We start from the raw sequence: 56,014 nt of genomic DNA on the forward strand, positions 1-56,014 counted from the left end.
AGTGGACAAGTTCGAGGTGAAACTGGACCAGGCGGCGCGGGCGGCCTGGCTCTCCCATGTGGGAGGCTGTACCCAGGACGAGATCGCCGCGCAATTGGGGGTGTCCCGCCCCGGTGTGCAACGCTTGCTGGCGCTGGCGCGCCAGGAGGGGCTGGTCAAGGTCCGAATCGATCATCCCATTGCGCAATGCACGGCGTTGTCCCAGGCGATTCGCGATGCCTTCGGCCTGGCATTCTGCGATGTGGTGCCGGCCGATGCTGAGGCGGGGGCGGATAGCGCCCATTATCTGGCGGTGGCCGGTGCCGAGCGCCTCGCGCGCCTGCTCGAGCGTTCCGAGCCGCTGACCCTGTCGCTGGGCACGGGGCGCTCGGTGCGGGCCACGGTGGAGGCACTGAGACGCTTCGATCGTCCGCAGCATCGCATCGTCTCGTTGGTAGGCAACATCGCTCGGGACGGTTCCGCCAACCGCTATGACGGCGTCATGGTGCTTGCCGACAAGACGGGCAGCGAGCGTTTTTTGTTGCCCGCACCGGTCGTGGCGGGGTCGGTGAGCGAGAAGGAGGCGCTGCAGGGACAGCCGTTGTTCCAGGCCATCACCAAGGTGGCGCGCCAAGCTCAGGCAGCTTTCATCGGTGTGGGGCGCATTGATCGTCAGGCAACCTTGTTCCAGGATCACTTCATCAGCGAGGCCGAACTGGATGAACTGTTGTCCCGGGAGGCCGTCGGCGAACTGCTCGGCTGGCCCATGAATGCCGAGGGTGAACTGATCGACTGCTCGACCAGTCGACGCGTCACCAGTCTGCCGTTATCGATGTTCCGCGATCAGGAAATGGTGGCTCTGGCCGGCGGGCGGGGGAAGGCGCCGGCGATCCTGGCGGCCCTGCGTGGAGGCTGGTTGAAGAGTCTGGTGACCGACGAGCAGGCCGCGAAATATATCGTCGAGCACTCGTGATCGGCGTGTCGAGCCACGAGCTTCGAGACATGAGCGTCGAACCCAGCCACAGGTGTCGAGCCACGCGCCTCTACACCTGGCCACGGACTGGGCCATTCGGGCGGTAGCCTCGATCGTTCGCCCTTGACTGGGGGCTCACCTCGGTTGTCATCTCTTTCTAGCTTCTAGCTTCTAGCTTCTAGCTTCTAGCTTCTAGCTTCTAGCTTCTAGCCTAAAGTCTAAGCGCTCCGGCTTTGCGTTTTTTGTGCCTCTGTCCGATCATTTGATCAGTCGTTGATTCTATTGATCGGTAATAGGCGAGAGGGCAACGGGAATTTCCCGTCCTCCAGAGACAACAACAATTCCTCCTGCGGGGGGCATCAACGCAACAGGAGCACGCCATGCAGCGTCATCGTCTACTTCCCCTGGTGGCCGCCACGGCACTGGGCGCCACGGCGGCCCAGGCCGAGACCATCACGGTGGCCACCGTCAACAACAATGACATGGTCATCATGCAGGGGCTTACCGAGGCCTTCGAGAAGGCGCATCCCGATATCACCCTGGACTGGGTGGTGCTCGAGGAGAACGTGCTACGCCAGCGCATGACGACCGATATCGCCACCGAGGGCGGGCAGTTCGATGTCATGACCATCGGCAGCTACGAAGCGCCGATCTGGGCCGAGCGGGGCTGGCTCGAGCCCCTCGACGACCTGCCCGCGTCCTACCAGGTCGAGGATCTGCTCAAGCCGGTTCGTGACGGTCTCAGCCATGATGGCACCCTCCATGCGCTGCCGTTCTATGCCGAGAGTTCGATGATGTACTACCGCCGGGATCTGTTCGAGCAGGCGGGCATCGAGATGAGCGAACAGCCGACCTGGAGCGAAGTGCGGGAATGGGCCGGCAAGCTCCACGACCCCGACAACGAGGTGGCCGGTATCTGCCTGCGTGGCAAGCCGGGCTGGGGCGAGAACATGGCGTTTGTCTCGACCCTGGTGAACACCTATGGCGGCCGCTGGTTCGACATGGACTGGAACCCCGAGATCGACAGCGATGCCTGGCAGGAGGCGATCTCCTTCTACGTCGATCTGCTCAACGATTACGGCCCCTCCGGGGCGAGTTCCAACGGCTTCAACGAGAACCTCGCGCTCTTCTCGCGGGGGAACTGCGCCATGTGGGTCGATGCCACTTCGGCGGCCGGCAAGCTGTTCAACGCCGATGAGTCCCAGGTGGCCGACCAGCTCGGTTTCGCGCCGGCACCGGTAGCCGAGACACCGAAGGGCTCGCATTGGTTGTGGTCCTGGGCGCTGGCGATTCCGAGCTCCTCCGAGTCTCCGGAGGCGGCCAAGACCTTCATTCAATGGGCGACCTCGCAGGAATACGTCGAGCTGGTCGGTGAGCGCGAAGGCTGGACCAGCGTGCCCCCCGGTACCCGCGAATCGACCTATGCCGATGAACGCTACCAGCAGGCCGCCCCCTTCGCCGACTTCGTGGTCGAGGCGATTCGTGACGCCGACCCGCTGGATTCCACCCTCGATCCCAATCCCTATGTGGGCGTGCAGTTCGTCGGCATTCCCGAGTTCCAGTCGATCGGCACCCAGGTGGGGCAGATGATCGCCTCGGCTCTCACGGGAGAGACCAGTGTCGAGCAGGCACTGCAGGCCGCGCAGCGTGCCACCGAACGCACCATGCAGCGTTCCGGCTATCTCGACTGAAACGCGGGTGTCGTCCCTGGCGGCGCCCGGCGCGCCGCCCATCCTCATGCCGCTTGCGGCGTTCCAACCGACGAGTGACGAGCCATGAACAAGACTCGCGCCTCCGGTCGTACCGTCGGCGGTCTGCGCACCCTGTCGCTGCAGGCCCCCGCGGTGACCCTGTTGCTGCTCTGGATGCTGGTGCCGCTGGGCATGACCCTGTGGTTCTCCTTCCAGCGCTATAACCTGCTGATGCCCGGCATGAAAGGTTTCGCCGGGTTCGAGAATTATCAATACCTGCTGACCGATCCTGCCTTGTGGTCGGCCATGGGCACGACCCTGCTGCTGGTGGGCTGGGTCCTGGCCATCACCGTGGTGGGCGGTACCTTGCTGGCGGTGCTGTTCCAGCAGGACTTCTTCGGGCGTGGCATCGCCCGGGTGCTGGCCATCTCGCCGTTCTTCGTCATGCCCACGGTCAGCGCCCTGGTATGGAAGAACATGATGATGCACCCGGCCAACGGGGTGCTGGCCTGGCTCGCCGAATCCTTCGGCCTGCCGGCGCTGGACTGGTTCTCCAGCCTGCCTTTGACCTCGATCATCATCATCGTCTCCTGGCAGTGGCTGCCGTTCGCACTGCTGATCCTGCTGACCGCCATGCAGTCGCTCGACGACGATCAGGTCGAGGCGGCCCGCATGGATGGGGCCGGGCCGGTAGCGATCTTCTTTTTCATCACGCTGCCGCACCTCAAGCGGGCGATCAGCGTGGTGATCATGATCGAGATGATCTTCCTGTTGACGGTCTTCGCCGAGATCTTCGTCACCACCTCTGGCGGGCCGGGGCTGGCCACCACCAACCTGGCTTACCTGATCTACATCCGCGCTCTGCTCGACTTCGATGTCGGCACGGCGTCCGCCGGCGGGGTGATCGCCATCATCCTGGCCAACATCGTTGCCATCTTCCTGGTCCGCATGGTGGCCAAGAACCTGGAAGCGTAAGCCAGGCACGCTGAGGAGAGGATTCCCATGACGACGACCCTGACGACCAAGGACACGCCGGTGACAGCGGAGCGCGGTAACGCCGCGGCCCGTGCCAGGCGCCTGCGTGGCCTGGGCATGGCGCTGCTCGGCTGGACGGTGGCCCTGCTCATCTTCTTTCCGATCTTCTGGATGATAGTGACCGGCTTCAAGACCGAGGCCGAAGCCATCGCCGAGCCGAGTCTGATCTTCACGCCGACCCTGGAGAGCTATGCCGAGGTGCAGGAACGTGCCGATTACGTCAAGTTTGCCTGGAACAGCGTGGTGGTGGCCTTCGGCTCGACTCTGCTGGCCCTGCTGATCGCCATTCCGTCGGCGTATTCGATGGCCTTCCTGCCGACCCGACGCACCAAGGGCACCTTGCTGTGGATGTTGTCGACCAAGATGCTGCCGCCGGTCGGCGTTCTGGTACCGATCTATCTGCTGTTTCGCGATCTGGGGCTGCTGGACACCCTGACCGGTCTGACCATCGTCTACATGCTGATGAATCTGCCGATCGTGGTGTGGATGCTCTACACCTTCTTCAAGGATCTGCCGCGGGACATTCTCGAGGCGGGACGCATGGATGGCGCGAGCACCCTGCAGGAAATCGGCTATCTGCTGCTGCCCCTGACACTCCCCGGAATCGCTTCCACCGGCCTGCTATCGGTGATCCTGAGCTGGAACGAGTCCTTCTGGAGCCTCAACCTGACGACCTCCCAGGCAGCGCCGCTGACTGCCTACATCGCCTCCTTCTCGAGTCCCGAGGGCCTGTTCTGGGCCAAGTTGTCCGCCGCCTCGACCATGGCCATCGCGCCGATCCTGGTGTTCGGCTGGCTGACCCAGAAACAAATGGTCCGTGGCCTGACCTTTGGCGCCGTCAAATAAGAGGACAATTACATGGCAACCCTGCAACTCAACAGCGTCGTCAAGCGCTTCGATGAAACCCAGGTCATCCAGGGGGTCGACCTGGAGGTCAAGGATGAAGAGTTCGTGGTCTTCGTCGGCCCATCCGGCTGTGGCAAGTCGACCCTGCTGCGCATGATCGCCGGACTCGAGAGCACCTCGTCGGGGGATATCGTCATCGAAGGCCAGCGGGTCAACGACCTGGGGCCGGCGGAGCGCGGCCTGGCCATGGTATTTCAGAGCTATGCCCTCTATCCGCACATGACGGTGGAGGACAACATGGGGTTCAGCCTGCGTCTGGCCGGTGTAGCCAAGGCGCAGCGGCGCCAGAAGGTGCTCGAGGCGGCACGCATCCTGCAGCTGGAGCCATTGCTGGATCGCAAGCCAAAGGCCTTGTCCGGCGGGCAGCGCCAGCGGGTGGCGATCGGTCGGGCCATCGTGCGCAACCCCAGCATCTTTTTGTTCGACGAACCGCTGTCGAACCTGGATGCGGCCCTGCGCGTGCAGATGCGTATCGAGCTGGCGCGGCTGCACGAGGAACTCAAGGCGACCATGATCTACGTGACCCATGACCAGATCGAGGCCATGACCATGGCCGACAAGATCGTGGTGCTGCAGGGCGGCGTGGTGGAGCAGGTCGGTTCGCCCATGGAGCTCTATCACCATCCCCGCAACCGCTTCGTGGCGGGCTTCATCGGCTCGCCGAAGATGAACTTCCTGCCGGTGAGCGTGGTGTCGGCCGGTGATGAGGGCGTGGACGTCCGCCTGCCCGGTGGCGATGTCACCCGGGTGCCGGTCGATGGGCGAACCTGTGAAGCCGATCAGTCGCTGACGCTGGGCGTGCGTCCGGAGCATCTGACGCTGGACGAGACAGGCCCTCTGCGGGGGCGGATCAGGGTCATCGAACGCCTGGGTGGCCAGACCTCGCTCTATGTGGACATGGACGAGGATCTCTTGACGCTGATGGTGGATGGTGACGTGACCCACCGCGTGGGCGAGGAGATTGGCTTCACCTTCGAGCCACGGCGAGGCCATCTGTTCACCGACGACGACATCGCCCTTGCGAGCCTGGAGCGTCATCCGCTGGCGTCCCTGACCCGTCAGGACAATCGTGCCGCCAGTGACGCCGAAGCCTGAGGAGTGGACATGGAAAGGTTGATCTTTGATTGCGACGGCGTGCTGGTGGACAGCGAGGCAATCGCCGAGGCGACGTTGGTCGAGCGACTCGCGTCGTGGCTGCCCGATGTCGATATCCAATCGCGACTCGGCGAGGCGCTCGGTCTGACCACCGGTGCGATCCTCGAGCGTCTCGAGGCGCTCAGTCGTCATGCCTTGCCCGATGATGCGCTGGGTGCCATCGACCGAGAGATCGAACGTCGTCTGGCACAGGAGTTGCGCGCCATCGATGGCGTCGCCGCCGTTATCGAACGGCTGGACATGGCGATGGCGGTGGTATCCAACAGCCATCGCGGGCGGGTACGCGACTCGCTGGCGCATACTGGGCTGGACGCTCTTCTGGACGGGGCGCCGATCTTCTGTGCCGAGCAGGTGGCGCGCCCCAAGCCGGATCCAGCCATCTATCGACTGGCCGCCGAGACGCTGGCGGTGTCACCGGAGGAGTGTCTCGTGGTGGAAGACAGTACGGCTGGCGTTGGCGCTGCCTGGGCGGCCGGCATGACCGTGATCGGCTTCACCGGGGCCAGCCACGTGCCTCCTGGCCAGGCGGCGCGGTTGCGCGAGGCCGGTGCCTGGCACGTGATGGAGCATATGCGCGAATTGCCGGCGCTGGTGGCGACCTGGCGCAAGCAACGCCTTTCCGGTTGAACCAACACAAGGAGACAACGTGATGAAACTCGTCGACAAGGTGGCGGTGGTGACCGGCGGGGCGCGAGGCATTGGCTTGGCGATCGCCGAGCGGTATCTGGCGGAAGGGGCTCGGGTGGTTGTGGCCGATGTCGATACAGAGGCCATCGACGCAGGGCTGGTGTCGCTGGATGCCGGGGAACGGGCGATCGGAAGGCGGCTGGATGTGCGCGACAGCGCCTCGATCAAGGCCATGGTGGCGTCGGTCCAGGAGCGCTTCGGGACCATCGATATTCTCGTCAACAATGCGGCAGTGTTTGACATGGCGCCGGTGCTGGAGGTCAGCGAGGAGAGCTTCGACCGACAGTTTGCGGTCAATGTCAAAGGACTCTTCTTCACGCTCCAGGCGGTGGCGGCGGCCATGGTCGAGCAGGGGCGAGGCGGGGCCATCATCAATATGGCTTCCCAGGCCGGCCGGCGCGGCGAGGCGCTGGTCAGTACCTACTGCGCTACCAAGGCGGCAGTGATCAGCCTGACCCAGTCCTGTGGCTTGGATCTGATTCGGCATGGTATCCGGGTCAACGGCATCGCCCCGGGCGTGGTCGACACACCGATGTGGGAAGAGGTGGATGCCTTGTTCGCGCGCTACGAGGGACGTCCCCTCGGCGAGAAGAAGCGCCTGGTCGGCGAGGCGGTGCCCATGGGGCGCATGGGGCGCCCGGAGGACCATGCTGGCGCGGCGGTCTTCCTGGCCTCCGAGGACAGCGACTATGTGGTGGCTCAGACGCTCAACGTCGATGGTGGTAATTGGATGAGCTGAAAAAAGTCTGCGCGGGTGAATTGCTGCGTTGCACGGTACTCGGAGTCCCTCACATATACCTCATATGCTCGGGCTCCTGCGCGCCGTGCGCCTTGCTCTTCACCCTACTCGGCGATTTTTGGATCACGCGAGAAAAATGATGAATCCGAATATCCATGAGGTGACGTCACGAGTGTTGGAGGCGGCAGGGGAAAGCCGGCGCTTCATCGTGGCTCTGGCGGGACCGCCCGCCGCTGGCAAGTCCTTCCTGTCGGGCTGGCTGTGCCGTGAGCTCAATGCCTGCCAGGCCGGCTGTGCGGCGGTGGTGCCCATGGACGGTTATCACTACGACAACGCCGTGCTCGAGCCCCGGGGGCTGGTTGCCGTGAAAGGCGCGCCGGAGACCTTCGACTGCGCGGGCCTCAAGCACGATCTGCAGCGTATTCGCCGAACCGATGGCAACGTCGCCGTGCCGGTGTTCGATCGTCCCCTGGATCTGGCCCGGGCCGGCGGTCGGTTGATCACGCCCGAACATCACATCGTCATCGTCGAGGGCAACTACCTGTTGCTCGATGAAGGCCCCTGGCCGGCATTGCGTAATGAGTTCGACTTCAGCCTGTTTCTCGAGGTACCCGACGAGGAGCTCGAGGCACGCTTGATCGAGCGCTGGCTGGGAATGGGCCAGGACCAGGCGGGCGCCATCGAGCGTGCCCGGAACAAGGACATGCTCAATGCGCGCTTGATCAAGTCTCGCTCGGTGGCCGCCGATCTGCACTGGTTCACGAGCGACTGATCCTTCATGTCTGCACACGACACCATTCCGCACACGACACCATCGCCACGCGTGGCAGGAGACGCTTCATGACTCGACTCAACAACGCCAACCTGGACCGGCTGGGATGCGAGGTCGCTACACCGGGCTATGCGCGTGGCGCTGTGACTCCCGGTATTGTGCACATTGGCGTGGGAGGTTTTCATCGCGCGCATCAGGCGATGTATCTGGATACGCTGATGCAACGCGGCGAGGCGCTGGACTGGGGCATCATCGGCGTCGGCGTGATGCCCGGTGACCGCCGCATGCAGCAGAGCCTGGCCGCTCAGGATCACCTGTATACCCTGGTGGTGAAACATCCTGACGGCAGTCTCGAGCCCAGGGTGATCGGCTCGATGATCGACTATCGGTTCGCGCCGGACGATCCGGAGGCCGTGATCGAGGCCATGGCCGATCCGGCCATTCGCATCGTCTCGCTGACGGTGACCGAAGGAGGCTACAACATTCACCCGGCGAGCGGCGAGTTCAACCTCGATGATCCCGACGTGTGCCATGACCTGGCCGAGCCTGGCTTGCCCCGGACCTCGTTCGGCCTGGTGGTCGAGGCCCTTGCCCGGCGGCGGCAGCGCGGGGTAGTGCCGTTCACGGTGATGTCCTGCGACAACATCCAGAGCAACGGCGATCTCGCCCGGCGCATGTTCGGGACCTTTGCCCGGGCACGCGATGCCGAACTCGGAGCCTGGGTAGCGTCCGAGGTCCCGTTTCCCAACGCCATGGTCGATCGCATCACGCCGGTAACCACGCCTGCTGATATCGACGAACTCGAGCAACGCTTCGGCGTCGAGGATGCCTGGCCGGTGGTCTGCGAGCCATTCACCCAGTGGGTGCTGGAAGATCGCTTCGCGGCGGGGCGGCCGGCGCTCGACCATGCCGGCGTGCAACTGGTCGAGGATGTCGAGCCCTATGAACTGATGAAGCTGCGCCTGCTCAACGCCAGCCATCAGGCGCTGTGCTATTTCGGTTATCTTGCCGGATACCGATATGCCCACGAGGTCTGTCGCGATCCGTTGTTCGTCGACTTCCTGATGGATTACATGGTGAAGGAGGCCTCGCCGACGCTGGCTCCCTTGCCTGGTGTCGACCTGGCGAGGTACCGGCGGGGCCTGATCGAGCGTTTCGCCAATCCCGAGATCAAGGACACCCTCGCGCGCCTGTGTGCCGAGAGTTCCGATCGTATCCCCAAGTGGCTGCTGCCGGTCATTCGCGACCAGCTTGCCAGGGGTGGCGAGATGCATCGAGCGGCGGCAGTGGTGGCCAGTTGGGCACGCTATGCCGAGGGGACGGACGAAGACGGCGAGCCCATCGAGGTCGTCGATCGTCTCAAGGGGGAATTGATGGCGGTGGCCGCGGGGAATCGCGAACGACCGACGGCCTTCATCGAACAGCACGCGTTGTTCGGCGACATGGCCAGCCAGGCGCGTTTCCGCGAGGCCTACCGGGCCGCGCTGGAGAGCCTGCATGAGCGGGGCGCACGGGCTACCCTTGAGACGCTGGTTCGAGCTTGAGGGGAGGTGGAATGTATATCGGTGTGGATTGCGGTACCCAGAGCACCAAGGTCGTGGTGGTGGACACGGAGGCCGGGCGCCTGCTCGGCGAGGCGAGCCGTCCCCATCGACTCGAGGAAGGGGACAACGGGCGCCGCGAGCAACACCCGGCGGACTGGATTGCCGCTTTTCGCGGTGCGTTCCAGGCTGCCGTGGCCGAGGCGCGTATCGATGCCCGTGACATTCGCGCCATCGGGGTTTCCGGACAGCAGCATGGCATGGTGGCGCTGGATGAAGCCGGCGAACCGCTGTATCCGGCCAAGCTGTGGTGTGACACCGAGACATCCGGCCAGAATGACGCCCTGATCGAGCGGCTCGGCGGAGACGCCGGCTGTCTGGACAAGCTCGGCCTGGTGCTGCAGACCGGCTATACCGCATCCAAGGTAGCCTGGCTGCGTGAAACCCGGCCGGAGATCTATCAGCGCATCGCCACCTTGCTGCTGCCCCACGACTATCTCAACTACTGGCTCACCGGCGAGCGGGTGGCCGAGGCGGGGGACGCCTCGGGGACCGGCTATTTCGATACGCATCGTCGTTGCTGGCGGCGCGATGTCTTCGCCGAGATAGCCCCCGAGCTCGATGCCGAGCGGGTGCTGCCGCGTTTGATCGCGTCCGACGAGCCGGCCGGTGTGGTGCGTTCGGCGCTGGCTCGCGAACTGGGACTCGCCGAGGGCGTCCTGGTGGCCAGTGGTGGGGGCGACAACATGCTCGGCGCCATCGGCACCGGCAATATCGCGCCGGGCCTGGTGACCCTGAGCCTGGGGACATCCGGCACGGTGTGTGCCTATTCCGAGGAACCCGTGCCCGTCGGGGACGCCATGGTGGCCAATTTCTGTGCCAGCAGTGGTGGCTGGCTGCCGTTGATCTGCACCATGAACGTGACCTCGGCGACCAATCGGGTGCGCGAGCTTTTCGGCCTCGATCTGGTGGGATTCAATGATCAGCTCGACCGAGCACCCATCGGAGCCGGTGGCGTGACGACCTTGCCGTTCTTCAACGGCGAACGGGTGCCGCCGTTACCCCAGGCCTCGGCCAGCTTCCTGGGACTGACCAGTGTCAATACCACGCCGGCCAACCTTTGTCGGGCGGTGGTCGAGAGCGCCACCTTCGGCATGCGCTATGGCCTCGAGCGGCTTAGCAAGCTGGCGTCGGGGGCCAGCCAGATCCGGCTGATCGGTGGCGGTGCCCGGAGTTCCGTGTGGCGGCAGATCGTCGCCGACGTGACGGGCACGCCAGTGGTCTGCCCGCAGATCACTGATGCGGCGGCACTGGGCGCGGCGCTGCAGGCGGCGTGGTGCGACCGTCGACGGACGATGCGTCTGGCATCACTGTGCGAGCGGCTGGTCCACCTCGACCCGATGGCGGCCGCCGAACCACGGCCGGCGAACGTAGAGGCCTATCATCAGGCGTATGGTCGTTACCGTGAGGCGCTGCAACGACACCACGGCATTCCCTGATTTCGACACGCCAAAGGAGGATCGACATGACCTCGCGACTCGATGCCCTGAAAGCACACTCCCTGGTGGTGGCCGATACCGGCGACCTGGAAGCGATTCGTCGCTACCGTCCCTATGATGCCACCACCAACCCCTCCTTGCTGCTCAAGGCATTCGACATGGATGCCTACCAGCCGTTGATCGACGCGGAACTGGCGGCTATCGAAGGCAGCGGTGATGCCGCGGTGGAGCGGGCCGTGGATCGACTCGCCGTCGCCAAGGGCTGCGAGATTGCCAGACTGATCCCTGGTCGCGTTTCCACCGAGGTGCCCGCTGCGTTGTCCTTCGATACCGAGGCGAGCATTCGCAAGGCGCATGAATTGATCGAAGCCTACGATGAGCGTGGCGTGGGCCGTGAGCGCATCCTGATCAAGCTGGCCTCGACCTGGGAAGGCATTCGTGCCGCCGAGCGCCTGGAGCGGGAGGGCATCAACTGCAACCTGACCTTGCTGTTCAGCGATGCTCAGGCACGGGCCTGCTTCGATGCCGGCGTGACGCTCGTCTCGCCCTTCGTGGGGCGTGTCACCGACTGGTACAAGCAGTCGACCGGGCGGGACTATGGTCCCGAGGAGGATCCTGGCGTGCGTTTCGTGCGCGGTGTCTGCCGTCGCGTGGTGGAAGGAGGCTTCGATACCGTGGTGATGGGTGCGAGCTTTCGTACTGTCGACCAGGTACTGGCGTTGGCCGGCTGTCCGCGCCTGACCATCTCGCCGGCGTTGCTCGAGGAACTGGCCTCGAGCGAGGGGGAAGTGGCTCCGGCGGTCTCGATGGACGGCGAGGCTGGTGCCCGCCCGACGCCGATCGATGAGCCGAGGTTTCGCTGGGAGCACAATGCCGACGCCATGGCCAACGACAAGCTGGCCGAGGGCATTCGCCGGTTCGCCGAGGATCACGATGCCCTGGCCAGGCGCATCGCCGAGCGGCTGGGCGCTGCGTGACACCTGTCCTGTCGGACGCCGGCTGGCCTCCTTTCAGCGCTCGTCGGGGATCTCGCCGGGCACGCGGTAGCGCGGGGCTTCCTGCTGGCGCTGCTGTTCGGTCTTGGTCTCGTTCTCGGCGGGCACACCCCATACCGTCTCGCGGCTGCCGTCCGGCCAGGAGTAAGTGGTGCAGCCGCTCAGCAGTATGGTGGCCAGTGTGACCGGGGCGAGCAATGGGCGTTTCGTGAGTCTCATGAAGGTCTCCTGGAGGCGGTTTGGCGGTCGAGCGCATCTATCGCCGATCTTAATGGACACTGGCCCTGGCGAATACTGCCCAGGGAAGCCGATATCGATAACGAAGATGTTTTTAGCAAACTAATAATCCTGCTAATATTGCCGCCCTTCGAGCCGCTGGCAATGCCAGCCGGCCAGGGTAGCAAGTATTTACAGGAATCCATCGATGTCTCCAGATCAGCGTTTCGCGCGCTGGGTCCGCGCCGCGATCGTGGCCTTCTGCGTGCTGTTCATTTACTTCGTGCTTGCCGATACCTACATGCCGATGACACCTCAGGCCAGGGTATTGCGCCCGGTGGTGCAGGTTGCCCCCGAGGTGGACGGCCGCGTCAAGGCGGTCGCCGTGGAGAACAATCAGCATGTCGAGCAGGGCGATGTACTGTTCGGGATCGATCGCGAACCCTATGAGCTGGCGCTGCATGAGGCGCGCCTGGCACGGGAAGCGGTCAACCGGGACAATACCTTGATCGAGGCCGATCTGGCCGAGGCCCGAGCCAATCTCGAGTCGGCCCGGTCGACCGCCGATGAGCTGAAATCCGAACGTCGGCGGGCCGAGTCGCTGCTCGAGCGTCAAGGCATCTCACGCCAGCGCTTCGACCAGATCGCTGCCGACGAACGTGAAGCCCGTGCCGCGGTGGAAGCGGCGCGGGCGCGTATCCGCTATCTCACGGTGAAACTCGGCGAGAGCGGAGACGGCAACCTGCAGTTGCGTCAAGCGGATAATGATATCGAGCAGGCCGAGCTCGATCTCTCCCGGACACTGGTGCGCGCTGAACGGGCCGGTGTGGTGTCCAATCTACAGTTGCGGGAGGGCGACTATGTCACCCGGGGTCAGCCGGTGCTGGCGCTTGTGGGGAATCGGCTCGACCTGGTTGCCGATCTCCGCGAGAAGAGCCTTCGCCATGTGCGGGAAGGCGAGCCGGCGCGGGTCGTGTTCGATGCCTTGCCGGGCGAGGTCTTTGCGGCACGGGTAGTGTCCAGGGAAGCGGGGGTGCGAGCCGGTCAGATCATGGCCGATGGCAACCTGGCGGATATTCCCACCACCGATCGCTGGGTACGCGATGCCCAGCGGGTTCGCCTGCATCTCGAGGTGGAAGATCCTCCTCATCCCTTGCCGGTCAGCGGTGCCCGGGCCACGGTACAGCTGTTGCCCGAGGCCAATCCTCTGGCGAGCCTGTTCGGTGGCCTGCAGGTCCACCTGATGTCCTGGTTGCACTATGTCTACTGAGCCGCGACCGAATTCGACGCTTGCGGGCCTCGGCCATGGCGTACGGCGCCTGCTGGCGCGTTCGCTGGGGCTGGTGATGCCGCATCGGGGCGACGGGCCCGGGATCGAGCCTGGCGAGTCGCGCTTTGCTGTCAACGATCTTCGCCAGTCCCTGCGCATTGCCTTTGGCGCGAGCATCGGTTTTATGATCAGCCATTTGATGGACTGGAACTACGGGGTGTTCTTCACCGTCTTTCCGATGTTCATGCTTGGCATCATCCCGGCGTTCAATGCGCACGTGGTGCGCCAGTTCCTCGGCAATGCCTGTCTCAATGTCGTCGAGGTGAGCTTGGTGGTCGGGCTGACGCAGCACATGCCTGTGGTCATGACCGGGATCGTGTTTCTGCTGTTCTATGCACGCTTCAGGCTGATGGCGAAAGGGCCGCTGTTCGTGTTCGGTGCCAACGGGGTCTTGACTCTGAGCGTGCTGATGCACTTCGCCAGCTATCCGACGCTGGACCTTGCCGACCTGCTGGCCAGCAATCTGGTGGCTAGCGTGCTGGCCGTGATCATCGCCGCCGTGATGTATTGGGTGTTTCCCGATGTCGAGCCGCGTGCGCGGCCCTCGGCGGTCGAGAAGTCGGCGTCTCTGGTGCGCCACCAGACATTGATCGGGGCCATCACGGCGACGCTGTCCTTCGTGGTGTTCCAGACGCTCGATCTACGGGACTCGCTGTCGGCGCAGATGGCCACCATCCTGATCCTGTTCTCGCTGGGCTATCATGGCGCGCGGGTTTCCGCCGTCAAGCGTGCCATTGGCACCTTGCTGGGCTGTAACCTGGCGATCATCCTGCAACTGTTGCTGTTCACCCAGAGCGATCACCTGCTGCTGGTGCTGGTCAGTTATTGGATCGGCCTGATGCTCTTCGCCCGGGTGCACCTGCTCGAGGGCGGAGGCTCGGGAGTCGGCTTCGGCGGGATGACGACGCTGGGCATTCTCTATGGCCAGTATCTGGGGCCCAATCAGGACTTTTTCTACGATGCCCTGTACCGCTTCAGCTCGATGTGCGTGGCGCTGGTCGTCACGCTGGCGGTGATGGCGGTGCTGCATCGGCTGCTGAATGCATCGGCACTGACCCGGGCGCATGCCGACTGAGAGCGGAGCTCGACGGGATGACGGCGTAGCCCTGGGCATCGGCTGGCGTGGCGAGCCTGATGGCTGAAAGCTCTTCTTCTGCAGGTAGCGATGCCCGATGGCTTGCCGCCATGCCAGCGAAGACGGCTGGGCCAGCACTGATCCAGCGTCTTCTGCCTATATACAGCAAGTCGTCGCCGAACGACTCGACATACTATCCATTGACGGGCGTTCGGAAGGCCGAGATGCCGGGCGAGGCGTCGAGCTGCATGCCGGCAACTGGCCGTTCGGCCAGTTGCTCGTGAACGGCGTTGTCGGGGCGTGGTCACGAGGGCAGCGAAGGGAGAAAAAGGAGTTCGCCATGGACATGACACTCGTCGAACACATGTGGATCGCCGTCGCCGTGCAGATTGGACTGGCAGGTATTCTCGGGCTCAGGGGCGCGGGAGTGGCGGCCGTGATGGTGTTTCTCGGCCGGGAAATCGCCCAGAACGAATATGAGGCCTTGCGGCTGCCCGAGTTCGCCGACATGAACCTGGCGACCTTGCCCTGGTGGGCAGGCCTGCGGCATGGCTGGGCCCTGGGATCGGTGCTGGATGTTGCCGCTCCGGCACTGGCCTGCTGCCTGGTGGCCCTGCTGTGGCATGCATGGCAGCGATGGCGATAGGCGGTTGCCGAGTACGCCGGTCGTCATGCTCGAGGATCGAGCCCGAATGACGCTCGCCCTGTCTGTCCCAGGAGTCGATGAAAGGCTCGATGAACAGGCTCACTGTCGCGTCGAGAAATGAACTCTCGTGGGCAGGTGGGACCTAATGCGCCAGATGGGCAGAAGGAATCTTGCATGGACAATGGCCTCAGCCGCGCCGCCGTGGCGGCCAACCGCTTCGGGCTCGGTGCCGGACCGGGGGAGCTGCAAGAGATAGCGCATGATCCCAAGGGATGGGTCCTGGCACAGCTGGAAGCGCCGGAGCCCCTTGGCGAGCCGCTGCAGGGGCTTGCGGGAAGCTCGGAGTATCTGGAGCGGTTGATAGAGTACCGTCGTGATCGTCGCGCCGCTCGGCGGCAGCAGGCCCGGGAGAAGGGCGAACAGGTTGCCTTGCCGACGTTCGGCGAACGTTTCAATGGCGATATTTTGCGCGAAGTGCAGTTGCGGGCTCGGCAGCAATGTGCCACCACCTCTCCGGTACATGAGCGGCTGGTCATGTTCTGGAGCAATCATTTCACCGTTTCGGCCGAGAAGCAGAGCGTACGATTGCTGGCCGGCGCCTTTGAACGCGAGGCGATTCGACCGCACATCGGTGAAGATTTCGCCACCTTGCTGCTCGGTGCCGAGCAGCATCCCGCCATGTTGATGTATCTGGATAACGCGGGATCCATCGGCCCGGGGTCGCGCATGGGCAGATGGCGCAACCAGCGTGCAGAAAAGGGGCGTGGCAAGCCAGTCGGTATCAATGAAAACCTGGCACGCGAAGCCATGGAGCTTCATGGCCTCGGCGTGGATGGCGGATATCGCCAGCAGGATGTTCTGGAGCTGGCACGCGCATTGACGGGGTGGCGTACCCGCCTCCAGGTTCCGGATAACAGCAAGGCCCGGCCACTGACGTCGCATGGCAGTGTGTTTCAGCGGCGTGCCCATGAGCCGGGCAGTCGCAGACTGCTGGGCGAGACGTTCAGCCAGCGCCATGCTGCCCAGGGGCGCGCCATGCTGAGTTTCCTGGCCGACCAGCCAGCGGCGGCGACGCATGTTGCCGCGGCGCTCGCCCGGCATTATGTCGCCGATGATCCGCCGAGCGACTTGGTGGAGCACCTGGCCAGAACCTATCGACAGCACAAGGGGCAATTGTTGCCCGTGTACCGAGCCTTGTTCACTCACGAACTGGCTTGGCAGGAAACGCCTCGCAAGTTCCGCCGCCCCGATGAATACCTGATGGCGTTGCACCGTGCCCTGGGCCAGTTGCCTGCGGTTAAGGGCGCGCGCTGGAAACGTGAGTTGCGTCTGCTCGGGCAGCCGTCCTTTCGTCCGGGCTCGCCCGCTGGATGGGGAGACACCGCCGATGACTGGATTGGTGCCGACGCGCTATGGAAACGCTTGTTGATCGCTCGGCGTCATGCCAAGCGGCTTGCTCGAATGCGTGACCCCATGGAATTGGCGCAGGACAGCCTCGGCCCGCAACTGCGTGAGTCGACGGCCGTTGCCATCAGCCAGGCCGACCGTCGCCAGGGAGCGGCGATCGTACTGGCGAGCCCGGAATTTCAGTGGCGCTGAGCGGCGCTTCTTTCACGTCACAGGGAGACGGCTTATGTTGACTCGGCGTCAATTCCTTTCTCACCTGGCCGGCGGGTGCAGTCTGCTGCTCTGGCCCGGTGCGATGACGCTTGCCGATGGCGTCGACCAGCCCCAGCGGTTGCTCGTGGTTCTGCTGCGCGGGGCGATGGATGGCCTGGCCGCGGTACCCAGTCTTGGCGAGCCGCGCTTCGCGTCCTTGCGCGGTGAGCTGGCGCTTCCCCGGGAGGCAACGCGTCAGTTGGACGACACCTTTGCCCTGCATCCCTCCCTGGCATTCTGTCACCGGCTGTTTCAGCGCCAGGAGTTCGCCGTGGTGCATGCCTGTGGCCTGCCCTACAGGGGGCGTTCGCATTTCGATGCGCAGAATTGCCTGGAGAATGGCAGTGATGGGCCGGATGGCAGTCGTACTGGTTGGCTCAACCGTGCGGTGGGGGAGTTGCAGGGCATGGAGGGATTGAGCATCGCCTCGGCACAGCCACTGATGGTGCGCGGCGATGCGCCTTTCATGACATGGTCGCCCACCCCCGGCAAGCAGGGACCCGACGCGCTGGCCAGGTATGTTGCTGATCTCTATCGAGAAGATGAAAGATTGTCCGAGCCCTTCGAACAGGCACTCGCCTCGCAGCAGATCGTGCCTGATGGCAGTGGTGGTGGCGGAGGGCAACTGGCTGGTGTCATGCAGGCTGCGGGACGCTTTCTGTCGGCCGAGAACGCGCCTCGAGTTGCCATGGTCCAGGATGGCGGCTGGGATACCCATGCACGGCAGAATGCGGTGTTGAAGCGCAAGCTGAAGGGGCTGGATGTCGGCATGAAACGACTGCAGGCCTCACTGGGAAGCCATTGGCGGCATACCGCCGTGGTCGTGGTTACCGAATTCGGTCGGACCGTGGGGATCAACGGTACACGGGGCACGGACCATGGCACGGCCAGCAGTGTCTTGTTGGCTGGTGGGGCCGTGCGGGGAGGCAGGGTGCATGGCGAGTGGCCCGGACTGTCACGGTTACGGGACAACCGCGACTTGATCGCTGCCCAGGACATGCGCAGCGTATTGAAGGGCGTGCTGCGCGATCACCTGCATCTCGATGCCCAGGCATTGGATACTCGTGTCTTCCCGGACAGCCGCGATGCCCGACCACTGAACGGGCTCATTGGATAGCGCGTCGACTCGTTGGCTTTCCCCGAGTGCTGGTTTGCCGGCTTGTTGCGGTCATGCCGGGTGTACTGCGTTCGGGTAACAGGAAGACGCCTGCACTTTCCTGCGGGGCAGCATTGCAAGGTCGGCATCAGTCGGCCGTCCTGACAAAGGGAGGCGACGTGTCGACCGAATCTGCTGTGCCTTGCATGAGTCCGTGAGCGACTTTCCTGATTCATCCCGAGATCAGGCGTGCTCCAGGAGGCACTTGGAAGCGCAGCTCATGGCAAGGTCCGGGAGGCGGCTGTTGGCCCGCCGGGCGGTTCGGGTACCAGATTCGGCACTCTCCAGGTGGTGGCATGTGGCCCTGGGGCACCGACGAGCCTGAACGATGGTAGCCGTCGCCATGTCCTCCATAGTCTCCACCGTATGCCACGCAACCTGCCAAGCTTCCGACCAATCCGATGGTGGCTGCGACTCTTGCGATCCTCATCATTGCGACCTTTGCATGGGGTTGCCCCTTACCATAGCAAGAGACGTGCTGTTGTTTCGGGGAAGGACATTTCACGAGATACCTCCAGGTGTCGCCGTTTTGCCACAGGGCAGGGCCGGTGCGGCTTGCTACCATAGGGATATCATTCCTTTTTCGGAGATCCTCATGCGTATACTGACACTATTGCTCGGTACGGTTGTGGTGGCTGGGTTGGCGGGCTGCAGCTACCAGCCTGCTCGCCTTACTCCTGAACCTCTTATAGAGATTGGCGATGGAGGGCATCACCATGATCGTGGGCATCGCGGTCGTGGGGGCGATTTCTGCCCGCCGGGTCTGGCCAAGCAGGGGCGCTGCTGACGCCCGACGCCTCGTTTCGACTCGGTAGCGGTAGCTGCTTGTGTTCGGCACCTTCACACGCAGTCGGTCGAGCTGTACTGAACATGCCACATGGTAGCCTGCCGTGGCAGACGATGTTCGAGGCTGTGGGCACCACAGCATGCGGTGCCCTGGAGCTGGCACCGCCTCCTAGGGATGGTGCCTTTCACGATGCCGTTCTCCTGACTTTTTCAGGAGCCGGCATCGGGTCATATCCATGCCACAAAGCTGACACTCCGCTTAGGAGAGTTCAGTTTCTGCCAGGACACGACGCAAGACAGACCACGATAGGTCGGAGTGAGTCTTGAACTTGTCCTTTGTCTTGTCTTTTTCCTTTATGTAGTCGAAGGCGTTTCGAGTGTGGGAGATTTTTTTCTCGTTATCGTCGTGATGCTCTTCATGATCATGAGGCATCATGGGCGTCTCGTCTTCATTGAGGTAAACATGGAAGCTGGCGCCAAACTCCTCGGTAGAGTTCATGAACCTAGGTCCAGTTTTACCCTCACCTCCATTTAGCGGGCAATAGACCCGGTGAACAGGGTAGGTGTCTTTCGATAGCCATGCACATTGCCCAGGGTTCAGGGTGGTAAGTCCGAGCTTTTTGGCGTTCCAGTCTAAAGAATCGTACAACATGACATCCAGCTGGCCAGCAAGGCAGAAGACAATGCCGGTCGTTTCCCCGTGAGAGTGAATAGGCGAGTAATGTTGGGCAGGCCAGATCTCAAGCACTACTGGGGAACCAACGTCACCCTTGTCCTTGTGAGGAGGTTTTTGCGTATGGCCATCAGCCTCGGCAAGGTAGTCGTACTGACTTTTCCCTGTGCAGGCTACGCGTATATAGGGTGGATGGCTCGGGTCGGCTTTGGCTTTCAAGTGTAAAATCTTGCGTAGCAGGCCGTACTTACCGTGGTGATGCTTGAAGGGAGAGAGGTGCTTGCGCATTGCCGCAACCTCCCAAGGTGATAGGCGCATGTTTTCCGCTTTGCGTGCCATGTCCATGACCACAGGAGGAATCATTAATTGCTGGACATATTCATCGAAGAACGATGCTTGGCTGATTACCGGTGAGGGAATGGCCTTCGCGGCCTTCTGGCGGAGCTCCCGATCTTCTTCCTTGGTGATATGAAACGGGTATTCTTTCTCACAAGCTTCATGTTCATGGTCTTCTTTTATATGCTTTGAATTTGTCATTTCGTTCCTCTCTATGCTTGTTGGCGAGTTGTTGAGTTATTGCTTGAAGGTGTTAGTAGGTTTGGAGGTTTTGTTGGTCTCCATAAAGATGGTTGGTGATAGAGTTGGGGATTGTTTTTGTTCCTGGTTGATCTTGTGTTTTTTGTTGGTTTTTCGTCAACAATCTATTGAAAGGAAATGTGTTTTTATGTTTGATGTTTGTATTGATCAAGTGTGGGATCAGTCGGTTATGGTTCTCATCGGGCCTTGATAAGGGAGAGTGAAAAGGGGGCTATGTTAAGTGTTAAACATGCCGCTAGCGAAGTCCGGAAGGGTCGCGTGGTGTTCTCGACCTCCATGACACCTTATGCACGGCAAAATGGGCACCTGATGCCATGGCCGGCTATGGCATTTGAATGTTCAAGAGCCAGGGTGGCTGTCGTTAGACAATCGTGGGTTTATTAGACAGAATGCTGGATAGGTCAGATAATCTGAACGGAAGATCGGGCAGGTGTGGATCTACCATTGGGTTACCCCAACGCGTCACAAACTTTCTGCGCAAGTGTGTCTGGATCTGTTGTGGATTCGATCGATAAAACATGGCATGACCGCTCTGCAAGCCAAGTCCTGTGTCGAGCCAGGCTCCTTCCTGGCATCTCCCCATCATCATATTGGGCCGCCCATTCCAGGAATTTAGGATCAACGGATCCAAACCGTTGGATGTCCCTGTGCTTGATTTTCTCAATCCGTGTCTGAGCAGGGGCTGTGAGGAAAACAATCATGTCAAAAGCATCCTCAACCTCTCTGCCCCATGACATCACTGATCCAGCAACGACGACGCGTTTAGTCTCGTTGAGAGCCTTGGCCATCATTGCTCGACGTTCATCGTTGGAACGCTTTTCTTGGAAGGGTGGAGTGGTAGGCAACCAGTAAATGTCATCGGCCTCTTGAAACGTAGCTCCAATGTAGCTTGCCAATAATTTTCCCAATGTCGACGTGCCAGAGCCTGCGGCGCCAGTTACCAGTATCTTCATGATGTTGCCTTCCTGTTTGCTATCCATAAAATTCTGCTGTCAATGGGGCATGTATGAAGCAAGCCGTACGTAATTTTATGCTATGTAATGCTGGCTCGGGTGATAGGCAACACATCGGAGCGAAGAAAAGGGGAGCGTTTACTCGCTTGACCAGGAGGTTTTATGGTGGCCAGGGGGCATATTCCCTGGCCGATTCGGCGTGACCGAGGAAGCGTAGTGGCTGGGTAAGTCTGGCTAACGCACATGGCGTACTCAGATCATTATCAGATAGCTCTCCAAGCAACGCGCTTGATATTGTCTTTTGGTCCGGTTAAGACGTACCGAGCAGGTCCAGCTATAGTATTAGTGTTGTTGTCGGCAGGCAACGTGTCTTTGTATTTGTCAACTAGGAGCGTTCCGCGTAGGCGGCTACTTTGAACTTCGCGAAGTAATGCCACTTCAATATCGAGAGGTGTGCTTGTTGCTGGGTAATAGCCAGATCCTTTTTTTATCTCTTTCCAACCTTCTTTGATTAGTTGATTGAAAACCTCGGTTGCTTCCATGTTGTCTCCTTTTGTGTGTTATATTAAGAAGAGTGTTGTGAGTGGTTGTTGTGTTTTGATAATTTCTTTTTTCATGGAGTTTGTTTGGTTTTTGTTGTTGTCTGTTGAGCTGTGGTTGTAGGCGGATATTAAGGGTGGTTGTTTTATAATGTTCGCCCCTGCTAATCGCAAGGGCGGGAAAAGTTATGTGGAGATTTTGTGTGTTGGTGCTGTAGAACTTCCCTCCCCGTTTTATAAGGAATCTACGGCATTGTAGTCGGATTGTACACCACCATCTTCGACAATGGGGCCATCATCGAGGATGCTACCAGGGTCTTCCCGTTCGGCGTTGTAATTAGACTGTACGCCGCCATCGTCGACAAGCGGCTCGTCATCAAGGGTGCCGCCAGTGTTTTTCCTTTCGGGGTTGTAGCCGGATTGCACGCCGCCGTCTTTGACGAGGGCTTCACCGTCGTTGCCCCTCATCATGGACATATCGCGGGATTGACCAGAATGCCCGTTGTCTGACATTCCGCCTTCATGGTGGTCTGCGATGGCCATGCTGGAAAGTAGGGCCATTATCCCCATCAATGCTGTTGCTTTAATGACATGCATCATAGTGAACCTCGCATATATGAGTTGCTCTATCCATGTCGAGGGGGCGCCACGGTGATACTCGACCTAGTCGGGTGGTATTACTGTGCTGTGATGGTGGTCATCACGAGGTTCCCATCTACCTTGACCGGGCCATCTTCCGAAGCGCCGAGCGTATACTCGAACACACCGGTCTCCATGCCGCCTTCCTCGCTGTGAACCATCAGCATCAACTGATCGCCGGAACTAACGTTTTCGGTCAGCAATGCAGTGACGTCCATGTTCTCGCCTTTCTTGAGCGGAGCATGGCCAACCACGGGACCTGGTTTCATGTTGTCGTCAGTTCGATGTACTACCAGCCAGCCATTGCTGTTTGCCATGACTTTCTCGGCGTACACCGAGCCATCTGCGGCCGACTGGTCATCGGCCCAGACTTGCGGATGCATGTCTGCTTGAGCGAGGGAAGCGCCGACGAGCAGAGCAGTGGATACAAATGCACTTGCCATGAACTTGGTCATCATCATTCTCTCCTTGTATTCCGAAGCACGCCCTACCAGTCAAAGGGTTTATGGAGGGCGTGTTCGTAGTTACGAGTGGAGAGCACGCAAGGTTTCACGTCAGCGTGAAAAAAGTTATAGGTGCTGTGATTTCCCTCTCTGGTCGGTGGGATAGAGATAGCCGTGGATAGCAGGGCCCGTCGGTTGGCCGGTAGGAGAACCACCCGGAGGTTCAATGCTGATGCCGAAGGTGGCCTGTTTAAGCAGGTCGGGATCGTAGTCGCGTAAGGCATCGGCATCCAGGCTGAGGTCGTCGTTCAGTACGCCCACAGAGCGAGGGTTAGGCCCAAGCTCGGCTGACTTGATCCACAATTGATAGGATCGATCCGGCAGTGGTTCCGCCGTTACGGGTTGCACGTTCAGCCGGCGGTTGTCGAGGTCAACGGCGAGCATGAAGGCTGGCTGTTGGTCGTTCTGTGTGAAGACGGCTACGAAAGGAGTTTGGTTTGGCGTCGAGTCGAACAGTACGACCAGAACGATGGCCATTGCCAGTGCTGCAGCGGAAGCGAACGCAGTACTCCAGCGCCAGAAGGCAAGGCGACGACGCATTGCTAGCAATTGCGTCGTGCTGCTTTCACGGCCGCTTGCTTCGGTCTCGAGCACCGCGATGCGGCGTTCGATCCGCTCCAGTAGATCTGGCCCAGGGGCTACATCTTGGATTTCGTTGCGAAGTGGGGCAAGGCGTATCTCCCAGGCCTGAATTTGTGCGTCTAGGTTAGAATCATGCTTCCGACGCTGGGCCACTTCAGCACGTTCGTCGATCTCGAGGGTGCCCAACACATATTCGGCGGCCAACATGTCGATGTCGTCGTGTCCAGTCATGACGCGAGGCACCCCTTGAGTTGCTTTAAGGCTCGGTGGAGCCAAGTCTTGACGGTATTCACCGGTTGTTCGAAATACGCAGCTAGATCGGCGCGCGACCATCCATCCAAGTACGCCAGGCGCACCATGTTTTGGTGTCTGGCTTCGAGCTCCTCCAAACAGGCATGCAGATGTCGGACATCCTGTTCGTGTTCAATGCATTCTTGGGCACTGATCTCATCGGCGGAGGTCTGTGACAATGCGTCCTCAGATTCATGAGGAGTTCTAGGCTGGCGACGCAATTCGTCGATGGCAGCATGGCGAGCGATAGTCACCATCCAGGTAATAGGGGAAGCCCGACTGGTTTCGAATTGTGACGCCTTCTGCCAGATCGTGACGTAGACCTCTTGGATGACATCATCCGCTCGACTCCGATCTTTCAAGATACGCAACACCGTGCCATAGAGTTTCGCCGAGGTGGCCTCATAGAGCTGAGCGAAGGCGCGACGATCACTTTGGGTAATGAGCTGGAGTAGATCACGGAGGTGGTTATTGGATGATGGCGTCGCGGATGAGGTGTCGCCGCAATGCGCTGAAGAGGGCCATGAGTTATCGGACATACCACTTTCCTTGTTGATGTCATCGAGCAAGCACCATGTAAGGACAGACTAGCGTGCCGCCGCTGTACAGGCCAATGCGGGGCCATGTGAGAGAGTGGCGGGTAGGGGCTGATCGGACAGGGATTCGAGCCGGGTGTGGCTCTACCATTGAGCTACCCCGGGGCTGCCGATGAGGAGAAGATGGGGGCAACGAGGCTTTGACCGATCGAGGAGCTTTTCCCAGTGGGCATTGATCATTTCCTTCTCCTCATCGGTCTGTGCTCTCAGCACAGGAACACCGCCGGTGTCTGGAACGTATTCTCCCAGCTTTTCAAGTGCACGTATCCGCTTTATCTCATGTAGGTGGTGCTGGAATTGTTGCCATTCCTTGGTGCTGACAACTGCCTGGTACCTAACGATAGGCTCGTCATTGGAGAACTTCCTCGTGTCCAGAAACGTACGCCGGGTGTCTTCCCGATTCAGGAACTGCCACACCTCAAGCCTGGCTGCGTTTCTCTCCCTGCGCTTGTCGCGCCCAATGGCAAGCTAGTTGCCCAAGAGCGCACCGAATGCGGTCCCGAGCAAGCCGAACAGCCACTCACTTAAACCAGGTCCAGGTAATGGGTTTTTCTCTCCTCTTCATCAGGAGCCAAGGCGATAGCATCTATAGACGTTTCAGCGTCCACTCTTCATGGGGCAAACCGAACGCCATTCCATGTCATTTGGTTCTGGCTCGGGTACGTCGAGAGAGGGGAAGGAGGACACTCGTTTTGGCGTAATTTTGATAATGTCTGAGCACAACGAAAAAAACCGCCACCCGGGATGACCCGTAAGTGGCGGTTTCTCTTGATATGTCTGGTCGGAGCGACTGGATTCGAACCAGCGACCTTTGCAACCCCATTGCAACGCGCTACCAAGCTGCGCCACGCTCCGATACTTTTCCCGGTGCACCTTTCCTGCCTGGGTGCCTCCCCGAGAACGAGGCGTATACTAGCGCGTTCGTGAGCAAATGAAAAGCCCCTTTTGCGCTTTTGTTTCAATTGCTTGGCCAATGACGCCGGGATGGTGTCCGGTTGCCGGGCTTTGCCACAATACTGCGTATCACAAGGGTGCTGAACCAGGCGGGGGGACGAAATGCCATTGATAATGGGGATGAGCATGTTGCTGGCGTGCCAGATGCTGGGCGAGCTGGTGACACGAGGGCTGGCACTGTCGGTGCCCGGACCGGTGATCGGCATGGTGATCTTGCTGGCAGCCTTGGTGGTGAGGGGCAAGGTGCCGTCGAGTCTCCGGGTAACTGGCGAGGGCTTGCTGCGTTATCTGACGCTGCTGTTCGTGCCGGCAGGGGTCGGTTTGATGGTCCATGGCGCCTTGATCGGTGCCGATCTGTTGCCGATCGCGGTGACGCTGGTGGGCTCCACGGCCATGACCCTGGCGGTGACGGCCTGGGTGCTGTCGCGCCTTCAGGGCCGGGGCGGGCGTCGGGGAAGCGGGGAGAATGAGACATGAGCGTGGCGGCGTTCGATCAGTTGTGGGTCTATCTTTCCGGTAACCCGCTGCTGTCGTTGTTGGCGACATTGCTAGCCTTCATGGTGGCGGTGCGCCTCAATCGCGCACTGGGCGGCACGCCCTTGCTGCATCCGGTTACCTTGTCCATCGCCATCCTGATCGGCTTCCTGCTGCTGGTCGACATGGACTACGCCACCTATTTCGAAGGAGCCCAGTTCATTCACTTCCTTCTGGGGCCGGCCACGGTGGCCCTGGCGATCCCCCTCTATGATCATCGCGAGCGCGTCCGGCGCCTGCTGGGATCGCTACTGCTGGCTTGTGTCGCGGGCATCCTGACCGCGGTGGTCAGCACCATCGGTCTGGCGATGCTGTTCGGCGTTCGCCAGGAAACCCTGTTGTCGCTGGCGCCACGTTCGGTCACGTCTCCCATTGCCATGGGCATTGCCGAACAGATCGGAGGGATTCCTTCGCTGGCGGCGGGGCTGGTGCTGCTGACAGGGTCGATCGGTTGTGCCCTCGGACCGGGCGTCTTTCGTCTGTTGAAGATCACTGATCCGGCCGTGCAGGGATTTACCATGGGATTGTCGGCCCATGGTTTCGGCACGGCCCATTCTTTCGCCCGTCTGGGGGCGGTGGCAGGTGCCTTCTCGGGGCTTTCGATGGGTCTGACCGGCCTGTTGACCGCCTTTCTCTTGCCGCTGATCACACGTCTTCTCGGTCTGAGCTGACGTTGTCGTCCTGCCATCATCTGGGCCAACAGGGCCTGTGTTCGCCGACGTTGCCGACACCTCCTAGTCTCATGGAGACGGGGGCGTCGAAGGAGAGAGGTAATGTGGCGAGTGATCAAGTCGGTTCTGGCGGCTTTTTTCGGCGTACAGAAGGAGAGCCGTCGTCACGAGGACTTCTCTCGGGGGCGGGCTTCGCACTTCATCATCGCCGGTATCCTGATGGGAGGCGTGCTGGTGCTGCTGATCGCCCTGGTCGCATCGCTGGCCGCCCGATGAGGCGCGACTGCCCTGTGATCGTTGAGAACCGCGTTTATGAGATCGGGTCAGAGCGGTCCGTGACGAATGCCGAGGCTCTTCTATACTCGATCAAGTAGCGGCTAATACAACAACAATGTTCAGGAGGAGGCGATGCGCATGCGGCTCGTGTGGACAGCGGGATTGGTCGCCTGCTCGGGGCTGTCGGGGAGTGTGCTGGCCAACGGCTGGAACATGCCGGTCGGGGTCACTGACGTCAGCCGCGAGATTCATTCCCTGCACATGACCATCTTCTGGATCTGTGTCGTCATCGGCGTCGTCGTCTTCGGCGCGATGTTCTACTCGCTGTTTCGCTATCGCCGTTCGCGTGGCGCCAAGGCCGCCAACTTTCACGAACATACGACCGTGGAAGTCATCTGGACCCTGATTCCGATCCTGATCCTGGTGGCCATGGCGATTCCTGCCACTGCCACGCTCAAGACGATGTACGACACTTCCGAAGCCGATCTGGACGTGATGGTCACCGGTCAGCAGTGGCGCTGGCGTTATGACTATCTCGGCGAGGATGTCGCCTTTACCTCCAACCTGGCAACGGCCCGCTCCCAGGTCAGCGGAGAGAGCGCCAAGCAGGAAAACTATCTGCTCGAGGTCGACGAGCCGCTCGTGCTGCCGGTGGATCGCAAGGTACGCCTGCTGATGACATCGGATGATGTCATCCACTCCTGGTGGGTGCCGGACCTGGCCGTCAAGCAGGATGCCGTGCCGGGGTTCGTCAACGAGAACTGGGTGCGCATCAACGAGCCGGGGATCTATCGCGGCCAATGTGCCGAGTTGTGCGGTCGTGATCACGCCTTCATGCCGGTGGTCGTCAAGGCGGTGGAGCCCGAGCGCTTCGATGCCTGGCTGGCCGAGCGCAAGGAAGCCGCCGCCCAGGAAGCGATGGGGGTGGACCGCGAGTGGGAACTGGATGAATTGATGGAGCGGGGCGAGCAGGTCTACGGCACGATCTGCGCTTCCTGTCACCAGCCCGATGGCTCCGGTAGCCCGCCGGCCTTCCCGGCGCTAGCCGGCAATCAAGCGATACTCGACGACCCGGACTATCACATCGACACCGTAGTCAATGGCGTCTCCGGCTCGGCGATGCCGGCCTTCCGCAGCACGCTGAATCCAGTGGAACTGGCCGCGGTGATCACCTATGAGCGCAATGCCTGGGGCAACGAGACCGGCGAGGCCATACAGCCGGCGGAGATTGCCGAACTGCTCGACGAGCAGTAGGGCGCGCTTTTCGACGACGGATACCGAGGGGGATAGATCATGGCTTCGCACCTGCCTCCCAGACCCACGCCCCAGCAGCATCAGGCCGATGCCGGCGGCATGGCGGCGGATGACCATCATCATGGGCCGCGGGGCCTGATGCGCTGGCTGCTGACCACCAACCACAAGGAGATCGGCACGCTCTATCTGATCTTCTCGCTGACGATGTTCTTCATCGGCGGCATCTTCGCGATGGTGGTTCGAGCGGAATTGTTTCAGCCTGGCCTGCAACTGGTGCAGCCGGAATTCTTCAACCAGATGACCACCATGCATGGCCTGATCATGGTGTTCGGCGCGGTCATGCCGGCGTTCGTCGGTCTGGCGAACTGGATGGTGCCGCTGCAGATCGGTGCCCCCGACATGGCATTGCCACGCCTCAACAATTTCAGTTTCTGGCTGTTGCCGGTGGCGTTTGCGTTGTTGCTCTCCACGCTGGTGATGCCGGGCGGGGCCCCCAATTTCGGCTGGACCTTCTATGCGCCGCTGTCGACGACCTATGCGCCACCGTCCACGACCTTCTTCATCTTCTCGTTGCACCTGGCGGGCATCAGTTCGATCCTCGGTGCGATCAATATCATCGCTACCATTCTCAACCTGCGGACACCGAGCATGCGCATGATGGACATGCCGCTGTTCGTCTGGACCTGGCTGATCACCGCCTTTCTGCTGATTGCCGTGATGCCGGTGCTGGCCGGGGTGATCACCATGATGCTGCTGGACATCAATTTCGGCACCAGCTTCTTCAATGCTGCCGGCGGGGGTGACCCCGTCCTCTTCCAGCATCTGTTCTGGTTCTTCGGGCATCCAGAGGTCTACATCATGATCCTGCCGGCCTTTGGCATCGTCTCGGTGATCATCCCGACCTTTGCCCGCAAGCGCTTGTTCGGCTACGCCTCGATGGTCTATGCCACGGCTTCCATCGCGATCCTTTCTTTCCTGGTCTGGGCCCACCACATGTTCGTCGTGGGCCTGCCCCTGGTGGCGGAGCTGTTCTTCATGTACAGCACCATGCTGATTGCGGTACCCACCGGGGTGAAGGTGTTCAACTGGATCACCACGTTGTTTCGTGGCTCGCTCACCTTCGAGCCGCCGATGCTGTTTGCCCTGGCCTTCGTCGTGCTGTTCACCATCGGAGGGTTCTCGGGACTGATGCTGGCCATCTCGCCGGCGGATTTCCAGTATCACGACACCTATTTCGTGGTCGCCCACTTCCATTACGTGCTGGTGCCCGGGGCGGTGTTCGCCATCATGGCCGCCGTCTACTACTGGCTGCCCAAGTGGACCGGCCACTATCCGCATACACGTCTGTCGCAATGGCACTTCTGGCTGTCGGTGATCGGCGTCAACCTGACCTTCTTTCCGATGCATTTCGCCGGTCTCGCCGGCATGCCGAGGCGAATTCCGGACTATGCGCTGCAGTTTGCCGACTTCAACATGATCACCAGCATCGGGGCTTTCATGTTCGGGGCCTCGCAACTGCTCTTCGTAGCAGTGGTGGTGCTCTGCGTGCGCGGGGGCGAGAAGGCGCCGGCCAAGGCATGGGACGGGGCCGAGGATCTCGAATGGACGGTTCCCAGCCCGGCTCCCTTGCATACCTTCGAAACACCGCCGCACTTCGAGCCGCATCGGCATTGATGGCAGACGTCGGGAGGCTTGCATGGTGGGACAACGCTCCGATGACACACGCCGAGAGATCAGGCGTACCGTGGCCAAGACCCTGGTGGCGCTGGTCGGGATGTGTGTCTTCGCCTTCGCGCTGGTGCCCTTGTACGACGTGTTCTGCCAGGTCACCGGGCTCAATGGCAAGACATCGAATCAGGCCCAGGCACTGGCCCACGAGGCCGTCGACCAGGATCGGGTGGTCACGATGCAGTTCATCACCCGAGGCAGTCCGGGGCTGCCGTGGTCGCTGGAAGCGCATACTCGTCAGGTTCGCGTTCATCCGGGGCAGAGCGCTGAGGTGCACTTCTCGTTCGAGAACCTGGGCGACCAGGCCAGCGTGGCGCGTGCGGTTCCCAGCGTGACGCCTTCGCAGGCCTCGCTGCACCTTCGCAAGCTGGCGTGCTTCTGCTTTCAGAATCAACGCCTGGCGCCGGGCGAGCGTTTCGAGGCGCCCCTGGTCTTTCAGTTGACGCGGGACCTGCCGGCCGACATCAAGACGGTCACGCTGGTCTATACCCTGTACCGGCAGGACGCGGCACCGTCCCGGGGGAAGGGGACGTCGACGCGAGGAGGTGACGCATGAGCGGTGGTAGCTATTACGTACCCCCATCGAGCAAATGGCCGGTGCTCGGCTCCCTGGCCCTGGGGGCCTTGATGGTCGGCACCGGTGTGATGCTGGTGCATGGCGCCTCGGGCATGCCGGTCATGGTGGTCGGTCTGGTCGGGATTCTGGCTGTCATGTGGTTGTGGTTTCGGGATGTCATCCACGAATCCCGCAAGGGGCTCTACGACGATCAGATGGATCGTTCCTTTCGCTGGGGAATGGGATGGTTCATTTTCTCCGAGGTGATGTTCTTCGCCGCCTTCTTCGGCGCCCTGTTCTATATCCGAACCTTCGCGCTGCCGTGGCTGGATGGCGAAGGCGCCAAGGGAGTGGCCGCGCTGCTGTGGCCAGACTTCACGGCTTCCTGGCCATTGCTGGAGCCTCCGGATGCGGCCATTCAAGGGCCCGAGCAGACGTTCAGTCCCTGGCACTTGCCGCTGGTCAATACCCTGATCCTGGTCGGCTCCAGCATCACCCTGACGGTGGCGCACGAGGGGTTGAAAGAAGGGCGTCGTGACACGGCGCGCCATTGGCTGACGCTGACCGTGCTGTTGGGGCTGTGCTTCATCGCCATTCAGGGCATCGAGTACCGGGAGGCCTATGTTCATTACGGGATCACCCTGCAGGCAGGCATCTACGGCGCCACCTTTTTCCTGCTGACGGGCTTTCACGGCGCCCATGTGATCGTCGGCACCCTGATCCTGATCGCCATTCTGGCACGGGTCCGGCGAGGACACTTTTCCGAGGATCAGCATTTTGGGTTCGAGGCGGCGGCCTGGTACTGGCATTTCGTGGACGTGGTGTGGATAGGGCTTTTCACCTTCGTCTACGTCTTCTGAATCGGCACAAGGCGAGGCATCTCAGCCGCCTAAGCCGCCGCCATAGAACCCGTACAGGAGGAGCGCGAGGAGCAGGGCGGCCAGGCAGACACGTAGCTTGAGGGAGATGAGCACGCGCCGCGAGCGACCGCCGTCCTTGAGCAGAAAGCCGGCTCCGGCGGCGAGGCTGGCGACCATGGCAACGAAGACGAGGGCGATCAGGACCTTGAGAAACATGTCGGACTCCATGACGAGGTTTGCCACACGGATTCGGTCCAGCCGTCGCCTGGCGCTGTGGTTCGGGTTCTGGGCCTGTCTGGTGGTGCTCGGACTCGGACTTGGACTATGGCAGTGGGAGCGTGCCGCCGACAAGCGAGAGTTGCTGGCGAGTTTCGAGTCGGCGCCTCGGCTGGTGGCCCCTGAGACCTCGCCGCCCAATGGCGCCAGGATCACCGTGTCGGGTGAGTACCTGGCGGACGAGACGCTGTTTCTCGACAACCGTATCCATGCAGACCGGCTCGGTGTGGCGGTCCTGACGCCTCTGCGTGGCGACGATGGGCGCCTGTGGCTGGTGGAGCGTGGGTTTCTGTCCACCGGCCCGAGTCGTGACACGCCGCGGGTGTCGACGCCGGATGGACGCGTCACCCTGAAAGGGCGCTGGCAGGTGGCCGGTGATTCGGCGCCGCTTCTCGGCCCCAATCGCGAGGGCAAGCGCCTGCAGCATATCGACCTTGGCGCCTGGGAGACCCCGGACGGCTTCGCTCATGCCGGTTGGCTGCACCTGGAGGCAGGCAAGGGGCACTTGACTTCCTGGTGGCGTCCCAATGTGTTGCCGCCGTCGCGACATCTCGGTTATGCCGCCCAGTGGTGGGGGCTGGCGCTGACGGCGATGGTGGTGATGATTGTCGGGGCGCGCCGGCTGAGCCGAGATCGGCGCGGACACCGCCTCGAGAACAAGCAGGAGACACGCTCATGACCGATGCCCGTATCGTCCGTTCCCGTCTCAAGTTGCTGGCCTTGTTCGCCGTGTTTGCCCTGCCCATGGCGATGGCCTGGGGCATGGTCGAGTGGCGGCTCGGGATTCCCGATGAACGTACCGCTCATGGCGAGTTGCATCCCGATCTCCCGCGATTGGCCGACTGGCCGTTGAGCCGGGTGGCGAAGGACGGCGCCGACGATTGGCTGATGGCCTTCGATTGCACGAACGATTGTGCCGCATCGGCGGATCGTTGGTGGCGGGTACACCGAGCCCTGGGGCGTGATGCTCATCGAGTCAGTCGGCTGCGCATCGGTGAAGGGGGCGGCAAGACACTGCCTGGCGAAGCGATCGCGACATGGCACGAAATGCCGACCTGGCGGGAGCCGGGCACGCTCTGGATCCTCGACCCTGACGGGCGGCCGGTATTGAGCTACGGCGAGGGCGTGGCGGCGTCGAATGTGCTGGAAGACATCGAGCGCTTGCTGAAGCTGAATCCTGAGCGGCCTCTGGCGCGCCTGCACGATGAGTGACGGGAGGAGAGGATGCGTGACGAGGGCATGCTGGATCCGTGGTATCGGGCGAGACTGAAAAGGCTGCGCTGGTTGAGCCTGCTGGGCGTATTGTTCGCTGCCCTGGTCATTCTGGCCGGAGCCTGGACCCGCCTGGTGGACGCCGGGCTGGGGTGCCCTGACTGGCCGGGATGCTATGGACAGTGGGTGGTACCGGATGAAGCGCGCGCGCTGGTACATTCTCCCGATGTGCCGCTAGAGGCGTCCAAGGCATGGATGGAAATGCTGCATCGATACCTGGCCTCGTCATTGGGGCTGCTGGTGATCATCGTGGTGGTACTGGGATGGCGACTGAGGAAGCGCGTTGGGTACCCATGGCGACTTTCTCTGGTGTTGCTGGCACTGATCCTGGTTCAGGGGGCCTTCGGCGCGTTCACCGTGACGCTCCGGTTGTGGCCGCAGGTGGTGACACTGCACCTGCTCGGCGGCATGGCCGTGATGGGGGGATTTCTATGGTTGCATCTGCGTGTACGGCACCTGTCGATGTCGGGGGTGTGGCGGCGGCAACCGCGTCGGCTCACGCCGCTCTGGGGAGTGGCGCTGGGGCTGTTGGTGCTTCAGCTGGCCCTTGGTGGTTGGACATCGAGCAACTATGCGGGCATCGCGTGCCAGGGGTTTCCTACCTGTAATGCCCAGTGGTGGCCGAGCATGGATTGGGGCGAGGGGTTTCACCTGACCCAGACCGTGGGGCCCAACTACCTGCATGGGCAATTGCATGCGGAGGCGCGCAGTGCGATCCATGTTGGTCATCGTTTGGGAGGAGCGGCACTGTTCCTGTGTTTGCTGGGGTTGGGATGGCGTTACCGGCACGATCGCGGTGTCTCGCCCTGGCTGGGGGTGATGGGCGGTGTCTGTCTGTTGCAGGCGGCACTGGGCATTGCCAACGTGCTGCTGTGGCTACCGCTCTGGCTGGCCTTGCTGCATACCGCCGGCGCAACCATGCTGGTGGTGGCGACGTTGTTGGCGGTATGGAGCTGGCGATGGGGTGAAGCTGCTCCCCGGTCATCGCCATCGATGACGGCGAGGGAGTTGATGCATGCATGATGCCAGATCGATGACGCACTCGGCGATCACGCCGCTATGGCGTGACCTCATCACCCTCGGCAAGCCGCGTGTGGTGTCGGTAATGCTGGTCTGCAGCCTGGTGGGGATGCTGCTGGCCCGGCCGGTACCTCCTCTCGACAAGGTGGTGCTGGGGCTGATCGGCATCGGTCTCGCCGCCAGTGGCGCTGCCGCGTTCAATCACGTCGTGGACCGTCGCCTGGATGCCATGATGCTGCGCACGGCATCGCGTCCTCTGGCGATGCAGCGTCTGCCGCTGCCGCTGGCCCTGGGGTGGGCAACCCTGTTGTCGATCACGGGCATCGGGCTGCTGCATGGCGGCGTCAATCCCTTGACGGCCTGGCTCACCTTCGGCTCCTTGATTGGCTATGCCCTGATCTATACCGCCTTTCTCAAGCGAGCTACGCCGCAGAACATCGTGATCGGTGGGGTGGCGGGGGCGGCCCCTCCGCTGCTGGGTTGGACGTCAGTGAGTAACCAGTTTGGCCCTGAGCCGTTGCTGTTGGTCTTGATCGTGTTCGCCTGGACGCCGCCGCATTTCTGGGCATTGGCCATCCACAAACGAGATGAGTACGAGCGAGCTGGGGTGCCGATGCTGCCGGTTACCCACGGTGAAGCCTTCACGCGCCTGCAAGTATGGCTCTATGGCTGGCTGACGGTGGCGGTGACATTACTGCCTTTCGTCATCGGCATGAGTGGCTGGATCTACCTGCTGGGGGTGACGGCGCTGAACGTGCGCTTCATGTGGTGGAATGGTCGAGTGTGGCAGGGGCAGAACCCTCGGGCGCCGCTCGGGGCTTTCTGGTTTTCCATTCGTTACATTCTTGGGATCTTCGCCATGTTGCTGATCGATAACTATGTCGGATTCTGGTGGGGCTGAGGCAAGACAGAGCGCCCGGCGTGCGACGCTTCGGCGTGAACGTGGCGTCGAGATATCGAGGAGATGGGTTGGTCGCCCAGATGGCGCGGTTTAGAATGCGCGCCCTTACCCCTTGAATGACAGACGTAATGGGAACTATTTCATGACCAATACCACTGCCCTGATGCTGCTCGGGCTGGCCCTTGTCGTCGTCGCCGGCCTGGGAGCTTATGCTGTTACCCTGTGGCGGGAGGTCCGGCGTCGTGAAGCGTTCCGCGAAGAAGAGTTGCGCCGGGCACACGAAAACTGCCTGGAGAATCTCGAGCTGGTAGCCAGTGCCTTGCAGCAAGGGCAGGTCGATATCACCGAGGGCGCCTGGCGTTGCAAGACGTTACTGGACATTCTCGATCCATCGTTGGTTTCCCGGCCGGAATTCCTTGCCTTTGCCGAGGTTCATGAGCGAACCCGGCACCTGCATACACATTCGGCACGCCAGGCGCTGAGTCCAAGAGAGCGCTTCCAGGAGGACCGGGAGCGCCTGAAAGTGGAGGATGAATGGCGCGATGCCGTCATGAAAGCGGCCTTGCACGCATTGAGGTTTCGACGCGATTGGCCGGATTCTTTGCATTGATTTGAATGACCTAAACAAAACAATGTATTACACTTGCCAGTGCGTTTTTCGATTGAAAGGTGACTCAGTCTCCGGCAAGCTGCTAATCGCGACGTAGGTGGCTGATAAGTGGATGGAGTCCCGAGTCATCGCGCGCCGTTGATTGGCCGAGATCGCGATTTCGTGCTTTCTTGGTCGGTGTGGACGGACAAGATCCGTCTCCGGTTGGCCATACCACCGGATTCGCTGGATGGCTAAGCCCTATGCTGGCCCCGCTAGATTTGTGTCAAGAAGGAGTCTTACATGAAAAAATCAACGACTGGCTTGTTGCTCGGTTCCGCGCTGGTGGTCGGTTTGTCCGGCTGCGCCAGTTCGGCGTCTCAATCCTCCGGCATGGGCGACAGCTCAGCGTCCGATCGTGCCTGGTACAAGCATCCCGCTGTCTGCAGCGTTGCAGGCGGTCTGATCGGTGCCGGTATCGGTTACAGCGCCGTGGATGACGACGATGAAGATACCGGTGCCTATGTCGGTGGTACCGTCGGCGCTGCCGCGGCCGCGCTGCTGTGCGCCGAGCCGAACAAAGGTCCGGAGCCTGTCGGCGACAGCGACGGCGACGGTGTGCCGGACGATAAGGATCAGTGTCCGGGAACTCCGGCCGGTGTCGCGGTTGACGCTGTGGGCTGCCCGTTGGACTCCGACGGTGACGGCGTGCCGGACTACCAGGACCAGTGCCCGGGTACCCCGGCAGGTGCCGAGGTCAACGCGCTGGGCTGCGTCGAGGATCTGGTGCTGCAGGATGTCAACTTCGAGTTCGACTCTGCACGTCTGACCGCGGGCGCCGAGTCCGTCCTGACCGACGTTGCCGCCAAGCTGCGTTCCAACGAGAACGTCCGTGTTCGTATCGAAGGTCACACCGACTCCGTCGGTCCGGCCGATTACAACAAGGACCTCTCTCAGCGTCGTGCCGATTCCGTGGCGAGCTTCCTGGCCAGCCAGGGCATTTCCGCCGATCGCATGACCACCATCGGCTATGGCGAAGAGCAGCCGGTGGCCAGCAACGACACCAAGGCGGGTCGTGCCGAGAACCGTCGTGTCGAGCTTGGCGAGTGGGAGTGATGCTCTCCTGAGTCGACCCTTCAGCGCCCCGGCTCGAAGCCGGGGCGCAGTATAGAGTCGGAAAGGCGCCTTCGGGCGCCTTTTTCGTTGGCGATCAAGCTCACCCATGGCGCCGTCGGTAGGGCGTCTGGTAGGCTAGCGTCGCTCAAGGCAATCCATCTTCTCGCAACATGTGATCCCTGGTATGGATCACCACTGTGCCCAAGGAATCGCTTCATCATGCCCATCGTGACCCTGCCGGACGGCAGCCAGAGACCTTTCGACGAACCGCTTACCATCATGCAGCTGGCCGAGAGCATCGGCACGGGCCTGGCCAAGGCCTGTATCGCCGGGCGCATCGATGGCGAACTGGTGGACGCTGCGGATATCATCGATCATGACGCCGAAGTGTCGATCATCACCGCCCGCGACCCCGAAGGACTGGAGATCATTCGTCACTCCTGTGCCCACTTGATCGGCCATGCGGTCAAGCAACTCTATCCGGATGCCAAGATGGCCATCGGCCCGGTGATCGAGGATGGGTTCTACTACGATATCGACTTCGGTCGTTCGGTGACGCCCGAAGATCTCGAGGCCATCGAGGCGCGGATGCAGGCGCTGATCGATACGGGATACGACGTCGTGCGCGAATACGTCGACCGTGACCGCGCCATGCTGACCTTCCTGCATCGCGACGAACCCTACAAACAGGAAATCGTGCGCGAGATTCCGGAGGGGGAGACGATCCGTCTCTATCACCACCAGGAATACACCGACATGTGTCGGGGGCCCCATGTTCCCAATACTCGCCACCTCAAGGCCTTCAAGCTGACCAAGCTGGCCGGCGCCTATTGGCGAGGCGATGCCGAACGTCCCATGCTGACACGGATCTACGGCACCGCCTGGGGAGACAAGAAGCAGCTCAAGGCCTATCTCAAGCGCCTCGAGGAAGCCGAGAAGCGGGACCATCGCAAGCTGGCACGCAAGCTCGATCTCTTCCACATGCAGGAAGAGGCGCCGGGCATGATATTCTGGCATCCGCGCGGATGGACGCTCTGGCAAGTGGTCGAGCAGTACATGCGCCAGGTGTACAAGGATGGGGGCTATCAGGAGATCCGTTGCCCCCAGGTGATGGATGTCTCGCTGTGGAAGAAGTCTGGCCATTGGGACAACTATGCCGATGGCATGTTCTTCACCGAGTCGGAGAAACGCGAATACGCGCTCAAGCCGATGAACTGTCCGGGGCATGTGCAGGTCTTCAATTCCGGCCTGCGCAGCTACCGTGAACTGCCGGTGCGTTACGGCGAATTCGGCGGCTGCCATCGCAACGAGCCTTCTGGCGCCTTGCACGGCATCATGCGGGTACGCGCCTTCACCCAGGACGATGGGCATGTCTTCTGCACCGAAGCGCAGATCGAGTCGGAGGTGACGAGTTTCCACCGTCAGGCGCTGCAGGTCTATCAAGACTTCGGGTTCGAGGACATCGCCGTGAAGATCGCTCTGCGCCCCGAGAAGCGCCTTGGCGACGATGCGGTCTGGGATCGTGCCGAGGAAGCCCTGCGAGGCGCCCTGCGGACGTGTGACGTCGACTGGGAGGAGCTGCCGGGCGAGGGTGCCTTTTATGGTCCCAAGATCGAGTACCACATGAAGGATTGCCTGGGGCGTGAATGGCAGGTCGGCACCATGCAGGTCGACTTCATGATGCCGGTGCGTCTCGGCGCCCAGTATGTCACCGAGGATGGGGAGCGACGTTCGCCGGTGATGCTGCACCGGGCCATTGTCGGCTCGATGGAGCGCTTCATCGGCATCCTCATCGAGCACTATGCTGGCGCCATGCCATTGTGGCTGGCACCGCAGCAGGTTGTGGTGTTGACGATCACCGATGCACAGCGCGACTATGCCATGGCTCTCGAGCAGCGCTTGCAGAAAAACGGCCTGCGAGTCAAGGCGGACTTGAGGAACGAGAAGATCGGCTTTAAAATCCGCGAGCATACGTTGCAGAAGGTCCCCTATCTCCTGGTGGTGGGAGATAAGGAAGTCGAAGCCGACTCGGTAGCCGTGCGCTCGCGAAGTGGCGAGGATCTCGGCACCATGACGGTGGATGCCTTCATCGACCGGATTCAGGCCGAGCGGCGCTAGCGACATCTTCCAAGACTGAAGTGGAGACGGAACCATCAAGAGAAGCAACCCCAGAGGACGCCCGCAGGAAAAGCGTCCCCCGATGAACGAGAAAATTACCGATGAGCAGGTGCGCCTGATCGACAGCGATGGCGAGCAGCTGGGCATCATGGCCACTCGCGATGCGCTGGAGCGTGCCGAGGCGGCCGGTATGGATCTCGTGCAGATTTCCAATGCCGATCCGATCGTCTGCAAGATCATGGATTACGGCAAGTTCGTCTTCGAACAGAAGAAGCAGAAGGCGGCACAGAAGAAGAAGCAGAAGCAGATCCAGGTCAAGGAAGTCAAGTTCCGGCCTGGCACCGACGAGGGTGACTATCAGGTCAAGATGAAGAACCTGACACGATTCCTCGAAGGTGGCGACAAGGGCAAGGTCACGTTGCGCTTCCGCGGTCGCGAGATGGCCCACCAGGACATCGGTCGCAAGCTGATGGAGCGCATCGCCGCCGATCTCGAGGAGATCGGTACTGTCGAATCCTTCCCCAAGATGGAAGGGCGTCAGATGATCATGATTATTGCCCCCAAGAAGAAGTGATCCGGCGGCCGGTCAAACGGGTGGCGGGCGTGATGCCCGCCATCGGCCCCGGGTTTTCTCAAAAACCTCGAGCGGAGTTCAACTCATGCCGAAGATCAAGAGCAACAGCGGCGCTGCCAAGCGCTTCAAGAAGACGGCCAACGGCTTCAAGCACAAGCAGTCGTTCCGTAGTCACATCCTGACCAAGAAGTCCACCAAGCGTAAGCGTCAGCTGCGTGGTATGAAGCAGATCCACGACGCCGACAAGCAGCTCGTGCAGCGTATGCTGCCGAACCTGTAACCCTTGGTCGCAATTCTTCAACGTCAGGAGTAAGCCATGACTCGTGTCAAGCGTGGTGTCGTCGCACGTCGCCGTCACAAGAAAATCCTCAAGCAGGCCAAGGGCTACTACGGTGCCCGTTCGCGCGTCTTTCGCGTGGCCAAGCAAGCCGTCATCAAGGCCGGTCAGTACGCCTATCGTGACCGTCGCCAGCGCAAGCGTCAGTTCCGCGCTCTGTGGATCCAGCGCATCAACGCCGGTGCCCGTCAGCATGGCCTGTCCTACAGCCGCTTCGTCGGCGGCCTGAAGAAGGCCGGGATCGAAATCGATCGCAAGGTGCTGGCCGATCTGGCCGTCAACGAGAAGGCAGCGTTTGCCGCTATCGTCGAGAAGGCCAAGGCTGCCCAGTAAAGGGGATCGAGAGGGTGCGGCGCCAGCCTGGCGCGACCGCCGCCCCGATGATCGTCGCAGGGGAAGAGCAGCCGCTCTTCCCCTGTTTTTTTGACACCCGGTCGCGTCGGCGATGCCCGCACAGCGGGATATCGGTCGGCGATGGCGGGACCAAGAATTCGGAGCATCAACGGATGGACCACCTTCCCACTCTGGTCGCTGAGGCTCGCGATGCCATCCAGGCCGCCGACAGCATGGCCGCCCTGGATGAGCTGCGTGTGCGCTATCTCGGGAAGAAGGGCGAGATCACCGCGCTGCTCAAGGGCCTGGGTCAGCTACCGGCGGACGAGCGCCCGGCCGCGGGGGAGCGTATCAACCAGGCCAAGCAGACATTGGCCGCCGAGCTCGACGAGCGCAAGCAAGCGCTCGAGAAGGCTGACCTCGAAGCCCGGCTGGCCGCCGAAGCACTGGATGTCACGCTGCCCGGGCGAGGCCAGCCCAGCGGTGGCCTGCATCCGGTGACTCGGACCCTGGAGCGCATCGAGAGCCTGTTCACTCATGTTGGCTTCGATGTGGCGGTCGGGCCCGAGATCGAGGACGACTATCATAACTTCGAGGCGCTCAACATCCCTGCCCATCATCCGGCGCGGGGAATGGCCGATACCTTCTACTTCGATGCCACTCGGCTGCTGCGTACTCACACCTCCCCGGTGCAGGTGCGCACCATGAAGAGCACTGAGCCGCCGATTCGCATCGTCTGCCCGGGACGCGTCTACCGCAGCGATTCCGACCTGACGCATACCCCGATGTTCCACCAGGTGGAGGGCCTGCTGGTCGATGAGGACGTGCGGTTTTCCGACTTGAAGGGCACGATTCAGGACTTCCTGCATGCCTTCTTCGAGCGCGACGATCTGGCCGTGCGGTTTCGCCCGTCCTATTTTCCCTTCACCGAGCCCTCGGCGGAGGTCGATATCCAGTGCGTGATGTGTGACGGGGGCGGCTGCCGTGTCTGTTCCCAGAGCGGCTGGCTGGAAGTCATGGGGTGCGGCATGGTGCATCCGGAAGTGTTCCATCACTCCGGCATCGACAGCGAACGCTATACGGGCTTTGCCTTTGGCATGGGGGCTGAGCGTCTGGCCATGCTGCGCTATGGCGTCAACGATCTGCGACTGTTCTTCGATAACGACCTGCGCTTCCTGCAGCAGTTCACCTGATTGTCACCAGTACACACAGCCAGGGAGCATCGTCGTCAGGCTTGATACACAGGGAAGGGGGCAGCGCTCCGCGTAGGCCTGTCGACGGCCCGTCTCCGTGTCGCCGATGGCGATGCTCCCAGAGAGCACAGCGATAGGATTTGTCATGAAATTTTCCGAACAGTGGCTGCGTGAATGGGTTTCTCCGGCGTTGGCGACTCAAGCGTTGGCCGATCAGATCACCATGGCCGGCCTCGAGGTCGACGGCATCGAGCCTGTGGCGGCAGCTTTTGAAGGCGTGGTGGTCGCCGAGGTGGTCGAGCGGGCAAGACACCCCGATGCCGACAAGCTCAACGTCTGCCAGGTCGACGATGGCACTGAACGGCTGCAGGTCGTCTGCGGCGCTCCCAATGTCGAGGCCGGGCAGAAGGTGGCGTTCGCTCGGGTCGGCGCCGTGCTGCCCGGCGACTTCAAGATCAAGAAGGCCAAGCTGCGCGGTGTCGAGTCCCGCGGCATGATCTGCTCCGCCTCCGAGCTGGGACTGGAGGAGGAGTCCTCCGACGGTATCCTGGTATTGCCCGCGGAGGCACCGGTCGGCGAGGACTTCCGCGCCTACATGACGCTCGATGACAGCACCATCGAAGTGGACCTGACTCCCAACCGGGGGGATTGCCTGAGCATCCAGGGCATGGCGCGAGAGGTCGGCGTGCTCAACCGCCTCCCGGTCGAGGGACCGGGCATCGCGCCGGTGACGCCCGTGCACGATGACACCTTCCCGGTGCGTGTCGAGGACGCCGAAGGCTGCCCGCGTTATCTGGGGCGGGTGATCAAGGGCGTCGACGTCACGGCCGAGACGCCGCTATGGATGGTCGAGCGCCTGCGCCGTAGTGGTATCCGCTCCATCGATCCGGTGGTCGATGTTACCAACTACGTCATGCTCGAGCTGGGCCAACCCTTGCACGCCTTCGATCGGGCCAATCTCGATGGTGCCGTGATCGTGCGGCGTGCCCGCCAGGGCGAGCAACTGGTGCTGCTCGACGGGCAGGCCATCACGCTGAACGACGATACCCTGATCATTGCCGACGAGCGGGGCCCCTTGGCCATTGCCGGTGTCATGGGGGGAGAGCAGTCGGGCGTGAGCGCCGAGACACGTGACATCTTCCTCGAGGCGGCTCACTTCTCGCCCCTGGCAGTAGCAGGCCAGGCTCGCACCTACGGGCTGCACACCGATGCCTCGCACCGTTTCGAGCGTGGCGTCGATCCCGAGCTGGCCCGGGAGGCCGCCGAGCGCGCCACGACCCTGTTGCTGCAGATCACCGGCGGCGAAGCGGGGCCGTTGGTCGAAGTCGCCGACGCGTCGCGACTGCCTGGCGATCGGGAGGTGGTGCTGCGACGCGCGCGGCTGGATCAGGCCCTGGACAAGGTGTTGCCTGCCGAGGAAGTCAGCGAAATCCTCGAGCGCCTGGGCATGGTCGTCGAGACCAGCGACGAAGGCTGGCGAGCCAGGGTGCCGAGCTGGCGTTTCGACATTGCCATCGAGGAAGACCTCATCGAAGAGGTGGCGCGCATTCATGGCTACAACAAGCTGCCGGCGCGGCATCCTCGTGCCCATCTTGGCCCGCGTCCGGATCACGAAGCGCGTACACCGCTGGCCGCATTGCGCCACCGGATGGTCTCGCGAGGTTACTTCGAGGCGGTGACCTACAGTTTCGTGGCGCCGGAGTTGCAGGAGACCTTGTTGCCCGATGCCGTGTCACCGGTGTTGGCCAATCCTATCTCCAGCGACCTGTCGGTGATGCGTGCCAGCCTTTTCCCGGGCCTGGTGCGTGCCCTGGAGCATAACCTGAATCGCCAGCAGACTCGCGTCCGGCTGTTCGAGACGGGCCTGGTGTTCCGCGGAGAGCTCGATGACCTCGATCAGGTGCCGATGCTCGGCGCGCTGGTCTGCGGTAGCCGCGAGCCCGAAGGTTGGAGTGGCGGCAAGGAGAAGGTGGACTTCTTCGATCTCAAGGGGGATCTCGAAAGCTTGATCGAGATGGGCGGCGAGGCGGATGTCTGGCGCTTCGAACCCGGTGAACATCCTGCCTTGCATCCCGGTCAATGCGCCCGGGTGATGTACCGCGGGCAGGAAGCCGGGTGGATCGGTACGCTGCACCCGGCGGTGCGTGCTCGCCTCGGTCTCAAGGTCGATGCGTTGCTCTTCGAGGTTCGCCTGGATGCCCTGACCCATGGCCGCATACCGGCATTCCAGCCTTTGTCTCGTTTCCCCGAGGTGCGGCGTGACCTGGCCTTCCTGGTCGATGCCGAGCAGCCGGTGCAGGCCTTGCTGGATACCCTCCGGGCTCAGGCGGGGGAATGGCTGGTCGAGGCGCACCTGTTCGATGTCTATCAGGGCAAGGGCGTGCCGGAAGGGCGAAAGAGCGTCGCATTGGGCTTGACCTGGCAGCATCCTTCGCGCACGCTAAATGACGATGAAATCAATCAGTTGGTCGATGCCATCGTCGAGGAATCGCGTCTGCACCTGGGGGCCGAGTTACGCGCATGAAGGCCTCGGAGCGACACCTGGAGCAAGGGCTGGCTCGACCACCACAGCGTGAGGAAAGCGACATGGGGGCGTTGACCAAGGCCGAACTGGCTGAACACCTGCACGCCGAGCTTGGCCTCTCCAAGCGCGAGGCCAAGTCCATGGTGGAGTCCTTCTTCGAGGAGATACGCGGCTGCTTGCGCGAGAACGAGCAGGTCAAGCTGTCCGGGTTCGGCAATTTCGACCTTCGCGACAAGCGCGAGCGACCGGGACGCAATCCCAAGACGGGGGAGGAGATTCCGATTTCCGCTCGTCGGGTCGTGACCTTTCGTCCCGGCCAGAAGCTCAAGTCGCAGGTCGAGGCCTATACCGGCGACAAGAGCTGAATCGGCGCCACGGCACTGAGCGAGCCACGAGCGACGCCGCCACTTCCAGGAGAAGTGGCGGCGTCGTCATGTGTGTGGCTACAAGGCGCCGTTTTCCAGCGACCAGGTGATCACCACCTTGATCAGGTAAGCCAGCATACCGGCGCCGAGTACCACGAATAGCATGATGGTGCCGAAGCGGCCCGCCCCGGACTTTCGGGCCAGATCCCAGATGACAAAACCCATGAACAGCATCAGACCACCGATCATGATGGGCGTGATCCAGGTCTCGAAGGCGTTCTGCATGTCGGCTCCTTGGCGTCGATGGCCCGGTAGTCTACGCGATCACCGGCGCCCGGGCATGGCGGCCAGCGTGCGGCATCCCGGCGCACATGTTACTATCCAGCTGAATTTTTTAAGGCAAAATCCGCGACATGCCCATGCTCAAGATCTTTGTAGGAACCGTATACGGCGGCGCACTGGACGTGGCCGAACAGGTCGCGCCCCTATTCGAACAGGCTGGCTATGAGGTGTCGATCTTCGATCAGCCGACATTGGATGACCTGATCGGCTCGCCGACGGATCTGGCACTGTTCTGTACCTCGACCACCGGCAGTGGCGATTATCCGGGCAACCTCGTTGCCTTCGTGCGCGAGCTGGAAGCGAAAAGCCCGGGGCTCGTCGGTCTGAAGTACGGCATGATCGCCATGGGCGACAGCTCCTACGTGGACTCCTTCTGCGGCGCCGGTCGCAGTCTCGATGAGGTGCTGCAAGGGCAGGGCGCCGAGCGTCTCGGCGAGCGCCTCGAGGTGGATGCCATGGAAACCTTCATGCCCGACGACGCTGCCTTGCCCTGGGTCGACGAGTGGATCGAGTCCCAGCAACTCAAGGTGGCCTGAGCATGGCGGCTTCGCCTGAGCGTTGCAGCCTGCTGGTGGGGCTACTGATTCTGATGGTGGTCAGCGTGCCACGTTACCTGGCCGGTGGCCATGATACCCATCTGGCCTTGATGGCGATCGGTGGTGTCGCCGTGGCATCGTTGGCCGTCTTCCAGTGGTGGCGATTGTCTGCGGCGTTGCGTGCCGAGCTGCCCGGCCTGATGCGGCGCCTCGTGATTTGCCTGGTGGTCGGCCTGTTGGTCATGGGCATCTGGCATGCATTGTTCGGTGCCTGGAGTGGCTGGCCGCTGCTGGTGTCGCATGGTGCCACCCTGGGGTTGCTGCTGCATGCCTTGGGGTTGTGGTGGAAGCCAGCCCCGGAGAGGAAGAAGTAAGACGCGACTGATGCCGCTGGGAGGTAGAAGACAGCGGCTGACGCCGCTGGAAGAGTGAAGAACGGCGCAAAGCGCCTTAAGAGGGGGGAACTCCCTTGACGCCCCGAGCGCTGGGGCTAGCCTGCTCTTCACTCTTCACTCTTCACCCGAGGGTATAGCAGGGCACGTATTCGCCGGCGAGTTTCATGCGTCCCTGGGCGACAAAGGAGGTCAACAAATCGTCCAGGCGCGCCATCAACTGGGGCTCCGCGCTGAGGCGGAAGGGGCCATGAGCCTCGATGAGACGAATGCCTCGTTCCTTGACGTTGCCGGCGACGATGCCGGAAAAGGCCCGTCGCAGGTTGGCGGCCAGCTCATGCACCGGCTGCTGTCGATGCAAGGCCAGAGCCGCCATGGTCTCGTGATTGGGGTCGAAGGGTTCCTGGAAGTCTCGAGCCACGGTGAGCCGCCAGTTGAAGTAGAAGGCATCCTGTCTGGCACGCCGGTACTCGCCGACGTTGTCGATTCCCTTGCGCATGACGCGGGCGACCTCGACCGGATCGTCGATGATGATGCGGTACAGGTCGCGTACCGACTCGCCAAGGGTATAGACCAGGAATTCGTCGATGCGCTTGAAGTAATCGGCGGAACCGGCGGGACCGGTGAGGATGACCGGCAGTTCCATGTCGCTGTTGTCCGGATGGAGCAGAATGCCGAGAAGGTAGAGGATTTCCTCTGCCGTGCCGACCCCTCCGGGGAAGACGATGATGCCGTGACCCAGACGGACGAAGGCTTCCAGGCGCTTCTCGATGTCGGGCATCACCACTAGTTCGTTGACGATGGGGTTGGGCGCCTCGGCAGCGATGATGCCGGGTTCGGAAACGCCGAGGTAGCGACCCTCGCTGCGACGCTGCTTGGCGTGGGCAACGTTGGCTCCCTTCATCGGCCCCTTCATGGCGCCTGGACCGCAGCCGGTGCAGATGTCGAGCTCGCGCAGCCCCAGGTGGTAGCCCACGTGCTTGGTGTAGTCGTACTCTTCACGGGAGATGGAGTGACCGCCCCAGCACACCACCATGCTCGGGTCGCGGCTGGGCTTGAGGGTGCCGGCCTTGCGCAGAATATGGAAGACGGCGTTGGTGGTGCCTTCGGCGCTGTTCAGGTCGAAGCGGCGATGCGTCTGGATCTCGTTGTAGACATAGACGATGTCGCGCAGCACCGAGGAGAGGTGCTCCCGAATGCCGCGAATCATGCGGCCATCGACGAATGCCTCGGCGGGCGCGTTGGTGAGTTTCAGACGCACGCCACGGTCCTGCTGGATGACTTCGATGTCGAAATCCGGATAGGTCTCCATCAACGCCAGGCCGTCGTCGGTGGGATTCCCGGAGTTGAGGACCGCCAGGGCGCAGCTGCGCAGTAGCTCGTGCAAGCCGCTGCGTGAAGTATCGTGCAGACGGTTGACTTCCTGCTGGGAGAGTATTTCCAGGCTGCCTTCCGGCGAGATGGTGCTGGAGATGGTATCGGCCATTCGGGGCGTCCGTGTCGCGGTGATGATGAGCGGGAGTGTCTCCCGGGCCTTGCCTGTCGCGGCAACGCCGATCTGGATGTCATCGATGCTATCACGGCCTCGCGAGACGCGCAGCGCTGCGGCCGTGTCCGCCAACTGATAGAATGAAACCGCCTGTTTCCCGTACAGCGATGCGACGCGCCATGTTCAACGCCCAATACTTTCGCACTTTCATCACCCTGGTCGAGACTGGCAGTTTCACTCGGACGGCGCGTCGCCTGGAAATGACCCAGCCTGGCGTCAGCCAGCATGTCCGCAAGCTCGAGCAGTATCTCGGGCGCTCTCTGCTCGAGCGGCAGGGTCGGCGCTTCGCGCTGACCGAAGCAGGGCGGCGTGCCTACGACTACGCGCTCAAGCTGTTCGCCGAGCATGAGCAGTTCCGCCATTCCCTGGATGACGAGAGCCTCGACAGCGGCGAATGCCGGTTGGCGTCGCCCGGGAGTGTCGGCTTGATGCTCTACCCCTTCATCCTTGGTCAACAACAGATGCATACCGGGTTGACGGTCAGTTACAGCTTTGCCTTCAATCACGAGATCGTCAGCGATGTGCTCACCGGGCGTCATGACCTGGGGATCGTCACTGAAGCTGTGCGGCATCCCGAAGTGGACTGCGAGGTCTGGCACCAGGAGCCACTGTGCCTGGTGGTGCCGGCGGATTTTGCCGGGACCGGGCTGGCGGATCTGATGGGCATCGGCTTCATCAGCTACTCGGACGGCGTCAACCATGCCGATGTCCTGTTGCGCCGCAATTTCCCGGATGAGTTCCGCTCCATGAGTCACTTCCCGCGGCAGGGCTTTACCAATGAGGTGAGCATGGTGCTGGATGCCGTGGCGCGTGGCCTGGGCTTCACCGTGGTGTCGCGTCTGGTGCTCGAGACCTCGCCCTGGCAGCGCCAGGTCAAGGAGCTATCCTTGCCGCAACCGGTGCATGAGACCCTGCATCTGGTAACCCGGCGAGGCAGTCGCATGCCGCGACGCTATACCCGGCTGCTGGATGCCTTTCGTGACCACCGGCGCCACGAGCGCTATGGGCATGGGGAGCCTTCCATGGAGGTCGGTGCCAGAGAAGGCGGCGGGGAAGCGGACTGACGACGGCAGCGAGATCCCCAAAACCAAAATGACGACGCCCCGCCATCGAGCGGGGCGTCGTGTCATGGGAACGTCTCAATCCCGGTAGGCGTCGATGCTCGGACAGGAACAGATCAGCTGTCGATCGCCCTGGACATTGTCGACCCGGTTGACGGCCGGCCAGTATTTGGCCGCCTTGACGGCCTGGGAAGGGAAGGCGCCGATTTCGCGAGAATAGGGACGTTCCCAGGCATCGTCCATCAGATCGGCCATGGTGTGCGGCGCTCTGACCAGAGGGTTGTTGTCCGCCGGCCATTCGCCGGATTCGACGCGGGCGATTTCTTCGCGAATGCTGATCATGGCATCGCAGAAGCGATCCAGCTCATAGCGCGATTCCGACTCGGTGGGTTCGATCATCAGGGTGCCGGGCACCGGGAAGGACATGGTCGGCGCATGGAAGCCGTAGTCCATCAGTCGCTTGGCGATGTCCTCTTCACCGATACCGGAGGCGGCCTTGAGCGGGCGGACGTCGAGGATGCACTCGTGGGCCACGGTGCCGTTGGACCCCTTGTAGAGAACCGGGTAGTGCTCGCCGAGGCGACGGGCGATGTAGTTGGCACCGAGAATGGCCAGCTCGGTGGCCTCGCGCAGCCCGCGGGCGCCCATCATCTTGATGTAGGCCCACGAGATGGGCAGGATCGAGGCGCTGCCGAAGGGGGCCGCCGCCACCGCACCGGCGCCGGCCTCGACGCCTTCCAACGGGCGGACGCTGTGATTGGGAACGTACGGGGCCAGGTGCGCCTTGACGCCGATTGGCCCCATGCCCGGGCCGCCTCCACCGTGCGGGATGCAGAATGTCTTGTGCAGGTTGAGGTGGGATACGTCGCCGCCGAAGTCGCCGGGCCGTGCCAGGCCTACCTGGGCATTCATGTTGGCGCCGTCGATGTAGACCTGGCCGCCGTGCTCGTGAACGATCTCGCAGGCCTCGCGCACTCCTTCCTCGAAGACGCCGTGGGTGGAAGGGTAGGTGAGCATGATGGCCGAGAGATTGTCGCTGTGTGCCTCGGACTTGGCGCGCAGATCGGCCAGGTCGATATTGCCATCCGCGTCGCACTCGACCACCACGACCTTCATGTGGGCCATGGCGGCCGAGGCCGGGTTGGTGCCATGGGCCGAGCTGGGGATCAGGCAGACATTCCGGTGGCCCTCGCCCTGGGCCGCCTGGTAGCGGCGGATGGCCACCAGGCCGGCATATTCGCCCTGAGCGCCGGAATTGGGCTGCATGGCGATGTGGTCGTAACCGGTGATCTCTTCGAGGAAGGCGGCCAGCTCGTCGATGATCTGCTTGTAGCCGGCCACCTGGTCTTTGGGCGCGAAGGGGTGGATGCGTGCCAGCTCGGGCCAGGTGATGGGCATCATCTCGGCGGTGGCGTTGAGCTTCATGGTGCACGAGCCCAACGGAATCATGGCATGTGCCAGTGACAGATCCTTGTTTTCCAGGCGCTTGAGGTAGCGCAGCATCTCGGTTTCGCTGTGGTAGCGCTGGAACGTCGGGTGAGTGAGGAAGTCGGAATCACGCTGGCAGGCCTCGGGAATGCCGCTGGTGCCCGCGGCGACGATCTCGGCGTCGAGAACCGAGACGGAAAGGCCGTGTTCCTCGCCGAGCAGCACATCGAAAAGCTGGGCCACATCGTGGGCGGTGGTGGTCTGGTCGAGGCTCAGGCCGACATCGCCACCCTCGAAATAGCGCAGGTTGACGTCCTGGGCCATGGCGCGACCATGGATCTTGCCGGCATCCACGCCGGTCAGGCGCAGGGTGTCGAACCAGCTGTCATTGGCCAGGCTGACTCCGGCACGGCGCAGTCCTTCGGCCAGGATGGTGGTCAGCCGGTGAATCCGGCCGGCGATGGTGCGCAGCCCCTCGGCACCGTGGTAGACGGCATAGAAGCCGGCGATGTTGGCCAGCAGTGCCTGGGCGGTACAGATGTTCGAGGTGGCCTTCTCGCGACGAATGTGCTGCTCGCGGGTCTGCATCGCCATGCGCAGGGCGGTCTGGCCCCGTTCGTCCCGGGAGACGCCGATGATACGGCCCGGAATCGAGCGCTTGAGCTTGTCCGAGGTGGCGAAGAAGGCGGCGTGGGGGCCGCCGAAGCCCATGGGCACGCCGAAGCGCTGGGCCGACCCGACCACCATGTCGGCGCCGAGCGCTCCCGGCTCCTTGAGCAGCACCAACGACATGATGTCTGCGGCCACGCAGGTCATGATGCCCTTTTCCTTGGCAGCGCTCAGCAGGGGAGCGAGATCGCGGACGCGGCCGCTGTCGCCGGGATACTGTAGCAGGGCGCCGAAGGCATCGTGATCGGCCAACTGCTCGGCGGGCGCGACGATCAGCTCGAAACCGAAGTAGTGGGCCCGGGTGCGGACCACATCCAGCGTCTGCGGGAAGACATCCTCGGCGACGAAGAAGGCATTGGTCTTGGCTTTCTTGTTGGCGCGCCGGCAGAGCGCCATGGCTTCGGCAGCGGCGGTGGCCTCGTCGAGCAGAGAGGCATTGGCCAGGCTCATGCCGGTGAGGTCCATGATCATCTGCTGGAAGTTCAGCAGGCCTTCCAAGCGTCCCTGGGATATCTCCGGCTGATAGGGCGTGTAGGCAGTGTACCAGCCGGGATTCTCGAGCACGTTGCGCTGGATCACGGCCGGCAGCAGGGTGTCGTAATACCCTTGGCCGATATAGCTCTTGGCCACGCGGTTCTGTCGGGCCAGTCGATAGAGGTAGTCCAGCGCTTCGGCTTCGCTGCGCGGCGGATCCAGGGCCAGTTCCCGCCCGAGGCGGATGCCCGCCGGGACGGTGCGATCGATGAGACTGCCCATGCCGTCCATATCCAGCGTTTCCAGCATGGCGGCCACATCCTCGGCATCGGGGCCATTGTGGCGCTGGAGGAAGGCATCGTGGTTGGCCAGATCGGCCAGGCGGCGTTTGTCGAAAGCCATGACATACCTACTGTGACGTGGTGGCACCGGGTGCCGGATACGAAAGGAAGGGCGGAGCTCTGCCTGAAAAACGCCTGCGCTCAAGGGCGATGCGGCTTGTCAGGCAAGGTCAGGCCCGACCTCGGAGGGCCGGGCCTGGTGGCGTCACTCCTCGGCGTCGGCGATGGCCTGGTAGGCCTCGGCGTCGAGCAGATCGTCCAGGTCGGTACCATCCTCGAGGCGCACCTTCATGATCCAGGCATCCTCGTAAGGGGATTCGTTGATGGATTCGGGAGCATCTTCCAGCGACTCGTTGACCTCGATCACTTCCCCGGAGACCGGTGCATACAGGTCCGAGGCCGCCTTGACCGATTCGACCACGCCGAACTCGTCGCCCTTGGCAAGTGAGGCGCCGACTTCGGGCAATTCGACGAACACGACATCACCCAGGGATTGCTGGGCATGGTCGGTGATACCGATGGTCACCGTCCCGTCGCCGTTATCCTGAATCCACTCGTGGCTCTCGGCATAGCGCAGATTGGGGGGGATGGAGCTCATGATGTTTTCCTATACGAAAAAGTTTTTCTGAGTTGGGTGAAATCCTAACGCCATCGAGACCGTTTGGCGAGTCCGGATGGCATCGATCTCCACGTTGCGTGGGGTATGCCCATCCCCATCTTAGAAAACCCCCGCGAGAATGCCCATGGCTACCGCTGCTCGAGGGGGGGGTAATGGGTGGTTTCGATATGCGCCCCGCTGCGTGATGCCTTTCCAGCTTTCCAGGAAAGGTGGCTCATACCGGGGAGCGCAGGAGGGAGTGCTCGCGATGGGGACGGTCGGCCATACGGCGAACCGGGGCGCTGGCAAGTCAAGAAGGGAATTCAGGCGGTTTTCTTATAGGAAATTTATTTCGTAGACTGTCGGTCGCTGGGGCCGGTCGACGCCATGATGGCGTCTCGCTCCGATGTGTTCGAATCGAGCGCTTCGGCGGGTCGGTGACTATACGTTGTCCTGCGGGGAGGAGAAATCCCGAGATTTTCCAATAGGAGACTGGAGCGCCAACGGAAGGATTCGCTATGGTACGGCTGTTCGTATCATCGCGGTCCAGGCCGCTCATGAACATCATGCACGTTGGTGCATAACAAGAAAACTGAGGGAGACGAAACGTGGAAACCTTGACCAATATACTGACGGCGATCGAAGGCGTCGTCTGGGGCCCCTTGATGCTGGTGCTGTTGCTGGGGGTAGGCCTCTATCTGCAGCTCGGCCTCAAGCTGCTGCCCATCCGCAAGTTGGGCATGGGCTTTCGGCTGTTGTGGGGTGGTCGCCGGACAGCGGCAGGCGACGAGGAGGACGGCGAGGTATCGCCCTTCAACGCACTGATGACATCGCTGTCGGCGACCATCGGGACCGGTAACATCGCCGGGGTTGCAACGGCCATCTTCCTGGGGGGCCCCGGTGCGGTCTTCTGGATGTGGATCACGGCCCTGGTCGGCATGGCGACCAAGTTCTCCGAGGCAGTCCTGGCGGTGCGCTATCGCCAGGTCGACGAGGCCGGGGAGCATGTCGGTGGCCCGATGTACTATATCCGCAACGGACTCGGCAAGAAGTGGGCCTGGCTCGGCGGGCTCTTCGCCCTGTTCGGTGCGGTGGCCGCCTTCGGCATCGGTAACACCGTACAGTCCAACTCCGTGGCCGATGGCCTCGGCGAGTCGATTGGCCTGCCGCATTGGGTGACCGGCCTGGTGATCATGGTGCTGGCCGGTGCGGTCATCCTCGGTGGCATCAAGCGCATCGCCAAGGTGGCGGGAAAGCTGGTGCCGGTGATGGCGGTGGCGTACATCGTCTGTGGTCTGCTGGTGCTGATCATCAATGCCGATCAGATCGGCTCGGCCCTGGGCATGATCTTCACCCACGCCTTCACTCCGATTTCCGCTGCGGGCGGCTTTGCCGGTGCGGCGGTCGCCAAGGCCATCCAGTTCGGTGTGGCGCGCGGGGTGTTCTCCAACGAGGCGGGGCTCGGCAGTGCGCCCATCGCTCACGCCGCCGCCCAGACCAAGAACCCGGTGCGCCAAGGCCTGATCGCCATGCTGGGGACCTTCATCGATACCATCGTGGTCTGCTCCATCACGGCCCTGGCGATCCTCACCACTGCCTGGACGTCGGGGGAAACCGGTGCGGCGCTGACCTCCCTGTCGTTCGAGGCCGCCCTCCCGGGCATCGGGCAGTACGTGGTGTCTTTTGCCCTGGCGGTGTTTGCCTTCACGACCACCCTGGGCTGGGCATTCTACGGCGAGAAGTGCTTCGAGTACCTGTTCGGCGTGGGTGCCATCAAGTTCTACCGGGTGGTCTACATCCTGGCGATCTTTGCCGGGGCCGTGTTGCCGTTGAACTTCGTGTGGCTGCTGGCCAGCGTCTTCAACGCCATGATGGCGATCCCCAACCTGGTCGCCCTGGCACTGTTGTCGCCGGTGGTCTTCAAGCTGACGAAGGACTACTTCGACGGCAAGGAAGTGCTGCCCGGCGAGGATCTCGACAAGTAGACCGTGGAGATATGGCCGGCTTCATGCCGGCCATTCACGATCGATTTCATGGGAAAGGTTAGCGAACCGATGAGCGAACAACACAAGACGCCACTTTTCGATCTGCATGTGGAACTCGGGGCACGAATGGTGCCTTTTGCGGGGTATTCGATGCCCGTGCAGTACACGCTTGGCGTCAAGAAGGAACACGAGCATACCCGTCGGGCCTGCGGACTGTTCGACGTCTCCCACATGGGGCAGGTGCTGTTGCGTGGACCGAAGCCGGCCGAGGCGCTGGAGACGCTGGTGCCGGCAGATCTGATCGGACTGCCTGTCGGCCGACAGCGTTATGGACTGTTCACGGCGGAAAGTGGCGGTATTCTCGACGATCTGATGATCGTCAATGCCGGTGATCACCTTTACCTGGTGGTGAACGCTGCCTGCAAGGAGCAGGATATCGCTCATCTGCGGCGAGGCTTGCCCGATCACGAAATCGAGGTGCTGGACCGTGGTCTGCTGGCATTGCAAGGGCCTGAAGCGGCGGCGGTGATGCAGCGCTTGTGCCCCGAGGCTTGTGAGCTGGTGTTCATGCAGCATGGCCGCTTCACCATCGAAGGCATCGAGGTATGGATCAGTCGCAGCGGCTATACCGGTGAGGACGGTTTCGAGATATCCGTGCCTGCCGAGCAGACCGAAGCTCTGGCACGACGTCTGCTGGATGAGGAGGAAGTCGAGGCGATCGGCCTGGGGGCACGTGACTCCCTGCGTCTCGAGGCTGGCTTGTGTCTCTATGGTCACGATATCGATACGACGACGACCCCGGTGGAAGGCGGCCTGATATGGGCCATCGGCAAGCCGCGTCGTCGTGATGGAGAGCGCCCGGGTGGATTCCCCGGCGCTGATCTCATCCTGCATCAGGTGGCCGAGAAGGACCACCAGCGCAAACGCGTTGGCCTGCTGGGGGAAGGGCGTGCCCCGGTCCGGGAAGGCGTCGAGCTGTATGATGGCGAAGGCAACGCGATCGGCAGCGTCTGTTCCGGTGGTTTCGGTCCCAGCATTGGGCGTCCGGTGGCCATGGGCTATGTGACCGTCGATCAGTCGGCCATCGACACCGTCGTCTATGCCGAGGTGCGTGGCAAGCGTCTGCCGATGACGGTGACCAAGCTGCCCTTCGTGCAGCCCGGCTATCATCGCGGCTGACTTTATACCGTTATCTATCTGCTGGCTTCTGAAACGTAAAACGGCCACCTTCGAGGGTGGCCGTTTTTCCTGCTCGGTCTCGTCATGGCGCTTTTGGCATGCCTTTAGTCGTTGCGGGAAAGGATCCACCGGAAGGTCAGGCTGATCCGTCGTCCAGGGTACCGCCGGGTGGGCAGGCTGTGTTCGAGTCGGGACTGCACGCCGGCGCCCATCAGCAACAGGCTGTCGTGGGGCTGATCGACGTTGAAGGCGGGGGCGTGCCGATCCTTCCAGCGGAAACGCAGAGGACGATTCATGCCCAGGCTCACGGCGGCGATCACGGGGGCTTCGCCGAGTTCCGGTTCGTTGTCGCTGTGCCATCCCATGCGCTCACTGCCATCGGCGTAACGGTTGAGCAGCACACTGTTGAAGCGAGCCTCGATGCCGACGGCGTCCAGACGCGACTGAACGATATCGCGGACCCTGAGTACCTCGGGGTGCCAGGGGACCGGCGTGAAGTCCCGACCCGAGTAGCGATAGCCGGCATCGCCCATCCAGACCTGCTGGCGGGGAATCGGGTGTTCGCGCCCATAGAGCTTGAGGGTCGGACGCTGCCAGTCGAGCTCGGCATCGAGACGATGCAGGACCGTCGTGGCGTCGGGATCGCCCAGCAGCGTCGTATAACGGATCAGCGGCGGCGTCTCCAGAAGGACCTCGCCGCCGCTGCCATGGGCAAGGAGGGACATGCCTTCAGCATGCCATGCCACTGCCTAGCCGGCCAACTGCAGGCTGCCCAGCGCAAAGGCATAGCCGATGGCCGCACCCGCGATGACATCGCTGATGTAGTGCAGGCCGAGCCCGACGCGTGACATGGCGATCAACAGCACGATCGGCAGCAACCAGGGCGCGAGCCAGGGCGTATGCATGGCGGTCAGCGTCAGGAACATCACGGCATGCATGGTGTGGCCGCTGGGAAAGCTGTAGCGGTCCCGGGCGGGTTCATTGCAGATGATGGTATGGAAGGTAATGAACGGCCGTTCACGACACAGCCGGGTCTTGACCAGCCGATAGAAGGCAATGGCGACCAGGGCCGTGACGGTGTACTGCACCATCAGGTGCCAGCCTGCCGCGCCCCGGTGCAGCAAGGGTTGCAACAGGATCAGGCCGACCCAGAGAGGCCAGTCTCCGGCTCGGCTGGCCAGCCGCAAGGTAGCCAGCCAGCGCCGGTAGATGCTGAATCCGGCCATCCATTGGCAGAGCTGCCATTCGAGCAGGTCGAGCCGTTCAAACACGGCAGGGATGCGTGGTTTCATCGGACACCTCCCGAGCGAGGTTCAGTGCGGCGAGGAAGTCGTCGGTGATGGCGGGCCAGCGGTACTGCAATGCCCGCTCGCGAGCCGCTCGGCCCAGCCGGCCGTAACGCGCCGGCTGCTGGCTGAGGGTAACGGCGGCGTCACGGAAGCCGTCTTCGTCGCCGACGGGCAGGCTGACGCCGTTGATGTCGTCGTCGATCAACTCGGCCCCGGCAGCATGGCGGAAGGCGACGACAGCCAGGCCACTGGCCATGGCCTCGAGCACCACATTGCCCCAGGTTTCGGAAATCGACGGGAAGATGAAGATGTCGGCGCTGGCGTAGTGACGTGCCAGGCCCTGAGGATCGATGAAGCCGGTGAAGCGCACATCCGGCAGGGCCTTTTCCAGACTGCTTTTGCCGGGGCCATCGCCGACCACCACGATGCTCATTTCGGGGCGGGCCGCCAGCATGGCGGCGAAGGTGTCGCGGAGCAGGTCGAGATTCTTCTCCGGTGCCAGCCGGC

General features: G+C 62.1%; 57 protein-coding genes and 1 tRNA gene (1 of these 58 only partly in view). 41 read left to right on the forward strand and 17 right to left on the reverse strand.

The window, feature by feature from the left end:
* Position 1 precedes the first annotated feature (1 nt).
* The 11 genes from HSDC_RS02660 (at position 2) to HSDC_RS02710 (ending at position 11,954) form a co-directional block, all read left to right on the forward strand.
* Positions 2-952 carry a sugar-binding transcriptional regulator gene (locus HSDC_RS02660; protein WP_064698362.1) on the forward strand — a complete coding sequence of 317 codons (951 nt, stop codon included), beginning with the start codon at positions 2-4 and terminating at the stop codon, positions 950-952.
* Between the two features lie 380 nt (positions 953-1,332).
* Positions 1,333-2,643 carry an ABC transporter substrate-binding protein gene (locus tag HSDC_RS02665; protein ID WP_064698363.1) on the forward strand — a complete coding sequence of 437 codons (1,311 nt, stop codon included), beginning with the start codon at positions 1,333-1,335 and terminating at the stop codon, positions 2,641-2,643.
* 84 nt (positions 2,644-2,727) lie between these two features.
* On the forward strand, positions 2,728-3,618 hold the full coding sequence (locus tag HSDC_RS02670) for a carbohydrate ABC transporter permease (protein ID WP_064698364.1): 891 nt from the start codon (positions 2,728-2,730) through the stop codon (positions 3,616-3,618).
* A 27-nt stretch (positions 3,619-3,645) separates the two neighbouring features.
* A complete protein-coding gene (locus tag HSDC_RS02675; protein ID WP_082919919.1) occupies positions 3,646-4,524 on the forward strand; it encodes a carbohydrate ABC transporter permease in 879 nt (292 codons plus the stop codon).
* 12 nt (positions 4,525-4,536) lie between these two features.
* Complete coding sequence (locus HSDC_RS02680; RefSeq protein ID WP_064698365.1) at positions 4,537-5,679, forward strand: ABC transporter ATP-binding protein; 1,143 nt, start codon at positions 4,537-4,539, stop codon at positions 5,677-5,679.
* Between the two features lie 9 nt (positions 5,680-5,688).
* Positions 5,689-6,366, forward strand: coding sequence for an HAD family hydrolase (locus HSDC_RS02685; protein WP_064698366.1), 678 nt, complete (start codon positions 5,689-5,691; stop codon positions 6,364-6,366).
* 22 nt (positions 6,367-6,388) lie between these two features.
* Positions 6,389-7,165, forward strand: coding sequence for an L-iditol 2-dehydrogenase (locus tag HSDC_RS02690; RefSeq protein ID WP_064698367.1), 777 nt, complete (start codon positions 6,389-6,391; stop codon positions 7,163-7,165).
* Between the two features lie 139 nt (positions 7,166-7,304).
* Complete coding sequence (locus HSDC_RS02695; protein WP_064698368.1) at positions 7,305-7,937, forward strand: nucleoside triphosphate hydrolase; 633 nt, start codon at positions 7,305-7,307, stop codon at positions 7,935-7,937.
* A 68-nt stretch (positions 7,938-8,005) separates the two neighbouring features.
* The gene (locus tag HSDC_RS02700) at positions 8,006-9,481 is read left to right on the forward strand and encodes a mannitol dehydrogenase family protein (protein ID WP_064698369.1); all 1,476 of its coding nucleotides are present in this window, start codon (positions 8,006-8,008) and stop codon (positions 9,479-9,481) included.
* An 11-nt stretch (positions 9,482-9,492) separates the two neighbouring features.
* Entirely contained in the window at positions 9,493-10,977 is a 1,485-nt protein-coding gene (gene xylB / locus HSDC_RS02705; RefSeq protein WP_064698370.1) for a xylulokinase, read from the forward strand.
* Positions 10,978-11,003: 26 nt separating this feature from the next.
* On the forward strand, positions 11,004-11,954 hold the full coding sequence (locus HSDC_RS02710) for a transaldolase (RefSeq protein WP_064698371.1): 951 nt from the start codon (positions 11,004-11,006) through the stop codon (positions 11,952-11,954).
* Positions 11,955-11,987: 33 nt separating this feature from the next.
* On the opposite strand, the gene HSDC_RS02715 is transcribed toward HSDC_RS02710, so the two are convergent.
* The gene (locus HSDC_RS02715) at positions 11,988-12,191 is read right to left on the reverse strand and encodes a hypothetical protein (protein ID WP_064698372.1); all 204 of its coding nucleotides are present in this window, start codon (positions 12,189-12,191) and stop codon (positions 11,988-11,990) included.
* Positions 12,192-12,396: 205 nt separating this feature from the next.
* On the opposite strand from HSDC_RS02715, the gene HSDC_RS02720 reads away from it, so the two are divergent.
* The 5 genes from HSDC_RS02720 (at position 12,397) to HSDC_RS02740 (ending at position 18,015) form a co-directional block, all read left to right on the forward strand.
* Positions 12,397-13,458: an HlyD family secretion protein gene (locus tag HSDC_RS02720; protein ID WP_064698373.1), complete on the forward strand. Its 1,062-nt coding sequence runs from the start codon at positions 12,397-12,399 to the stop codon at positions 13,456-13,458.
* On the forward strand, positions 13,448-14,593 hold the full coding sequence (locus tag HSDC_RS02725; protein WP_082919920.1) for a DUF2955 domain-containing protein: 1,146 nt from the start codon (positions 13,448-13,450) through the stop codon (positions 14,591-14,593). Before HSDC_RS02720 ends, HSDC_RS02725 begins: the two co-directional genes overlap by 11 nt.
* Positions 14,594-14,933: 340 nt before the next feature.
* Positions 14,934-15,239, forward strand: a complete 306-nt coding sequence (locus tag HSDC_RS02730; RefSeq protein WP_064698374.1) for a hypothetical protein — start codon at positions 14,934-14,936, stop codon at positions 15,237-15,239.
* A gap of 174 nt (positions 15,240-15,413) precedes the next feature.
* A complete protein-coding gene (locus HSDC_RS02735) occupies positions 15,414-16,838 on the forward strand; it encodes a DUF1800 domain-containing protein (protein ID WP_064698375.1) in 1,425 nt (474 codons plus the stop codon).
* 34 nt (positions 16,839-16,872) lie between these two features.
* Positions 16,873-18,015, forward strand: a complete 1,143-nt coding sequence (locus tag HSDC_RS02740) for a DUF1501 domain-containing protein (RefSeq protein ID WP_064698376.1) — start codon at positions 16,873-16,875, stop codon at positions 18,013-18,015.
* A 1,084-nt stretch (positions 18,016-19,099) separates the two neighbouring features.
* Here the strand turns inward: HSDC_RS02740 and HSDC_RS02745 are convergent.
* The 8 genes from HSDC_RS02745 to HSDC_RS02780 form a co-directional block, all read right to left on the reverse strand.
* Positions 19,100-20,050, reverse strand: a complete 951-nt coding sequence (locus tag HSDC_RS02745; protein ID WP_064698377.1) for a cupin domain-containing protein — start codon at positions 20,048-20,050, stop codon at positions 19,100-19,102.
* Positions 20,051-20,559: 509 nt separating this feature from the next.
* On the reverse strand, positions 20,560-21,063 hold the full coding sequence (locus HSDC_RS02750; protein ID WP_064698378.1) for an AAA family ATPase: 504 nt from the start codon (positions 21,061-21,063) through the stop codon (positions 20,560-20,562).
* Positions 21,064-21,326: 263 nt separating this feature from the next.
* Entirely contained in the window at positions 21,327-21,605 is a 279-nt protein-coding gene (locus HSDC_RS16615) for a hypothetical protein (protein WP_137055171.1), read from the reverse strand.
* Between the two features lie 231 nt (positions 21,606-21,836).
* On the reverse strand, positions 21,837-22,202 hold the full coding sequence (locus HSDC_RS16620; protein WP_064702243.1) for a hypothetical protein: 366 nt from the start codon (positions 22,200-22,202) through the stop codon (positions 21,837-21,839).
* 77 nt (positions 22,203-22,279) lie between these two features.
* Positions 22,280-22,702, reverse strand: coding sequence for a DUF7282 domain-containing protein (locus HSDC_RS02760; protein WP_244534405.1), 423 nt, complete (start codon positions 22,700-22,702; stop codon positions 22,280-22,282).
* Between the two features lie 108 nt (positions 22,703-22,810).
* Positions 22,811-23,557, reverse strand: coding sequence for an anti-sigma factor (locus HSDC_RS02765; protein WP_064698381.1), 747 nt, complete (start codon positions 23,555-23,557; stop codon positions 22,811-22,813).
* A complete protein-coding gene (locus HSDC_RS02770) occupies positions 23,554-24,156 on the reverse strand; it encodes a sigma-70 family RNA polymerase sigma factor (RefSeq protein ID WP_064698382.1) in 603 nt (200 codons plus the stop codon). The genes HSDC_RS02765 and HSDC_RS02770 overlap by 4 nt, the downstream gene beginning before the upstream one ends.
* 835 nt (positions 24,157-24,991) lie before the next feature.
* Positions 24,992-25,068, reverse strand: a tRNA-Pro gene (locus HSDC_RS02780).
* A 219-nt stretch (positions 25,069-25,287) separates the two neighbouring features.
* Here HSDC_RS02780 and HSDC_RS02785 point away from each other — a divergent pair.
* The 7 genes from HSDC_RS02785 to HSDC_RS02810 all read left to right on the forward strand — a co-directional run bounded on the left by HSDC_RS02785 (position 25,288) and on the right by HSDC_RS02810 (position 31,046).
* Positions 25,288-25,644, forward strand: a complete 357-nt coding sequence (locus tag HSDC_RS02785; RefSeq protein ID WP_342039352.1) for a CidA/LrgA family protein — start codon at positions 25,288-25,290, stop codon at positions 25,642-25,644.
* Entirely contained in the window at positions 25,641-26,372 is a 732-nt protein-coding gene (locus HSDC_RS02790; protein ID WP_064698385.1) for an LrgB family protein, read from the forward strand. The genes HSDC_RS02785 and HSDC_RS02790 overlap by 4 nt, the downstream gene beginning before the upstream one ends.
* Before the next feature lie 102 nt (positions 26,373-26,474).
* Entirely contained in the window at positions 26,475-26,648 is a 174-nt protein-coding gene (locus tag HSDC_RS16365; protein ID WP_073292049.1) for a DUF2970 domain-containing protein, read from the forward strand.
* Positions 26,649-26,786: 138 nt separating this feature from the next.
* Positions 26,787-27,902, forward strand: a complete 1,116-nt coding sequence (gene coxB, locus HSDC_RS02795) for a cytochrome c oxidase subunit II (protein WP_082919935.1) — start codon at positions 26,787-26,789, stop codon at positions 27,900-27,902.
* A gap of 39 nt (positions 27,903-27,941) precedes the next feature.
* Positions 27,942-29,576, forward strand: a complete 1,635-nt coding sequence (gene ctaD, locus HSDC_RS02800; RefSeq protein ID WP_211598142.1) for a cytochrome c oxidase subunit I — start codon at positions 27,942-27,944, stop codon at positions 29,574-29,576.
* Between the two features lie 22 nt (positions 29,577-29,598).
* On the forward strand, positions 29,599-30,186 hold the full coding sequence (locus HSDC_RS02805) for a cytochrome c oxidase assembly protein (RefSeq protein ID WP_064698387.1): 588 nt from the start codon (positions 29,599-29,601) through the stop codon (positions 30,184-30,186).
* Positions 30,183-31,046 (forward strand): cytochrome c oxidase subunit 3, encoded by an 864-nt coding sequence (locus HSDC_RS02810; protein WP_064698388.1) that lies wholly within the window; start codon positions 30,183-30,185, stop codon positions 31,044-31,046. Before HSDC_RS02805 ends, HSDC_RS02810 begins: the two co-directional genes overlap by 4 nt.
* Positions 31,047-31,067: 21 nt before the next feature.
* Here the strand turns inward: HSDC_RS02810 and HSDC_RS02815 are convergent, their stop codons facing one another.
* The gene (locus HSDC_RS02815) at positions 31,068-31,262 is read right to left on the reverse strand and encodes a DUF2909 family protein (protein WP_064698389.1); all 195 of its coding nucleotides are present in this window, start codon (positions 31,260-31,262) and stop codon (positions 31,068-31,070) included.
* Between HSDC_RS02815 and HSDC_RS02820 the strand changes: the two genes are divergently transcribed.
* The 13 genes from HSDC_RS02820 (at position 31,261) to ihfA (ending at position 43,664) form a co-directional block, all read left to right on the forward strand.
* Positions 31,261-32,001 (forward strand): SURF1 family protein, encoded by a 741-nt coding sequence (locus tag HSDC_RS02820; protein WP_064698390.1) that lies wholly within the window; start codon positions 31,261-31,263, stop codon positions 31,999-32,001. The genes HSDC_RS02815 and HSDC_RS02820 overlap by 2 nt on opposite strands.
* The gene (locus HSDC_RS02825; protein ID WP_064698391.1) at positions 31,998-32,534 is read left to right on the forward strand and encodes a redox-active disulfide-containing membrane protein; all 537 of its coding nucleotides are present in this window, start codon (positions 31,998-32,000) and stop codon (positions 32,532-32,534) included. The genes HSDC_RS02820 and HSDC_RS02825 overlap by 4 nt, the downstream gene beginning before the upstream one ends.
* A 12-nt stretch (positions 32,535-32,546) precedes the next feature.
* Positions 32,547-33,617, forward strand: a complete 1,071-nt coding sequence (locus HSDC_RS02830) for a COX15/CtaA family protein (RefSeq protein WP_082919921.1) — start codon at positions 32,547-32,549, stop codon at positions 33,615-33,617.
* Positions 33,610-34,515: a heme o synthase gene (cyoE, locus tag HSDC_RS02835; RefSeq protein ID WP_064698392.1), complete on the forward strand. Its 906-nt coding sequence runs from the start codon at positions 33,610-33,612 to the stop codon at positions 34,513-34,515. Before HSDC_RS02830 ends, cyoE begins: the two co-directional genes overlap by 8 nt.
* Before the next feature lie 142 nt (positions 34,516-34,657).
* A complete protein-coding gene (locus tag HSDC_RS02840; RefSeq protein ID WP_064698393.1) occupies positions 34,658-35,125 on the forward strand; it encodes a DUF2489 domain-containing protein in 468 nt (155 codons plus the stop codon).
* A 282-nt stretch (positions 35,126-35,407) separates the two neighbouring features.
* Complete coding sequence (locus HSDC_RS02845; RefSeq protein ID WP_064698394.1) at positions 35,408-36,220, forward strand: OmpA family protein; 813 nt, start codon at positions 35,408-35,410, stop codon at positions 36,218-36,220.
* A 219-nt stretch (positions 36,221-36,439) separates the two neighbouring features.
* Complete coding sequence (gene thrS, locus HSDC_RS02850; protein WP_064698395.1) at positions 36,440-38,338, forward strand: threonine--tRNA ligase; 1,899 nt, start codon at positions 36,440-36,442, stop codon at positions 38,336-38,338.
* Between the two features lie 34 nt (positions 38,339-38,372).
* Positions 38,373-38,912 (forward strand): translation initiation factor IF-3, encoded by a 540-nt coding sequence (gene infC / locus HSDC_RS02855; RefSeq protein WP_073292051.1) that lies wholly within the window; start codon positions 38,373-38,375, stop codon positions 38,910-38,912.
* Between the two features lie 85 nt (positions 38,913-38,997).
* Complete coding sequence (rpmI, locus tag HSDC_RS02860) at positions 38,998-39,192, forward strand: 50S ribosomal protein L35 (RefSeq protein WP_016854829.1); 195 nt, start codon at positions 38,998-39,000, stop codon at positions 39,190-39,192.
* A 36-nt stretch (positions 39,193-39,228) separates the two neighbouring features.
* Entirely contained in the window at positions 39,229-39,582 is a 354-nt protein-coding gene (gene rplT, locus HSDC_RS02865; RefSeq protein ID WP_013332273.1) for a 50S ribosomal protein L20, read from the forward strand.
* Positions 39,583-39,755: 173 nt separating this feature from the next.
* Positions 39,756-40,775, forward strand: a complete 1,020-nt coding sequence (gene pheS, locus HSDC_RS02870; RefSeq protein WP_064698397.1) for a phenylalanine--tRNA ligase subunit alpha — start codon at positions 39,756-39,758, stop codon at positions 40,773-40,775.
* A gap of 145 nt (positions 40,776-40,920) precedes the next feature.
* Positions 40,921-43,299: a phenylalanine--tRNA ligase subunit beta gene (gene pheT / locus HSDC_RS02875; protein ID WP_064698398.1), complete on the forward strand. Its 2,379-nt coding sequence runs from the start codon at positions 40,921-40,923 to the stop codon at positions 43,297-43,299.
* Between the two features lie 62 nt (positions 43,300-43,361).
* Positions 43,362-43,664 carry an integration host factor subunit alpha gene (ihfA, locus tag HSDC_RS02880; protein WP_064698640.1) on the forward strand — a complete coding sequence of 101 codons (303 nt, stop codon included), beginning with the start codon at positions 43,362-43,364 and terminating at the stop codon, positions 43,662-43,664.
* 78 nt (positions 43,665-43,742) lie between these two features.
* Here the strand turns inward: ihfA and HSDC_RS02885 are convergent, their stop codons facing one another.
* A complete protein-coding gene (locus tag HSDC_RS02885) occupies positions 43,743-43,949 on the reverse strand; it encodes a DUF2788 domain-containing protein (RefSeq protein WP_064698399.1) in 207 nt (68 codons plus the stop codon).
* 128 nt (positions 43,950-44,077) lie between these two features.
* On the opposite strand from HSDC_RS02885, the gene HSDC_RS02890 reads away from it, so the two are divergent.
* Together HSDC_RS02890 and HSDC_RS02895 are read left to right on the forward strand one after the other, a co-directional pair.
* On the forward strand, positions 44,078-44,542 hold the full coding sequence (locus HSDC_RS02890; RefSeq protein ID WP_064698400.1) for a flavodoxin domain-containing protein: 465 nt from the start codon (positions 44,078-44,080) through the stop codon (positions 44,540-44,542).
* 2 nt (positions 44,543-44,544) lie between these two features.
* Complete coding sequence (locus tag HSDC_RS02895) at positions 44,545-44,916, forward strand: hypothetical protein (protein ID WP_064698401.1); 372 nt, start codon at positions 44,545-44,547, stop codon at positions 44,914-44,916.
* Between the two features lie 142 nt (positions 44,917-45,058).
* Here the strand turns inward: HSDC_RS02895 and ppnN are convergent, their stop codons facing one another.
* The gene (gene ppnN / locus HSDC_RS02900; RefSeq protein ID WP_064698641.1) at positions 45,059-46,420 is read right to left on the reverse strand and encodes a nucleotide 5'-monophosphate nucleosidase PpnN; all 1,362 of its coding nucleotides are present in this window, start codon (positions 46,418-46,420) and stop codon (positions 45,059-45,061) included.
* A 182-nt stretch (positions 46,421-46,602) separates the two neighbouring features.
* On the opposite strand from ppnN, the gene HSDC_RS02905 reads away from it, so the two are divergent.
* Entirely contained in the window at positions 46,603-47,547 is a 945-nt protein-coding gene (locus HSDC_RS02905; RefSeq protein ID WP_064698642.1) for a LysR family transcriptional regulator, read from the forward strand.
* Positions 47,548-47,622: 75 nt separating this feature from the next.
* Here HSDC_RS02905 and gcvP read toward each other — a convergent pair whose 3' ends face one another.
* Both gcvP and gcvH read right to left on the reverse strand, forming a co-directional pair.
* Positions 47,623-50,517, reverse strand: coding sequence for an aminomethyl-transferring glycine dehydrogenase (gene gcvP / locus HSDC_RS02910; protein ID WP_064698402.1), 2,895 nt, complete (start codon positions 50,515-50,517; stop codon positions 47,623-47,625).
* A gap of 144 nt (positions 50,518-50,661) precedes the next feature.
* Complete coding sequence (gene gcvH / locus HSDC_RS02915) at positions 50,662-51,054, reverse strand: glycine cleavage system protein GcvH (RefSeq protein WP_064698403.1); 393 nt, start codon at positions 51,052-51,054, stop codon at positions 50,662-50,664.
* A gap of 608 nt (positions 51,055-51,662) precedes the next feature.
* On the opposite strand from gcvH, the gene HSDC_RS02920 reads away from it, so the two are divergent.
* Positions 51,663-53,039 carry an alanine/glycine:cation symporter family protein gene (locus tag HSDC_RS02920; RefSeq protein ID WP_064698404.1) on the forward strand — a complete coding sequence of 459 codons (1,377 nt, stop codon included), beginning with the start codon at positions 51,663-51,665 and terminating at the stop codon, positions 53,037-53,039.
* A 69-nt stretch (positions 53,040-53,108) separates the two neighbouring features.
* A complete protein-coding gene (gcvT, locus tag HSDC_RS02925) occupies positions 53,109-54,218 on the forward strand; it encodes a glycine cleavage system aminomethyltransferase GcvT (RefSeq protein ID WP_064698405.1) in 1,110 nt (369 codons plus the stop codon).
* A 104-nt stretch (positions 54,219-54,322) separates the two neighbouring features.
* Here the strand turns inward: gcvT and HSDC_RS02930 are convergent, their stop codons facing one another.
* The 3 genes in view from HSDC_RS02930 to HSDC_RS02940 are tightly spaced (at most 24 nt apart) and all read right to left on the reverse strand, a layout consistent with a single transcriptional unit that may run on beyond the window.
* Entirely contained in the window at positions 54,323-54,943 is a 621-nt protein-coding gene (locus tag HSDC_RS02930; protein ID WP_064698406.1) for an alpha-ketoglutarate-dependent dioxygenase AlkB family protein, read from the reverse strand.
* Positions 54,944-54,967: 24 nt separating this feature from the next.
* Positions 54,968-55,510, reverse strand: coding sequence for a phosphatase PAP2 family protein (locus tag HSDC_RS02935; protein WP_064698407.1), 543 nt, complete (start codon positions 55,508-55,510; stop codon positions 54,968-54,970).
* Positions 55,482-56,014: the end of a glycosyltransferase family 4 protein gene (locus HSDC_RS02940; RefSeq protein ID WP_064698408.1), read on the reverse strand. The gene runs 625 nt beyond the window's last position; the window shows 533 of its 1,158 coding nt (coding positions 626-1,158); its start codon lies off the right edge, out of view — the gene reads right to left on this strand; it ends in the stop codon at positions 55,482-55,484. Before HSDC_RS02940 ends, HSDC_RS02935 begins: the two co-directional genes overlap by 29 nt.

Origin of the sequence: Halomonas caseinilytica (assembly GCF_001662285.1) — a bacterium.
Classification (GTDB): Bacteria; Pseudomonadota; Gammaproteobacteria; order Pseudomonadales; family Halomonadaceae; genus Halomonas; species Halomonas caseinilytica.

Coding starts and splice junctions, on each gene's coding strand:
- HSDC_RS02665 (WP_064698363.1), top strand. CDS start 1,333: ATGCAGCGTCATCGTCTACTTCCCCTGGTGGCCGCCACGGCACTGGGC.
- HSDC_RS02670 (WP_064698364.1), top strand. CDS start 2,728: ATGAACAAGACTCGCGCCTCCGGTCGTACCGTCGGCGGTCTGCGCACC.
- HSDC_RS02675 (WP_082919919.1), top strand. CDS start 3,646: ATGACGACGACCCTGACGACCAAGGACACGCCGGTGACAGCGGAGCGC.
- HSDC_RS02680 (WP_064698365.1), top strand. CDS start 4,537: ATGGCAACCCTGCAACTCAACAGCGTCGTCAAGCGCTTCGATGAAACC.
- HSDC_RS02685 (WP_064698366.1), top strand. CDS start 5,689: ATGGAAAGGTTGATCTTTGATTGCGACGGCGTGCTGGTGGACAGCGAG.
- HSDC_RS02690 (WP_064698367.1), top strand. CDS start 6,389: ATGAAACTCGTCGACAAGGTGGCGGTGGTGACCGGCGGGGCGCGAGGC.
- HSDC_RS02695 (WP_064698368.1), top strand. CDS start 7,305: ATGAATCCGAATATCCATGAGGTGACGTCACGAGTGTTGGAGGCGGCA.
- HSDC_RS02700 (WP_064698369.1), top strand. CDS start 8,006: ATGACTCGACTCAACAACGCCAACCTGGACCGGCTGGGATGCGAGGTC.
- xylB (WP_064698370.1), top strand. CDS start 9,493: ATGTATATCGGTGTGGATTGCGGTACCCAGAGCACCAAGGTCGTGGTG.
- HSDC_RS02710 (WP_064698371.1), top strand. CDS start 11,004: ATGACCTCGCGACTCGATGCCCTGAAAGCACACTCCCTGGTGGTGGCC.
- HSDC_RS02715 (WP_064698372.1), bottom strand. CDS start 12,191: ATGAGACTCACGAAACGCCCATTGCTCGCCCCGGTCACACTGGCCACC.
- HSDC_RS02720 (WP_064698373.1), top strand. CDS start 12,397: ATGTCTCCAGATCAGCGTTTCGCGCGCTGGGTCCGCGCCGCGATCGTG.
- HSDC_RS02725 (WP_082919920.1), top strand. CDS start 13,448: ATGTCTACTGAGCCGCGACCGAATTCGACGCTTGCGGGCCTCGGCCAT.
- HSDC_RS02730 (WP_064698374.1), top strand. CDS start 14,934: ATGGACATGACACTCGTCGAACACATGTGGATCGCCGTCGCCGTGCAG.
- HSDC_RS02735 (WP_064698375.1), top strand. CDS start 15,414: ATGGACAATGGCCTCAGCCGCGCCGCCGTGGCGGCCAACCGCTTCGGG.
- HSDC_RS02740 (WP_064698376.1), top strand. CDS start 16,873: ATGTTGACTCGGCGTCAATTCCTTTCTCACCTGGCCGGCGGGTGCAGT.
- HSDC_RS02745 (WP_064698377.1), bottom strand. CDS start 20,050: ATGACAAATTCAAAGCATATAAAAGAAGACCATGAACATGAAGCTTGT.
- HSDC_RS02750 (WP_064698378.1), bottom strand. CDS start 21,063: ATGAAGATACTGGTAACTGGCGCCGCAGGCTCTGGCACGTCGACATTG.
- HSDC_RS16615 (WP_137055171.1), bottom strand. CDS start 21,605: ATGGAAGCAACCGAGGTTTTCAATCAACTAATCAAAGAAGGTTGGAAA.
- HSDC_RS16620 (WP_064702243.1), bottom strand. CDS start 22,202: ATGATGCATGTCATTAAAGCAACAGCATTGATGGGGATAATGGCCCTA.
- HSDC_RS02760 (WP_244534405.1), bottom strand. CDS start 22,702: ATGATGATGACCAAGTTCATGGCAAGTGCATTTGTATCCACTGCTCTG.
- HSDC_RS02765 (WP_064698381.1), bottom strand. CDS start 23,557: ATGACTGGACACGACGACATCGACATGTTGGCCGCCGAATATGTGTTG.
- HSDC_RS02770 (WP_064698382.1), bottom strand. CDS start 24,156: ATGTCCGATAACTCATGGCCCTCTTCAGCGCATTGCGGCGACACCTCA.
- HSDC_RS02785 (WP_342039352.1), top strand. CDS start 25,288: ATGAGCATGTTGCTGGCGTGCCAGATGCTGGGCGAGCTGGTGACACGA.
- HSDC_RS02790 (WP_064698385.1), top strand. CDS start 25,641: ATGAGCGTGGCGGCGTTCGATCAGTTGTGGGTCTATCTTTCCGGTAAC.
- HSDC_RS16365 (WP_073292049.1), top strand. CDS start 26,475: ATGTGGCGAGTGATCAAGTCGGTTCTGGCGGCTTTTTTCGGCGTACAG.
- coxB (WP_082919935.1), top strand. CDS start 26,787: ATGCGGCTCGTGTGGACAGCGGGATTGGTCGCCTGCTCGGGGCTGTCG.
- ctaD (WP_211598142.1), top strand. CDS start 27,942: ATGGCTTCGCACCTGCCTCCCAGACCCACGCCCCAGCAGCATCAGGCC.
- HSDC_RS02805 (WP_064698387.1), top strand. CDS start 29,599: ATGGTGGGACAACGCTCCGATGACACACGCCGAGAGATCAGGCGTACC.
- HSDC_RS02810 (WP_064698388.1), top strand. CDS start 30,183: ATGAGCGGTGGTAGCTATTACGTACCCCCATCGAGCAAATGGCCGGTG.
- HSDC_RS02820 (WP_064698390.1), top strand. CDS start 31,261: ATGTCGGACTCCATGACGAGGTTTGCCACACGGATTCGGTCCAGCCGT.
- HSDC_RS02815 (WP_064698389.1), bottom strand. CDS start 31,262: ATGTTTCTCAAGGTCCTGATCGCCCTCGTCTTCGTTGCCATGGTCGCC.
- HSDC_RS02825 (WP_064698391.1), top strand. CDS start 31,998: ATGACCGATGCCCGTATCGTCCGTTCCCGTCTCAAGTTGCTGGCCTTG.
- HSDC_RS02830 (WP_082919921.1), top strand. CDS start 32,547: ATGCGTGACGAGGGCATGCTGGATCCGTGGTATCGGGCGAGACTGAAA.
- cyoE (WP_064698392.1), top strand. CDS start 33,610: ATGCATGATGCCAGATCGATGACGCACTCGGCGATCACGCCGCTATGG.
- HSDC_RS02840 (WP_064698393.1), top strand. CDS start 34,658: ATGACCAATACCACTGCCCTGATGCTGCTCGGGCTGGCCCTTGTCGTC.
- HSDC_RS02845 (WP_064698394.1), top strand. CDS start 35,408: ATGAAAAAATCAACGACTGGCTTGTTGCTCGGTTCCGCGCTGGTGGTC.
- thrS (WP_064698395.1), top strand. CDS start 36,440: ATGCCCATCGTGACCCTGCCGGACGGCAGCCAGAGACCTTTCGACGAA.
- rpmI (WP_016854829.1), top strand. CDS start 38,998: ATGCCGAAGATCAAGAGCAACAGCGGCGCTGCCAAGCGCTTCAAGAAG.
- rplT (WP_013332273.1), top strand. CDS start 39,229: ATGACTCGTGTCAAGCGTGGTGTCGTCGCACGTCGCCGTCACAAGAAA.
- pheS (WP_064698397.1), top strand. CDS start 39,756: ATGGACCACCTTCCCACTCTGGTCGCTGAGGCTCGCGATGCCATCCAG.
- pheT (WP_064698398.1), top strand. CDS start 40,921: ATGAAATTTTCCGAACAGTGGCTGCGTGAATGGGTTTCTCCGGCGTTG.
- ihfA (WP_064698640.1), top strand. CDS start 43,362: ATGGGGGCGTTGACCAAGGCCGAACTGGCTGAACACCTGCACGCCGAG.
- HSDC_RS02885 (WP_064698399.1), bottom strand. CDS start 43,949: ATGCAGAACGCCTTCGAGACCTGGATCACGCCCATCATGATCGGTGGT.
- HSDC_RS02890 (WP_064698400.1), top strand. CDS start 44,078: ATGCCCATGCTCAAGATCTTTGTAGGAACCGTATACGGCGGCGCACTG.
- HSDC_RS02895 (WP_064698401.1), top strand. CDS start 44,545: ATGGCGGCTTCGCCTGAGCGTTGCAGCCTGCTGGTGGGGCTACTGATT.
- ppnN (WP_064698641.1), bottom strand. CDS start 46,420: ATGGCCGATACCATCTCCAGCACCATCTCGCCGGAAGGCAGCCTGGAA.
- HSDC_RS02905 (WP_064698642.1), top strand. CDS start 46,603: ATGTTCAACGCCCAATACTTTCGCACTTTCATCACCCTGGTCGAGACT.
- gcvP (WP_064698402.1), bottom strand. CDS start 50,517: ATGGCTTTCGACAAACGCCGCCTGGCCGATCTGGCCAACCACGATGCC.
- gcvH (WP_064698403.1), bottom strand. CDS start 51,054: ATGAGCTCCATCCCCCCCAATCTGCGCTATGCCGAGAGCCACGAGTGG.
- gcvT (WP_064698405.1), top strand. CDS start 53,109: ATGAGCGAACAACACAAGACGCCACTTTTCGATCTGCATGTGGAACTC.
- HSDC_RS02930 (WP_064698406.1), bottom strand. CDS start 54,943: ATGTCCCTCCTTGCCCATGGCAGCGGCGGCGAGGTCCTTCTGGAGACG.
- HSDC_RS02935 (WP_064698407.1), bottom strand. CDS start 55,510: ATGAAACCACGCATCCCTGCCGTGTTTGAACGGCTCGACCTGCTCGAA.